This is a genomic window from Actinomycetospora flava (assembly GCF_037400335.1).
Lineage (GTDB): Bacteria > Actinomycetota > Actinomycetes > Mycobacteriales > Pseudonocardiaceae > Actinomycetospora > Actinomycetospora flava.
In genome coordinates this window covers 112,811-166,169 of sequence record NZ_JBBEGM010000004.1, presented here as the reverse complement: position 1 = coordinate 166,169, position 53,359 = coordinate 112,811, and the positions used below count along the sequence as shown (strand labels likewise).

The following is a 53,359-nucleotide window of genomic DNA, read 5'->3' as shown; positions in this document are numbered from 1 at the left end:
ATCAGGCAGTCGAGGCCCTCGAGCATGTGGCGCGCGTGGGTCGCGTTCGCCTCCGACTCGGCCGGGTTCTCGCCGATGCAGTAGAGCGCGCGCAGCTCGCCGCGCTCCATCGCCTCGAACATCTGCGAGAGGTGCATGCCCGGCCGGGCATCCAGCGTCACCGGGTGCCCGGGCGTCGACCAGGCCGTCTCGAAGCGGTGGCGGGCCTCGTCGTCGCCGAGGTCGTAGCCGCCGGGCAGCTTGGCGGGGATCGAGCCCATGTCGCCGCCGCCCTGCACGTTGTTCTGGCCGCGCAGGGGGACCAGCCCCGAGCCGTAGCGTCCGACGTGCCCGGTGAGCAGCGCGAGGTTGATCAGCGCGAAGACGTAGTCGGCGGCGTTGTGGTGCTCGGTGATGCCCAGCGTCCAGCAGATCTGGGCGCGGTCGGCCCGCGCGTAGGCGTGCGCGAGCTCGCGGATCGTGGCGGCGGGGACGCCGGTGATCTCCTCGCCGCGCTCGAGGGTGTAGGGCTCGACCGTGGCCGCGTAGTCGTCGAACCCGGAGGTCGAGCGGTCGACGAACGCGCGGTTCACCAGGCCCGCGTGGATGATCTCGCGGCCGATGGCGTTGGCCAGGGCGATGTCCGTGCCGACGTCGAGGCCCAGCCAGGCGTCGGCCCAGTGGGCGGTCGAGGTGTGGCGCGGGTCGACCGAGTACATCCGCGCGCCGTTGCGCAGGCCCTGCAGGACGTGGTGGAAGAAGATCGGGTGGGTCTCACGCGCGTTGGAGCCCCACAGCACGAGCAGGTCGGCGTGTTCCGCCTCCACGTACGCGGAGGTGCCGCCGCCGGCACCGAACACCGTCGTCAGACCGACGACACTGGGAGCGTGTCAAGTGCGGTTGCAGCTGTCGACGTTGTTGCTGCCCATCACCACCCGCGAGAACTTCTGCGCGGCGTAGTTCATCTCGTTGGTGGCCTTCGAGCAGCTGAACATCCCGTACGCGTCGGGCGAGACGCCGCGCAGGCCCGCGGCGGCGCGTTCGAGCGCCTCGTCCCACGTGGCCGGCCGGAGCTCGCCGTCCTCACGAACCAGGGGTTCGGTCAGACGGACGTGACGTGGCTTGCGCATGGTGGTCGCCTCCCCGCACCGCTGTTACCGCGGCCACCACTGTAGGTGTCGTTGCGAGGCGCGTCACACGCGGATTTCGCTGGGTGAAACACGGTTTCCCATCGGTGTCCCGTCGGCGTCCGGACGTCCGGCCCGTTCCCCTGTTTGGGGGTGTGTGCTGTCCGGGAAACGAGAGGCAACGGTGCAGCGAGGCACGAGGAGGAACCATGGCGGGCAATCCCAGGGTCGAGCAGGTCGTCGAACAGGTCCGGAGTCTGAACGAACAGATCATGAGTCGGGCCCGCGAGGGCGGCGAGGAGTCGCTGCGCGCCTACAAGGAGCTCCTCGAGAACGTCGCCGAGGCCGAGGAGGCCGCCGGCAACCGCACGGCCGAGTGGGTGCAGGCGTTCGCCCGCGCGCAGGCGCAGTTCACCCGTGAGCTCGCCGAGGCGTTCCCGGCGCTGCTGCAGCGCCTCGGGTCCGGCATCGGCGGAGCCGCCGGGGCCGCCGCCGACCGGGCACGCGCGGTGCCCGGCGTCGCGGCCGCCGAGGGCGAGGCCAAGGGCGCGGTCTCGGTGGAGGACGACCTGCCGATCAAGGACTACGACGACCTCAACGTGAGCGACGTCGTCGGGAAGCTCGACGGCCTCTCGGCGACCGACCTCGGCAAGGTCGACGCCTACGAACGTCGCACGAAGAACCGCAAGACGGTCCTGGACCGGATCCAGAGCCTGCGCTGAGCCGGGGCCGGCCCGGGCGCGTCACGTTTCGCGCCCGGGCCGGGCCGTCAAGGCCTGGGCATGAGCGAACAGCCTCCCCCGCAGGAACAGACCTACCCCGGCAGCACCGGGGCGATGGACCCCGAGCCGAACGACGAGATGACCGGCTACGTCGGGCGCGACCTCCTGGCCGGACGCAAGGCGCTGATCACCGGCGGCGACTCCGGCATCGGGCGCGCCGTCGCCGTCGCCTTCGCCGAGGAGGGCGCCGACGTCGCGATCAGCTACCTCTCCGAGGGTGACGACGCGACGCACACGCAGAAGCTGGTCGAGTCCCGCGGGCGCCGCTGCGTGCTGCTGCCCGGCGACATCGCCGACCGCGACCACTGCGCCCGCATGGTCGGGCGGGCGGTGGACGAGCTCGGCGGGCTCGACCTGCTCGTCAACAACGCCGCGACGCAGACGCCGGTGGACGGCCCCGAGGAGCTCTCCGACGAGCAGTGGGACCGCACGTTCGCCACGAACGTGTCCAGCTTCTTCTGGATCACCAAGGACGCCCTGCCCCACCTCGGCCAGGGCTCCGCGATCATCAACACCGGGTCGGTCAACGGGCTGCGCGGCAACAAGGCGCTGCTCGACTACTCCGCCGCCAAGGGCGCGGTGCACGCGCTCACCATGTCGCTGTCCCAGCAGCTGTTGCCGCGCGGCATCCGCGTCAACTGCGTGGCCCCGGGCCCGGTGTGGACGCCGCTGATCCCCGCGACCATGCCCGAGGAGAAGGTCGATTCGTTCGGCGCGCAGGCCCCGATCGGCCGGCCCGCGACCCCCGACGAGATCGCGCCGTCCTACGTGTTCTTCGCGTCCGACCGGCTGTCGTCGTACTACAGCGGCGAGGTCCTCGCCCCGACCGGCGGCGAGACCCACCCCGGCTGACGTCACATCCGGTGTCCCGGGCGGCGGGGGTCGGGTAGCCGACCGCATGAAGGTCGTCTACGTGTCCTACCCGCCGTCCGACGCCGCCGCGAACCCGGTCCCGGCCAGTGCCGACCAGGCGCTCGGCCTGCAGGAGTACCTCACCTCGCGGGGCCACGAGCTGGTGACCACGACCGACACCGGCGAGGGCCTCGACGCCGAGCTCGCCGACGCCGAGGTGCTGATCACGACCCCGTTCTGGCCGGTCTACCTCGACGAGTCCCGGATCAAGAACGCGGCCAACCTGAAGCTGGTCATCACCGCGGGCATCGGCTCCGACCACACCGACCCCGAGGCCGCGGAGCAGGCCGGCATCACGGTCGCCGAGGTGACCGGCTCGAACGTCGTCAGCGTCGCCGAGCACAACGTGCTGCAGATCCTGGCGCTGGTGCGCAACTTCGTCCCCGCCCACACCGAGGCCCGCAACGGCGGCTGGGACGTCGCCAAGGTCGTCGCGCCGTCGCACGACCTCGAGGGCAAGACCGTCGGGATCGTCGGCCTCGGCGCGATCGGCGCCCGCACCGCGCTGCGGCTCAAGGGCTTCGACGTCGAGATGCTGTACTACGCCAACCACCGCCGCACCGCCGGCGAGGAGGCCTCGCTGGGCGTGCGCTACGCGCGCCTCGACACCCTCGTCGAGCGCAGCGACGTGATCTGCCTGGCGCTGCCGCTGATGGAGGGCAGCCAGGCACTGTTCGGCCCGGAGCGCATCCGGGCCATGAAGCCGGGCTCCTGGCTCGTCAACACCGCGCGCGGGGCGATCGTCGACCGGGACGCCCTGGTCGAGGCGATCGAGTCCGGTCACCTCGCGGGCTACGCCGGGGACACCTGGTACCCCCAGCCGGCGCCCGCCGACCACCCCTGGCGCTCGCTGCCCGAGGGCTCCGAGGCCATGACCATCCACTGCTCGGGCATGACGCTGGAGGCGCAGGACCGGATCGCCGAGGGCGTGCGCGAGATGCTCGACGCGCACCTCGACGGCCGCCCGCTCCCCGACGACTTCCTCGTCGTCGCGCCGTCCTCCTAGTCGCCCATGTGAGCACTTTCCAACGCTATGGCGCCGGAAAGTGCTCACATGGTCAGGCGGCCACGGGCTGCTCGGCGCGGGTCGGCGTCGGCTCCTCCGTCTCCTCCGCCGCGCGGGGGGCCGGGACGTCGGCCGGCTTCTCCCGGCCGACCAGGCGGTCCACGAAGCGCTTGAGCTCGCCCGCCACCGGCAGCGAGAGCTTCCAGATCGAGCGCGTGGACTGCCAGAACTGCTGCGGGAACGGGCCGGTCGTGTAGGGCAGGTCCCAACGGGCGCAGATGTCGCGCACCTTCTCCGCGATCTCCGGGTAGCGGTTCGACGGCAGATCGGGGAAGAGGTGGTGCTCGATCTGGTAGCCGAGGTTGCCGCTCATGAGGTGCATGAGCCTGCCGCCGGTGAAGTTCGCCGAGCCCAGGAGCTGGCGCAGGTACCACTCGCCCCACGTCTCGCCGTCCAGCTCCTCTTCGGTGAACACCTCGGCCCCGTCGGGGAAGTGCCCGCAGAAGATGATCGCGTAGGACCACACGTTGCGGACGAGGTTCGCCGTCGCGTTCGCCGCAATCGTCGCCGGGAAGAACGGACCGGACAGGGCGGGGAAGAACACGTAGTCCTTGAGCGCCTGCTTGCCCGCCTTGCGCCCGATCTGGCGCAGCTTCGCCTTCATCTCCTCGGGGTCGGCGTCCATCTTCGCCGCGCCCTCGATGTCGAGGTCGTGCAGTGCCACGCCCCACTGGAACAGGAACATCAGCAGCGCGTTGTAGAGCGGCTGGCCCAGGTAGTAGGGGTGCCACGGCTGGTCGGAGCGGACGCGGAGGATCTCGTACCCGACGTCCTTGTCCTTGCCGATCACGTTCGTATACGTGTGGTGCAGGTAGTTGTGGGAGTGCTTCCACTGCTCGGCCGGGCAGACGTTGTCCCACTCCCACGTCGCCGAGTGGATCTCCGGATCGTTCATCCAGTCCCACTGGCCGTGCATGACGTTGTGGCCGATCTCCATGTTCTCGATGATCTTGGAGGCGGCCAGGGCCGCGGTGCCGGCGAGCCACAGCGGGGGCAGGACGCTGCCGACGAGCGCCACCCGCCCGCCGATCTCGAGCCGGCGCTGCAGCTTGATGACGCCGCGGATGTAGGCGGCGTCGTCCGCGCCGCGCGACGCCTCGACGTCGCGGCGGATCGCGTCGAACTCACGCCCGATGGCCGCGACGTCGGCCTCGCTCAGGTGCGTGAACTCCTTGATGTCCGAGATGGCCACGAGGGGTCCTCCAGCATCGGGTCGGGTCTGTCGGTACCTGAAGTACGCGGTACCGACGGTACCGAGCACTCGGCGCGAACGGACCCCCGAACCGCTGTGTCGCTGGGCACCGGACGTCCGATGACCGCCGTCACACGGCGCGACGGGCGGGTCGGGTGCGGGGCCGTCCGGGCGGCGGGCGAGGATGCGGGCCACCCGATCGGGTGGTGCGACGATTCGGTGCCGATTTCGGTAACGGAACGGTCACGGCCCGCGATAGGTGGTCACGGAGCAGAAGGGAGGGGCATGTCGACGCCGACCTCGGTGCCGAGCGCCCTCGGCGACGGACGGGCCACCATCGAGCCCGGTCGCCTGGTGTCCGGGCGCTACCTCCTCATCGCCCCCGTGGGACGCGGCGGCTCGGGCTCCGTCTGGCGGGCCCACGACGAGCTGCTCGACCGCGACGTCGCCATCAAGCGCCTGCACGGCGCCCGCGCGCTCGACGCCCAGCGCGCCCGCCAGATCCGCGACCGCGCCCACCGCGAGGGTCGCGTCGCCGCCCGCCTGCACCACCCGCGCCTGGCCGCGATCTTCGACATGACCGAGCTCGACGGCGAGGTCTGCCTGGTCATGGAGTACGTCGCGGCCCCGTCGCTCGCCGACCTGCTGGACCGCGAGGGCTCCCTGCCCCCGGCCCGGGTCGCCGGCATCGGGGCCCAGATCGCCGAGGGCCTCGCCGCGATGCACGAGCGCGGCATCGTCCACCGCGACGTCAAGCCCGCCAACATCATGATCGGCGCCGGCGACACGGTCACCGTCACCGACTTCGGCATCGCGGTCGTCGACGCCGAGCCCGGCACCGCCGACCAGCTCGTCGCCGGCACCCCGCACTACATGGCGCCCGAGCTCGCCCGCGGCGGCACGGCCACCGCGGCCGCCGACGTCTTCTCGCTCGGCGCCACGCTCTACGCCGCGCTCGAGGGGGCCCCGCCCGCGGGCGACGGCGGCAACGCGCTCGAGGTGCTCTCGCGCGTCGCCACCGGGGTCGTCGCCCCGGCCCGCCGCGCCGGCGACCTCACGCCGGTGCTGCGCGCGCTGCTCGACCACGACCCCGCCCGCCGTCCCGACACGGCCCGCGCCGCCCGGATGCTGGCGGGCCACGAGATGCCCGGGAGCGCGCCGGCCCCGGCCGTCGCGGCCCCGGCTGTGCGGTCCGACCTGCTCGCGGCGGGCCCGCCGACGCTGGACCCGCACGCCGACGAGGCCCGCACCGGCCCGCTGCTGCTCGCGGGGCGGGGTGCCGGTGCCGTCGGTGCCGTCGGTGCCCCCGCCACCGCGCGACCCGCCACCCGCGCCGTCACCCCGGTCGCCACCGGGCCAGGCCGGCGCGCCGCACGGATCCCGCGGCCGACGCGCCGGGCCGCCGCCGTGGGCGCCGGGCTCGTCGGGGTGCTCGGCGCGGCCGGGATCGTGGCCGCGGCCACCGGCACGTCCGACCCGACGCCCGTCGCGGCCCCGGACACCGCCGTGCGGCCGGCGCCGATGCCCGTCCCCGTGGCCGCGCCGCCGGTGATCCCGTCCGGCCCGGCGACGTCCTCACCCGCGCGCAGCACGCGCACGGCGACCGCCGACGACGTCGAGGAGGTCGCGTCGTCCACGCGGTCGACGACGGCCCGGCACTCACGGGACGCGGCCGCGCAGCGGCAGGCGGCGCAGTGGGAGCGCTTCTTCGAGCGCTGGCGGGCGCAGGCGCGCGCCGGCGGCGGCAACGACGGGGACCGGGACCACGGTCCGCGCGGGCGGGCCCGCGGCCACGACCGCTGAGTGCCGGTCAGTCCTCCGGGCGCCGGTCGCCCACGGGCCCGCGTGACGGGGCGACGTCACGGTCCTCGGGCGGACGATGGTCCGGTTCCGCGTCGCCGCGCGGACGGTGGCGCACGATGCGCTTGATGCGCGGCTCCTGGACCAGCCGGTCCGACGTGCGGTCGCGCATGTCGCCTCCCGTGCCGTCCTCGGGCTGAAGACGTCGCTCGGGACGCTACGGCCGGACACCGGGCGAGCGCTGTACGTCATTGTGCGTACGGACCGGGTGACGCAGGCCCGTGGCGAGCGGTGTCGACCTTCACGACGACCGGACCGCCCGGTACGTTCCGAGGACGGGACCGCCGGTGCGGACGAGGGGCCCGCACCGGCGCGGCCCCGCGCCGGACCCGGACAGGGCTGACGAAACGGACGCGTCAGCCGCGCAGCGCCTCGCAGAGGGCCACCGGCTCGGCGTCGGCGGGCACCGCGAGCGGGCGCCACCGCGGCGCGCGGCGCAGGGCGGGGTCCGTCGTCACCTGCCATCCCTCCACGGCCGACCAGTGCAGCGCGCGGACCGCGCGCGGCGGATCGGCGTGCAGCCGCAGGGTGAAGCCGTCGTCGGTCGCGTCGGGCACCGTCTCGACCTCGTCGTCGTCGAGCAGGTCGAGCGCGGTGGCCACGGCCTCCGCGCAGGCGGTGGCGTGGGACAGCAGCCAGGGAGCGGGGGCGGCTGTGAGCACGGTGGTCACCTCCGGCGGTCCTCGGGGGTCGGACCGCATCGGTTACCCGCGAGTATCCCCGCGCTCCGAGGGTGCCGTCACTCCGGGACGTTGTGGGGGTCGCCACCCACCCGGTAGGGGGTCGTCACGCCCTCGTACATGAGGTGCGCGACGAGGCCCTCGCCCGGATGGGCGAGGTTGTGGCAGTGGTCCATCCACACACCGGGGTTGTCGGCCACGAAGGCGATGTCGACGGTGTGCCCGTCCTGGACGTCGACGCTGTCGGTCCACCAGGGGCTGCCGGTGGCCGGGACGCCGTCGCGGGCGATCACCACCGCGTGGTGGCCGTGGAGGTGCATCGGGTGCAGCTCGCCGCTCGCGTTGTCGATGTGCATGCGGACGACGTCGCCCTCGCGCACCACGTACATCGGCACGTCGGGCCACATCCGGCCGTTGACGGTCCACCAGAGCCCGGGCGTGCCGTCGAGGAACCCGAGGCGCCGGCCGATGGCGTAGTCGAAGGTCCGGTTCGCGGCGGCCGGGTCGAAGGGCAGCGCCGCGGGCGTGCCGTAGTGCAGCGGGTCGAGCTCGCCGGCCGGGCGCGGGGTCGGGGGCAGCGGCCGCCCGAAGGTGACGGCCGACGCGCCGCCGAGCTCGACGCGCACCCCGGCGCCGTCGGCGGGCAGGTCGATCTCCAGGTCGGCGCGCCCGCCCGCGGTGACCGCGAGCGAGTCGGTGGAGGGCGTGGGGGCGTTGACGTCGGTGCCGTCGATCGCGGCCAGGCGGTAGGGCGCCCCGCCGACCCAGATCTGGACCGGTCCGTTGTCGGTGTTGACGACGCGCACCCGGACCCGCTGGCCCGGGGCGCCGGTGGCCGGGACGTCGCCCTCGAGGCCGTTGATCGTGCGGCGGCCCGCGTACATGTGGGTCAGGACGGTGGTGTCGGCCGTGGCGCCGAGTCCCGCGCGAGGGGTGACGACGAGCGCGCCGAACAGCCCGCCCTTGACCTGCGGGTCGGCGACCTGGTGCGAGTGGTACCAGAACGTGCCGGCCTGGTCGGCGCGGAACCGGTAGACGAAGGACCCGCCGACGCCCACGGCGTCCTGGGTCACGCCGGCGACGCCGTCGTCGCCGGCGGGCACGTCGTAGCCGTGCCAGTGCAGGGTCACACCCTCGGCGACGTTCTCGTTGACCAGGCGGACCTGCACCATCTGGCCCTGCTCGGCGCGGATCTCGGGGCCGGGGGTCGTGCCGTTGAGCGTGAAGCCGTCGATCACCCGGCCGGACGGGAGCGTGACGCGCCCGGCCCGCGCGACGAGCGTGACGTCGACGTCCGCGGGCCCCGGGGGTTCGCGGAGCTGGTCGACGGAGGGACCCATGGCCGTGCCGGCCATGCCGGGCATCTCGGCCATGTCCCCGGAGTGGTCCATCCCGACCGGGCCGCCGCCGTACTCGGGCGTGCCCATCTCCTCGACCGAGTACGTCCCGGGCGCGAGGCTGTCGACCCACATCCAGGCGATCGGCACGATCACCACGAGCGCGGCGACGACGGCGACCAGGGTCCGGCGCCGCACGCCGGTCCCGAGTCGGCGCCGGGTCCGCCGCCGCGCCCGCAGCATCAGCTCGGCCCGCCGCTCAGACGGCCGCGGCGGTGGGCTGCTCGACGGTCCGCGGCGTCGCGGGCGTGAGGCGCGCCGAGAACACGGCGGCCACGAGGATGGCCAGGGCCAGCGCCCCGTGCAGCATGCCCAGCGACGGCAGCGCGTGCGCGAACATCCCGAGCAGGACCTGCGCCACGACCATGAGGAACAGGGCGGCCGCGTACGCCACGCCGTGGGTCAGCTTGGCGAAGAAGGACACGATGAGCAGGAGCAGGGCCACCGCCGGCACGATGATCGTGCCGTTCATCCCGTGGACCATGAACCCGACGACGCCGTCGAACTGGGGCTCGGCCTGCATGGCGGCCGCGTCCAGCACCCCGCCGCCCTCGATCCAGGCGGACAGGCCGAACAGGGCCCACGCGATCGCCGCCGCCTGGACGACCACCTCGACGGCGAGGATCCAGGCCAGAACCCGATAGGTCGTGCGCACGGCCGACCCCTTCCCGCGGGGTCGCCGGGGCGCCCGCACTTCGTGGTGGTCCACCAGGTGTCCAGTGGTGGCGGTCACATTAAGTCATCACAAGCCCTGATCACTAGTCCGAAGGAATGACTACGCCCGAGCGAAGAGGCGAGAAGTGACGTTCCGTCACTGGAGTCCCGGGCGTACCTGGCCCTGCCCGCTCTCGGGGTGCGGACCAGGGTCGAACCCGGGGCCGACCCGGAGGGCGCCGGACCCGCCCGGCGGCAGGCTCGACGTCATGAGCACACCGGAGAACACCCCCACCCCCACGCGACCCGCGTTCGGTTTCCGGCGCAGCGTCGGCGACCGCTGGATCGCCGGGGTCTGCGGCGGCATCGCCGCCCGCACCGGCGTCGACGTGAACCTCGTGCGGGTCGTCGCGGTACTCCTGGCCGTGTTCGGGCACCTCGTGGGTCTGATCGCCTACCTGGCCGCCTGGGCGCTCGTGCCCGAGGAGACCCCGGTGACCGCGTCGGCCACGCCGCGGGCACCGGAGGACCCGCCCTCGAGCACCGTGTGACCTCCCGGCGGCGACCGGGCGGGCGATCTACGCTCGCCCGCGTCGCCGAAGCCCGGAGGAAAGCCAGCAGATGCCCACCCCGCCCTTCACGTCGGTGTACCACCAGGGCTTCGTGCGCGTGGCCGCCGCGACGCTGCGCACGACGATCGTCGAGCCGGCGGCCAACGCGGCCTCGCTGCTGGCCGTCGCCCGCGCGTGCCACGAGGACGGGGTCGGCCTCGTCGTCTTCCCCGAGCTGACGCTGTCCGGGTACTCGATCGAGGACCTGCTGATGCAGGACACCCTCCTCGACGCGGTCGTCGACGCCCTGGCCGACGTGGTCGCCGCGTCGGGGGACCTGACCCCGGTGCTCGTGGTCGGCGCGCCGCTGCGCCACCGGCACCGCCTCTACAACTGCGCGGTCGTCGTGCACCGGGGGCGGGTGCTGGGCGTCGTCCCGAAGAGCTACCTGCCCAACTACCGCGAGTTCTACGAGCCCCGCCAGGCCGCGGCCGGCGCGGGGGAGGAGGGCACGATCCGCCTGCTCGGCGCCGACGTGCCCTTCGGCGCCGACCTGCTCTTCGCGGCCGAGGACGTCGACGGCCTCGTCCTGCACGTCGAGGTGTGCGAGGACATGTTCGTCCCGATCCCGCCGAGCGCCCACGCGGCGCTGGCCGGGGCGACGGTGCTGGCGAACCTCTCGGGCAGCCCGATCACGGTCGGGCGCGCCGACGACCGCCAGCTCCTGGCGCGCTCCGCGTCGGCCCGCTGCTCGGCCGCGTACGTCTACGCCGCCGCCGGCGAGGGGGAGTCGACCACCGAGGTCTCGTGGGACGGCCAGACGAGCATCCACGAGAACGGCGTCCTGCTCGCCGAGACCGAGCGCTTCCCCTCCGGCGAGCGCCACGCCGTCGCCGACGTCGACCTGCGCCTGCTGCGCTCCGAGCGCCTGCGCACGGGCACGTTCGACGACAATCGCCGGCGCCACGGGCGCTACTTCCGCACCGTGGCGTTCACCCTCGTCCCGCCGGCCGGCGACATCGGGTTCCGCCGCGAGGTCGAGCGCTTCCCGTTCGTGCCGGCGGACCCCGCCCGTCTCGAGCAGGACTGCTACGAGGCCTACAACATCCAGGTCGCGGGGCTCGAGCAGCGCCTGCGGGCGATCGGCGGCCCGAAGATCGTCATCGGCGTCTCCGGCGGGCTCGACTCCACCCACGCCCTCATCGTGGCGGCCCGCGCGATGGACCGCGCCGGGCGCCCGCGCTCGGACATCCTCGCCTTCACGCTGCCCGGCTTCGCCACCGGCGAGCGGACCAAGTCGAACGCGCAGCGCCTCGCCGAGGCGCTGGGGTGCACCTTCGAGACGATCGACATCACCGAGACCGCCCGGCTGATGCTGAAGAACCTCGGGCACCCGTTCTCGCAGGGCGAGCCGCAGTACGACGTGACGTTCGAGAACGTCCAGGCCGGCCTGCGCACCGACTACCTGTTCCGCGCCGCCAACCAGCGCGGCGGGATCGTGCTGGGCACCGGCGACCTCTCCGAGGCGGCGCTCGGATGGTCGACGTACGGCGTCGGCGACCAGATGTCGCACTACACGGTGAACACCGGCGTCCCGAAGACGCTGATCCAGCACCTCATCCGCTGGGTGATCAGCTCGGAGCAGTTCGACGACGACGTCGCGACGGTGCTGGCCGACGTCCTCGACACCGAGATCAGCCCCGAGCTCGTGCCGGCCGACTCCGACGAGGAGATCCAGTCGAGCGAGCAGAAGATCGGGCCGTACGACCTGCAGGACTTCACCCTGTACTACGTGCTGCGCCACGGGTTCCGGCCGTCGCGCATCGCGTTCCTGTCGTGGCACGCCTGGCACGACCTCGACGCGGGCACCTGGCCCCCGGGCTACCCCGAGGGCGACCGCGCCGCCTACGACCTCGCCGAGATCCGCCGCTGGCTGCAGGTCTTCGCGCAGCGGTTCTTCGGGTTCGCGCAGTTCAAGCGCTCGGCGATGCCGAACGGGCCGAAGGTCGTCGCGGGCGGGTCCCTCTCGCCGCGCGGTGACTGGCGCGCCCCCTCGGACTCGTCGGCGACGATCTGGCTGGGGGAGATCGAGGCGAACGTGCCGGAGAGCTAGCCCGCCGCGCGCTTGTACGGGTCGGGCGGGAACCAGCCGTGACCGACGACGGCCTCGGACCACGTGCCCAGGGCGTCGACGAGGCGGTCGAGGTCCGCGCCGAGGGCGTCCACGAGCGGCTGCTGGGCGAGGTCGGTGGCCTCCTCGACGCGGTCGCGCAGGCGCCGTCCCTCGGTGGTGAGGGCGTCGCCGTCGAGCAGGCCCCGGGCGCGCAGCCGCGCGAGCGCGACGTCCATCGCCTCGGGCGACCACCCGCGGGTCGCGGTGTACTCGAGCAGCTCGAAGCCGACCCAGAGCTCGGTGAGGACGTTGGCCTCGATGCCGTCGAGCCCCGCGGCGACGCAGGCGGCGACGTGGGAGTCGCCGCGGTGCTCGCGCAGCAGCGTCGTCGCGTGCCACAGGCGCCCGTGGGCCTCGCCGGGCCAGGGCAGCGTCGACATCCCCGCGTAGAGCGGGCGACCGATGACGTCGGCGGGGTCGAGGGCGACCCGCAGCGTCTCCACGACCGCGTCGATCTCGGCCTCGCCGACGTCGGCCAGCACGGTGCGCAGGGCGGCGGTGCCCGCGCGTTCGCGCATCGCGCGCAGGTCGGCGACCGGGCACGCCTCGCGCGCCTGGTCCCACAGCCCGCCGACCAGTCCGGGCTCGAACACCGCGAAGGCCGCGGCGACCACGGAGCCCTCGGCGTCGCCGAGCACCGACGCCCGCCCGCCGACGTAGCCGCCGAGGAAGTCCAGGCCGGCGGCGCCGCTCTCCTCGGCGGCCGGGTCGCTCCACACCGTCACCATCGCGAGCGGTTCGATGGCGTCGCGCAGACGGCGGGCCGGGGTCGCGGCGGCGGTGGGGTCGGCGACCGGCCCGGTGCGCGGCCGGCAGAAGACGGAGCGGGCCTCGGCGAAGTCCATGGTGCACAATCGTTGTCGGTGACCGGGCTCACGTCCAGCTTGACCGGCGGGTTCCGGTGGGCCGAATGCCGACTCGACGTCCGGGCGAAGGTCTGATCTTCTGACCCTCTCGGCACGGGCACCACTGGAGGACCCCCGCAATGACCATCACCCCCACCCGTTCCACCTCGATCTTCGGCAACTCGGTCAAGCGCACCGAGGACGACGGACTGATCCGGGGGGCGGAGGACTACACCGGCGACCTCCCGGTGGAGGGCGCCCTCCATGCGGTCTTCGTCCGGTCGCCGATCGCGCACGGCACGATCACCAGCATCGACGCCGCGGAGGCGCGCTCGATGCCGGGCGTCGTCGCGGTCTACGTCGACGGTGAGCTGAACGTCAACGACCGGCCCGGCCTGCCCGGCGTCGTGCCGGACGCGATGAACCGCCCCGCGCTCGCGCGCGGCAAGGTGCGCTTCGTCGGCGACATCGTCGCGGTCGTCGTCGCCGAGACCGCCGGCCAGGCCCTCGACGCGTCGGAGACCGTCTTCGCCGACATCGAGCCGCTGCCCGCGGTCACCGACATCGAGGCCGCGCTCGCCGACGACGCCCCCAAGCTGTTCGACGACCTGGGCTCGAACCTCGTCGCCGGCGACGGCACCGGCCCCGTCGAGGGGATCTTCGACTCGGCCGACACGGTCGTGAAGCACACCTTCTACAACCAGAAGCTCGCCGGCGTGCCGATGGAGCCGAACGCCTGCGTGGCGATCCCCGGCGAGGCCGAGAAGATCAAGATGTACGTCTCGAGCCAGGGCCCGCACGGCGCCCGGGACGCGCTCGCGGGCGACCTCGGCGTCGACGGCGCGAACGTCCACGTCATCGCCCCGCGCGTCGGCGGCGGGTTCGGGCCGAAGATGCACGCCTACCAGGAGTGGGGCATCGTCGGCGCCGCGGCACGGGCGCTCGGCAAGCCGGTCCGCTGGACCGAGACCCGCTCCGAGAACATGCTCTCGATGGTCCACGGGCGCGCCCAGGTCCAGTACGTCGAGATGGGCGTCAAGAAGGACGGGATGATCGTCGGCCTGCGCGCCACCGCCATCGGTGACGCCGGCGCCTACCCGGTCCTCGGCACGATCCTGCCGAGCCTGACCCAGCTCATGGCCCAGGGCGTCTACGACATCCCGGCCATCGACTTCACGTGGAAGGCCGTCGCGACCAACACGACGCAGATCGGTGCCTACCGCGGCGCCGGGCGGCCCGAGGCCACCCAGATGCTCGAGCGGATCATCGACATCGCCGCCGACGAGATCGGCGTCGACCCGCTGGAGATGCGGCGGAAGAACTTCCTCGCGCCCGACAAGTTCCCGATGACCAGCATCACCGGGGCCCAGTACGACAACGCCGAGCACGCCAAGGCGCTCGACGCGGCCAAGCAGGCGGCGGGCTACGACGCCCTGCTCGCCGAGCAGCAGAAGCTGCGCTCCGAGGGCTCGCGCAAGGCGATGGGCATCGGCGTCGCGTCCTACGTCGAGGTCACCGCGCCGCTGGGCCTCGACGTGGAGTTCGGCTCCGCGCAGGCCCACCCCGACGGCACGTTCACCGTCAAGGCGGGCACCAGCGCCCACGGCCAGGGCCACGAGACGGCCTTCACCCACATCGCGTCGCAGATCCTCGACGTGCCGATGGAGAAGGTCCGCCTCGTCCAGTCCGACACCGAGCTGGTGGCGCGCGGGGCGGGCACGGCCGGCTCCCGCTCGCTGCAGACCGGCGGCAGCGCGATCTGGACCGCCTCCGAGCAGCTCGTGTCGCGGGCCCGCGAGATCGCCGCGCACATGCTGGAAGCCTCGCCCGACGACATCGAGCACGTCTCGGGCGGGTTCGGGGTCAAGGGCATCGCCGACACCCAGGTGTCCTGGGCCCAGGTGGCGACGGCGTCCGAGGACGGCACGGGCTACGACCCGGGCGTCGGCGGCAAGCAGCTGCTCGAGGAGCTCGACTTCACCCAGGGCCAGTCGAGCTTCCCGTTCGGCTCGCACATCTCGGTCGTCGACGTCGACCTCGACACCGGCATGGTGAAGCTGCGCCGGCACATCGCCGTCGACGACTGCGGCCGCATCCTCAACCCGATGCTCGTCACCGGGCAGCAGCACGGCGGCATCGCGCAGGGCATCTCGCAGGCCCTCTACGAGCGCGTCACCTACGACGAGGACGGCAACCCGACCTCGGGCAACCTCGCCTCGTACGTCATCCCCTCGGCCGCGGACCTCATCTCCTACGAGGCCACCAACACCGAGACGCCGACCCCGCTCAACCCGCTCGGCGCCAAGGGCATCGGGGAGTCGGGGACGATCGGCTCAACGCCGGCCGTGCACAACGCGGTCGTCGACGCGCTCTCGCACCTCGGGGTGAAGCACGTCGACATGCCGCTGACGCCGGAGACGGTGTGGCGGGCGATCCAGGGCGTCCAGGGCGGCGACCCGGCCAACCGCCAGGCCGCCGGCCCGGAGTACGCCGGCGAGCCGGGCCCGCAGCACTGACATCTCTGTGAGCGGACTTCGGGGCTGTGGCCCCGAAGTCCGCTCACCTAGTCTGCGGTGATGGTCGCGTGGTTGGGGCGGGCCCCGCTGCCGGTGCTGGTGGTGACGGTGTTCGCCGCGGTCTACCTGGCTGCGGCGCTGGTCCTCGCCGGGCTCTGGCTCGCGCGCCGCGCGGGGCACAGCGAGTCGCTGGGGCCGCTGAGCCCGGGCCTGCTGTCACCGCTGGGCCTGATCTTCGGTCTGCTCGTCGGGTTCCTCGTCGCCGACGTGTGGGCCGACCGCGACGACGCCGCGGCGGCCGTGAGCCGGGAGGCCAGCGCACTGCGCGACGTCGACCTCCTGATGGCGGCGTTCCCGGCCCAGCGGCCGGAGGTCCAGCGGCTGCTCGCCGAGCAGATCGACCAGTACGTGGCCGAGGAGTGGCCCGAGATGGCCGGCGGCGACGCCACGCTGACCGTCGCGCCCGCCCGGCTCGTCGCCGTGCAGTCGCTCGTCCTGTCGCTGCCGGTGCAGACCGAGGGGCAGCGGGTGGCCCAGGACCGCCTCGTGACGGCGGCCGACCAGGCCCTGGAGTCGCGGCGCACCCGCCTCGTGCTCAGCGGGTCGGCGATCGATCCCCTGCGGCTGACGGCGCTCTACCTCGTCGCGCTGACGACGCTCGCCGCCATGGGCTGCATCCACGCCGACCGTCTGCGGCGCGCCGGTGTGTCCCTGGCGCTGCTGGCGACGGCGATGGCGCTGGCCCTGACGCTGCTCTGCGCCCAGGCCGCCCCGTTCGCGGGCTACTTCGCGATCGACCCCGACCTCCTGCTCCAGGTCCGCCCCATGTGAGTGATGCACTAGCCGGGGAGGACCCAGCCGACGGGGTCGGCGAGGCGCAGGGCCGACTCGGGGCCCCAGGAGCCCGGCGCGTAGGGCTCGGGCGCGCGGTCGTCGTCGAGCACCTCGGCCGCGGCCGTCCAGACGTCCTCGAGGCCGTCGGGGCGGGTGAACAGCGCACGGTCGCCGGTGAGCACGTCGTGGATCAGCCGCACGTAGGGCGGCAGCGGGTCGCCGCCGGAGAGCGTGTCGAGGGGGATCTGGGTCCACGCGGTGCCGAGGTCCGACGACGCCCCGGGCGTCTTGACGTTCATCGACAGGGCGAGCGCGCCGTCGCCGGCGAGGTCGAAGCACAGCACGTTGCCCCGGACGGGCAGGTCGCGCTCGTCGACGGGGCCGTCCTCGGGGTCGCGGAAGATCAGGTTGACCTTCTGGTGGCTCTCGGCCATCCGCTTGCCGGTGCGCAGCAGGAACGGCACCCCGCGCCACCGGTCGGTGTCGATCCACAGGCGCGCGGCCACGAACGTCTCGGTGGTGGAGTCGTCGGCGACGTGGTCGAGGTCGCGATAGCCCTCGAACTGCCCGCGGACGACCTCGTCGCGCTGCAGTGGGCGGAAGTGCCGGACCGCCTCGTCCCGGGCGGCGGCGACGTCGTCCGCGCGGAAGGTCGCCGGCGGGTCCATGGCGACCTCGGCGGCCACCTGGAACAGGTGCGTCACGAGCATGTCGAGCACGGCGCCCGTCGCGTCGTAGAACGAGGCACGGTCGGCGACGTCGAGGGTCTCGGGGACGTCGATCTCCACGGCGGCGACGTGGTGGCGGTCCCAGGAGCTGCCGAACAGCCCGTTGGCGAAGCGCAGCGCGCGCAGCTCCTGGGTGGCCTCCTTGCCGAGGAAGTGGTCGATGCGGAAGACCTGCGACTCGTCGAGGACCTCGTGCACGACCCGGTCGAGCTCGCGGAAGCTCTCCAGCGACGTGCCGAACGGCTTCTCGTAGACGACGCGCGAGCCCTCGGCCAGGCCCTGCGCCCCGAGCGCGCGCGTGTAGTCGCCGAACGTGGTCGGCGGCAGGCCGAGGTAGTGGACGAGCTGGGCGTCCTGCCCGATCTCGCCGCGGGCCTCGGCGATGCGGTCCAGCAGCTCGCCGGGGTCGTCGGCGGTGAACCCGCCGCCGGCGAAGCGCAGCCCGGCGGCGAACTCGTCCCACGGCCCGTCCTCGGGCTTGAGACCGCCGAACTGCTCCAGGGCCTCGCGGACCTCGTCGCGGAACTCGTCGTCGGTCTTCGTGCGGCGACCGTTGCCGATCAGACGCCAGTCGTCGGGCAGGAGCTTCTCCTGCACGAGGCGGAAGAACGACGGCAGCACCAGGCGCTTGGCCAGGTCGCCGGTGGCGCCGAACAGGACGAAGACGGTGGGGCCGGGTGTGGCCTCAGAAGACTCGGGCACCAGCGCATCGTGCCCGTCATCCGTGGGGGCCGACACCCGGAGACCCACCGTCGTGGCTCAGCGACGCGAGGCCACGAGCTCGCGGGCCTCCTGCTCGGTCGAGACGGCCGGGTTGGAACCCGGCAGCGGCTTGCCCGCCGTCTCGCGGAGCTTGACGAGCACCGCGACACCCGCGAGCCCGGCCAGGATCAGGTAGATCGCCGGCCAGCCGCCCCACCCGGTGGTCGGCACCAGCGCCGTCATGATCAACGAGGTCGTGCCGGCGAAGGCCGACACGAAGATGTTGAACGAGATCGCCAGCCCGCCGTACCGGATCTCGGTCGGGAACAGCGCCGGCAGCGTCGACGGGCAGGTCGACGAGAACAGGATCAGCAGCAGTGCCATCACGGCGAGTCCCACCGCGACCAGCGCCACCGACCCGCTGCTGAGCAGGAGGATCATCGGTGCGGCGAGCACGATCGTGCCGATCGCCCCGGTCCACAGCATCGGCTTGCGGCCCACGCGGTCGGACAGCCGGCCCAGGAACGGGATGGCGAGGACCGCGGCCCACAGCACGATGATCTGGAGCCACTGGGACGTCGTCGAGTCGATGGCCGTGCCGCCGACGAGGGTGACGTTGTCCTCGAGATAGGTGGGCATGTAGCTGGTGAGCATGTAGTTCGGCACGTTCCAGGCGACGACGAGACCGCCCGCGGCGAGCATCGCGGGCCAGTAGGTCCCGAACAGCTCCTTGAGCCCCGCGGAGGCCTGCTGGCCCTCGCGCTCCTCGGATTCCGAGAGCAATGTCTGGAATGCCGGGGTCTCCTCGAGCTTCACGCGCAGATAGACACCGACGATGCCCAGCGGCAGGGCGATGAAGAACGGAATGCGCCACGCCCAGGTGGAGGCGAACTCCTCGGTGGAGACCAGGGGGATGACGGTCGCGACGGTCGCGCCGAGCGCGTAGCCGATGAACGTCCCGCATTCCAGGAAACTGCCGAAGAAACCGCGTCGCCGGTCGGGGGAGTACTCCGCGATGAACGTCATCGCGCCCGCGTACTCGCCGCCGGTGGAGAAGCCCTGCACCACGCGGCAGAGGACGAGCAGGATCGGCGCCCAGATGCCGATGGCCGAGTACGGCGGGATGAAGCCCAGCAGGAACGTGCCGACGGCCATCATGATGACGGTGATCGACAGGACCTTCGTGCGTCCGATCTTGTCGCCGAGCGGCCCGAAGAACAGGCCGCCGAGGGGTCTGACCAGGAACGACACCGCGAACCCGGCGAAGACGCCGATCTGGGCGAGCGTCTGGTCGTCCGGCGGGAAGAACTGCTCCTCGATGGTGGTCGCCAGGTAGGCGTAGACGCCGAAGTCGAACCACTCGGTGATGTTGCCGACCGCCGCCGCGCCGACGGCGCGCTTCATCGTGGCGGTGTCGGTGACGGTGACGCCGTCGGGCACTCCGCCTCCGTCACCCGCTTCCGTCTGCGTCATGGTCGTTCTCCCCTCGCCCCCGACGGGATCGCGGTTCGTCCGATTTGACGGAAACGACCCGAAAGTCGTTAACGCCCGTTGACAATTGCTTGCTTGTGGACACTACTGAAACTGCTCGGGACCCACACGGTGAACGCACATCGTTGCTGTGAGTGAGGTCATGCGATGGCCGCTCATCGATACGGAACACACCCCGGGGCCGATGCGTCTCTCCTTGTGGGTGCAGGTAGCGCCCACGGTTCGCAAGCGTTCGCGGACCGGTCGGGTCATCCGGACCCGGTCGCCGGCCGCGGCGCGTGCAGGTGGTGAGGAGGAGCCGTCATGGCGGCAGTGTTCTTCGGCATGATCGTGAGTGCGGGAGCGGGACTCGGTGTGGCCGGCGCCCTCGCCCGGCACGCGCAGCGCCACTGGGTCAGCCGGTCGGCGCCCGTGGCCGTCGAGGCCTGAGGCCCCCGCAGCTCACGTACGGGCCGTCCCGCATCCTGCGGGGCGGCCCGTCGTCGTCCAGGGGTGGGCCCGTGTGGTCAGCCGTCGGGGCGGAGGTCGGCCTGCATGAGCACCGTGTCGGCCCACTGCCCGTTCTTGTAGCCCACCGACGGCATCCGCCCGACCTCGACGAATCCGAGGCGGCGGTGCAGCACGATCGACGGGGTGTCGTGGCGGGAGCCGGCCAACGCCGCGATGACGGCCACGACCTGCCGGATCTCGGTGCCGCGCAGGGAGTCGAGCAGCCCGGCCAGGAGCCGGGACCCGAGACCGCGCCCCGCGGCCTCCGGCGCGATGTAGATCGAGTCCTCGACCGTGTAGCGGTAGGCGGCGTGGGGGCGGAACGCCGTGACGTAGGCGAAGCCCTCGACCTCACCGTCGATCTCGGCGACGAGGAACGGGCGGGTGGGACCGGCGGAGACGATGCGCTCGCGCCAGAACTGGTCGGAGGGCGGTTCCTCGACGAAGGTCGCGATCGACTGCAGGACGTAGCCGGCGAAGATCGCCGCGACCCGCTCCGCGTCCTGCGCGGCGGCGGGACGCAGCACACCGGTCGCGGTGGCGGGATCCGTGGTCACGACCCGATTCTGGACCATCACCCCGGCCCACCACGAGCATCCGAGCTGGTCCGGGCTACTCCACGCGCACGAGCGTGAACTCCCACTCGCCGGCGGGCTGGTTGTAGCCGGTGCGCTCGTAGATCGCGGTCTGCCCGCCGCCGGCCATGTCCGAGACCGTGCGCCGCAGGCCGTGCTCGCTGCTGGGCAGCGGGATGCGCTGGAGCAGCGGCGGCTCCTCGCCGGCGCTGTCGGGCTGGGTGATCGACCCGACGCCCTGCAAGGGGCCGTTGACGTACCGGACAGCGAACTCCATGTGCCCTCCCAGACGAGATCGGCACACCCTACGACCCCGTGGCGCGATCGTCACCGCCACCACGCGGTGTCGATTGCCCCGATCAGCCGACTGTCCGGCCCGTGACGACCACGTAACGTAGTTCTCGTGCGGTCCGCTCTCCTCCTCCTCGGTGGCCTGGTCCTGATCGGGGCCGGCATCGCCGTCATCGCGCTCGGGACACCGGGCGGATGGGTGCTGGGCCCCGCGCTCATCGTGGGCGGCCTGCTGGCCAAGGGGGCCGGGTTCCTGCTCACCGGCGACGCCCCGGGCGCCACCCCGCCGAGCGGGTCGGGCCGCACCGTGACGACCCTCGGTCCCACCGCCGCCGAGCGCGCCCGCGGCGGACCGGCCACGGGCCGCACCTCGGCGCTGCGCCGGGCGCGGACCGCGCGCACGGCGCGGGCCTCGCGCGCCGCACGGGCCGCGGCGTGGTCGCCGGCGGCCTCGACGGCGTCGGCCGCCCCGGTGGCGCACCGGCGCGGTCGCCGGGCGTCCTGACGCGCCGTTAGGGTCGGCGCGTGGCCGGCGCCTGGGAGTACGCGACGCTGGAGATCTCTGCGGTCGGGCTCTCCGAGGACGCGGCGGGCGAGGCGAGCGCCGAGTGGCAGATCTACGCGATCGGCCCGTCCGACGAGCTGATCCTCGAGGAGTACCGGCCCTACCGGGTGGCCTGGGCGCGCGTGTACGCCGAGCAGCTCAACCGGCTGGGTCAGCAGGGCTGGGAGCTGGTCGCGCTCGCGGGCCCGCAGGGTGCCCTCGTGCCGAGCGCGCCCGGTCGCGCGCCGGGGACGGCGCCGCACGTCGTCGAGACGCGGTTCGTGCTGCGGCGTCCCGCGAGCTAGACCGGCCACTCCTCCTGGCGCCAGGCGGCGTCCCAGAACATCCACTCGTAGCGGCACGTCGTGACGTAGTGCTCGCGGACCCGCGCGCGCTCGACGTCGCCGAGCGTCGGCCCGACGCGGTCGGTCACGGCCAGCACCGCGTCGACGACCGCCTGGAACTCCTCGCCGCCGTACGTCGCGATCCAGCGCGCGTAGAGCGGGTCGGGGGAGGAGCCCTCGAGCAGCGCCTCGCCGACCCGGGCGTAGATCCAGTAGCACGGCAGGACCGCGCCGAGCCCCTCGGCGAAGGACCCGCCGTGGCAGGTCGCGAGCAGGTAGCTGGTGTAGGCGGTGGTGGTGGGGGCGACGGGCACGACCCCGGCGTCGGCCGTGGAGAGCCCGAGCGCGTCGGCGAGCTCGGCGTGCATCTCCTGCTCGGCCGCGATCGCGCCCGCGGCGTGCTGGCTGAACATCACCGTGTCCGCCTCCGTCGGCGCCCGCGCGGCGAGGACGGCGAGCGCGCGGGCGTATCCCCGCAGGTAGTGCGCGTCCTGCACGACGAAGTGCCGGAACGCGCCGTGCGGGAGCGTGCCGTCGGACAGGCCGGTGAGGAACGGGTGCGCGCGGACCCGGTCGTAGATCCCGGCACCCGCGTCCCAGAGCTCGTCGCTGAAACCCACGGCGAGCACCCTGTCACGGCGCGGGTGAGATCATCGCGGGGTGCTCGCGGCGAGAGGCACGGTGCGCATGATCGACAAGGGTCGGCACCGGCGGGACGTGCCGCTCGCGAGGGCCGCCGGCCTCGCGCTCGGGGCGCTCGCCGACGCGGTGCTCGGCGACCCGCACCGCGGTCACCCCGTCGCCGCGTTCGGGTCGGTGGCCGCGGCGCTCGAGCGGCGCTGGTGGGCCGACCGGCGGGGTCCCGGGGTGGCGTACGCCGCGGTGCTCGTCGGCGGGGCGGTGGGTGTGGGGGTGCTCGCCGAGCGCGCCCGGCACCCGGCGGCGCGCACCCTCCTGACCGCCGCCGCGACCTGGACGGTGCTCGGCGGCACGTCGCTCGCGGCCGAGGGCACGGCGATGGCGGCGTCGCTGCAGGCGGGCGACGTCGACGCCGTCCGCGCGCGGCTTCCGCACCTGTGCGGGCGCGACCCGTCGGCGCTCGACCCCGACGGCCTGGCGCGCGCGGCGCTCGAGTCGATCGCCGAGAACACCGCCGACGCCGTCGTCGCCCCGCTGGTGTGGGGCGCGGTGGCGGGGATCCCCGGCCTGCTCGGGCACCGCGCGGTGAACACGCTCGACGCGATGGTGGGGCACCGCTCGGCGCGGTACGAGCGCTTCGGCTGGGCCTCGGCGCGCGCCGACGACGTCGCCGGTGTCGTCCCGGCCCGCGTGTCGGCGCTGGTCACGGCGGCGTGCGCGCCCCTGGTCGGCGGGCGCCCGAGCGACGCGTGGCGGGCGTGGCGCCGCGACGCCCCGGCGCACCCGAGCCCCAACGCCGGCCCGGTCGAGGCGTCGTTCGCGGGCGCGCTCGGCCTGCGCCTGGGCGGGCGGACCGTCTACCCCTACGGCGTGCAGGACCGCCCGGTGCTCGGCGACGGCCGCACCCCGGAGGTGGCAGACCTCCCGCGCGCCGTCCGCCTCTCCCGCGCCGTCGGTCTCGCGACGGCTCTGATCGCCGTGGGTGTTTCAGCGTGGGGGCCACGCTCGCGTTGAACGTCAGAAAAGCCCCCACGATCACGCGGAAGAGGAGGTCAGCGGCGGCCGTACCGGTCGGCGAGCTTCTCGTCGGTCGCGGAGGGCCGGGCCGCGTCCCAGTGTGTGCCGTCGGCGGCGTCGCGCGGGTCCTGGCGATCGCGCGGCCGTGGCTCGAGCCCCCGCTCGCGGCGGTACTCCAGGCGCGCGAAGTAGATCCACGCGCCGATCGCCATCAACCCGAAGATCAGCCACTGCCAGGCGTAGGAGTACGACGGGTTCGGGTCCGGCGGGGGGAGCGGGACGGCCGTGAGCACCCCGGGCTGATCGGGCAGCAGCTGCACGTACCCCGGGCTCGTCGCGACCCCGCCGGCGGCGGCGACCGTGGCGGCGTCGGCGGAGTACACCTGGCGCTGCCCGTCGGCGACGACCGCGGACCGGGTCGGCGCGCCCTCGTCGAGGCGCTGGTAGCCCGTCAGCGACACGGTCCCGCCCGGCGGCGCCGCGATCGCCGGCAGCGTGCCCTGCCCGTCGGTGCGCACGTACCCGCGGTCGACGAGCACGGTCTCGCCGGTGGTGGTGACCAGCGGGGTCATGACCTCGCTCGCCGGGTGGCCCTCGATGCTGCGCAGGCGTACGAGCACCTGGCCCTCCGGGCGGTACGTGCCGCTGACGGTGACCTGGCGCCACGCGACGTCCTCGCCGGGCGCCGCGCCGGGGGCGACGAGCTCGCCGCGCGGCACCGGCGCCGTCGACACCGCCCGGACCAGCGCGGCGTTGTCGCCGGAGCGCTCGTCGCCGCGGTGGAACTGCCACGGCGCGAGCAGGTAGTAGCAGGCGAACGCGAAGGCGGCCACGGTGAGCGTCAGGGCGATCCACCCGGGCTTCAGCAGGAACCGCACGACGTCAGGTTATCCGCTCGCACACCGCGAGAGCCTGTCTCGCGTACCCGCCCCCGAACAGCTCGGCGTGCACGAGCAGCGGGAAGAGCTGGTGCAGCCCGACGCGGTCGCGCCAGCCCTCGGCGAGCGGCGCGACCTCGTCGTAGGCGGCGAGGACCGTCTCCAGCTGCGGCGTCCCGAACAGCGCGAGCATCGCGAGGTCGGTCTCGCGGTGCCCGCCGTGCGCGGCGGGGTCGATCACCCACCCCTGCCCGCCGGACCACAGCACGTTGCCGGTCCACAGGTCGCCGTGCAGGCGCGCGGGCGGCTCGGGCGGTCCGGCGACGTCCTCGAACCGCGCGCACGCCCGTTCGACGAGGGCGAGGTCGTCGCCGTCGAGGGCGCGGCGGGCGTGGGGGAGGACGCGGTGCTCGGCGTACCACGACGGCCAGTGCTCGCCGGTCTCGTTGACCATGCGCGCCCCGCCGATCCACGCGTGCACCGGCCCGCCCGGCGGCGGCGCGCCGAACGCGGGAGCGCCGGCGGCGTGCAGCGCGGCGAGCCCCCGGCCGAACGTCTCGGCGGACGCCGCGTCGGGCCGCCCGGACGCCACCCGCGTCGACACCATCGCGCCCTCGGCCTCACCGAGCACCTCCGGCACGCCCACGACGTCCGGCTCCGCGAGCCAGCGCAGCCCGGCGGCCTCGGCGGCGATCGCGGACGGCTCCCCGGACTTGACGACGACCTCGGTGCCGCCGTCGAGCGTGGCCATCCGCACCCCGCGCCCGCCCGCGGCGAGCAGGGCGTCGACCGAGGTCACGGCGCGACCCGCGCGACCAGCCCCGGCATCGCCGCCTCGACCATGTCCATCACCTCGTCGAAGCCGTCGGGGCCGCCGTAGTACGGGTCGGGCACCTCGGCGCCCTCGGGCGCGTCGGGGTCGAACGCGCGCAGCAGCACCACGCGCTCGGGGTCGGCGCCGGCGGCGACGAGGTCCCGCACGTGGTCGGAGGTGGCCGCCACGAGCAGGTCGGCGGCGAGCAGCTCGCCGTCGATCTGCCGCGCGGTGTGCCGGGTGTCGTAGCCGCGCCCGCGCAGGGTGTCGGCCGCCCGGCGGTCCATCGGCTCGCCGGCGTGCCACGGCCCGATCCCGGCGCTGCTGACCTGCACCGCGTCGGTCAGACCGGCGTCGGCCAGGCGGGCGCGGAACACCTTCTCCGCCACCGGCGACCGGCAGATGTTGCCCGAACAGATGAAGACGACGTGCACGCCGCCATGATCCCCGTCCGGTCAGGCGGCCCGCCCGGCCCCCGCCAGCTCGGTCACCGTCGCCGCGGCGCCGTCGAGCGGGGACAGCAGCTCGATCTCGAGCAGGTCGTCGGCCAGCTCGGTGAGCAGGATGCGGCGCACCCCGAACGCCGTCGCGATCGCCGGGCCGGCGGCGGCGACGTCGTCGTAGGCCTGGCCCTCGCCCAGCCGGACGGTGAAGCGCTCGGGCCGGGTGAGGACGACGCGGGTGATGCGCGGGCGGGTCCGGAACCGCCCGGCCGCCGTGTACTCGGTGACGGACAGGCCGGTCTCCCGGACGACGTCGCGCCAGGTCTCGTGGATCGCTTGGCGGCGGACGCGCTCCTCGGCGGCGTCCAGCGCGAGCCCGGGGCGCCGGCGCACGGCGTCCCACCAGCGCGCGGCGGCGTTCCCGGCCGCCGCGACGCTCCGCGCCACGATCGTGTCGGTGCTCATGGTCCACCCCCTCGGTGCCGCGCGGCCGGTGTCCCCGCGCTGCTCCGAGGCTGGTCCGGCGCGGCGGGCGCCGGGAGGGGGCGGTCCCCCGCGGGCCGGGGGCAGGCCCCCGTCCGCCCGCACCGGGACGCCACCGCCGCGGTGGGCAGAATGGGCGGCCATGACCCCCGCCCGCCCTGTGACCGTCGCCGACGCCGTCGCCGCGCTCGAGGCCGCGTACCCGCCGGCGCTGGCGCAGGACTGGGACGCGGTGGGGCTGACGGTCGGCGACCCGGCCGCCCCGGTGCGCCGGGTGCTGATCGCGGTGGACCCGTTGCCGGAGGTCGTCGAGGAAGCGATCAGTGACGAGGCGGACCTCCTCGTCACCCACCACCCCCTGCTCCTGCGCGGTGTGCACGCCGTGGCCACCACGGCGCCGAAGGGCTCCGCGATCCACCGGCTCATCCGCGGCGGCGTGGCCCTGTTCACCGCGCACACCAACGCCGACGCCGCGGACCCCGGGGTCTCCGACGCCCTCGCCGACGCGCTCGGCGTCACCGTGGAGCGCCCCCTGGCACCCGAGGGCGACGGCACGGTGGGGGTCGGGCGCATCGGCACCCTGAGCACGCCCGAGAGCCTGCGACGGTTCACCGAGAGGGTCGCCGACGCCCTCCCGGCCACCGCCTGGGGCGTGCGGTCGGCGGGGGACCCGGAGAAGACGATCAGGAGGGTCGCCCTCTCCGGCGGCGCCGGCGACTCGATGCTGCACCTCGCCCGCGCCGCCGGGGTCGACGTCTACGTCACCGCCGACCTGCGCCACCACCCCGCCACCGACCACCTCGCCGAGCCCGGCGCGCCCGCCCTGGTGGACGTCGCCCACTGGGCCTCCGAGCACCCCTGGTGCGCGCAGGCCGCGGCCGTCCTGCGGCGTGCCGCGCCCCACCTCGAGATCACCGTGTCGACCACCCGCACCGACGCGTGGACCGTCGGCCAGCCGTCAGGAGCCGTGAACGCATGAAGGCCGACCCGACCGCCCAGCGCCGCCTGCTCGACCTGGCCGCGCTCGACGCCGAGCTCGCCCGGGCCCAGTACCGCCGGCGCACGCTGCCCGAGCAGACGGCGGTGGAGGAGGCCGAGACCACGGTGCAGGGCCACCGCGACGCGGTCGTGCGCGCGCGGACGTCGGTGAGCGACCTCGGCCGCGAGGTGGCGAAGCTCGACCAGGAGGTCACCCAGGTGCGCACCCGCGAGGAGCGTGACCGCGGGCTCATGGACTCCGGCAGCGTGTCCGCCAAGCAGATGACCGACCTCTCGCACGAGCTCGACACCCTCGCCCGCCGCCGCGGCGTCCTCGAGGACGAGCAGCTCGAGGTGATGGAGCGCCTCGACGCCGCCGAGACCGACCTCGCCCACGAGCAGTCCGAGCTCGACACCGCGGAGACCGCTCTCGCCGACGCCGTCGAGCGCCGCGACGGCGTGCTCGGCGACCTCGACGTCCTCGAGGAGCGCCGCGGCGCCGAGCGCACCGAGGTCGCCAAGGACCTGCCCGCGGACCTCGTCGGCCTCTACGACCAGCTCCGGGCCCGCTCGGGCACGGGCGCGGGCGAGCTGGTCGGCGGCCGGTGCGGCGCCTGCCGGCTGGAGATGGACCGCAGCGAGCTGCGCGACGTCGCCGCGGCCGCGCCCGACGACGTGGTGCGCTGCGAGCAGTGCGGGGCGATCGTCGTGCGCACGGAGAAGAGCCGATGACCACCGCGGGCTCCTGGACGGGGCGCGGCAACACCGCGCCGACCCGTGTCCTGCTGCTGCGCCACGGGCAGAGCCCGCTGTCGGTGGAGCGCCGCTACTCCGGGCGCGGCAACCCCGAGCTCACCCGCGAGGGCCTCGAGCAGGCGGCCGCCGCGGCGACGGCGCTCGCCGCCCGCCACGTCGCCGCCGACAGCCACATCCGCGCCGTGATCAGCTCGCCGCTGCTGCGCGCCCGGCAGACCGCCGAGCCGGTGGCGGGGGTCCTCGGCCTCGGCGTCACCGTCGACGAGCGCCTCACCGAGACCGACTTCGGCACCTGGGAGGGGCTGACCTTCTCCGAGGCCGCCGCGCAGGACCCCGAGATCCACCGTGCGTGGCTGGGCGACAGCGCGATCGCCCCGCCCGGCGGGGAGAGCTTCGACCTCGTCGCGGGCCGGGTCTACGCCGCGCTCGACGACGTGCTGCGCCACCACCCGGGGCAGACCGTGGTGCTCGTCAGCCACGTCACGCCGATCAAGCTGATCCTGCGCCGCGCCCTCGACGCGGGGCCGCAGATGCTCTACCGGCTGCACCTCGACCTGGCGTGCCTGTCGGTCGTCGAGTTCTGGCCCGACGGCGGCGCCTCGGTGCGCCTGGTCAACGACACGTCATACCTGGCCTGACCCCGGCTCCGCCTCGTCCAGCTTCCGGATCTCGGCCTCGAGGCGGACCAGGACGTCGATCTGGGCGGGGGAGTAGAGCTCGCGCATCGCCGTGCCGATGGTCTCGCCGGCCCGCCGCCGGCCGAGCGGGCCGTCGGTCGCGATGTCGGGCACGGGGTGCGCGGCGCGGACCGCGCGCGTGGGCCCGGCCATCCGCGCGGCCAGGTCCTGGCGGGTGGCGTCGTCGGCGTCGGCGGGCAGGTCGTCGAACTCCTGGAACGACGGGTCCTCGGGCACGTCCCGGAGCAGCTCCGCGTAGGCCTCGAGGCCCTGCGACCCGAGCACCCGGCTCATGACCACGGAGAACGACCGGTCGGCGTCGGAGAGCTTGACGTTCTTGGCCACCGCGGCGAGCTCGGGCGGCAGGTCCGTGGGCACCGCCTGGCGCAGGATCAGCCCGAGCTCGACCCGCGCGCGCTGCAGCCGCTCGATGGTCTCGGCGAGCTCGGCGTCGAGCGTGCGCAGGGCCTGCTCCGGGTGATCGTCGGCGTCGCCCATGTCCTGGATCTGGGCGAGCGAGAACCCGAGGTCGGTCAGGCGCTTGATCCGCAGCACCCGCACGAGGTGCGCGACGCCGTACTGCTTGTAGCCGTTGGAGCGGCGCTCGGGCTCCTCCAGCAGCCCCACCTCGTGGTAGTGCCGCACCGCCCGCAGCGTCGTCCCGGTGAGCTCGGCGAGCTGGCGGGTGCTCCACCCCATGGGTCGGTCCTCCTGGTCGGCGACGGTGCCCTCAGTGGAAACCGTGCCGCTGCGTCATGGTCAAGCGTGAACCGGATCACGCCTGCTCCTCCTTGAGTGTGCCCCGGCGGCCGGGTGCGTCCTGGGTGCCGTCACCGCTGCAGGGAGGGAACGAGATGGCAGGCGACCGGACCCGTGCGAGCAGCACGGTCTTCTTCGTCTCGTACGGGCTGTCGCTGCTCGGCCAGGGCATCGCCTCGGTCGTGCTGCCCCTGATCGTGCTGGCCCGGACCGGCGACGTCCTCGCCGCCGGCGTGCTCGCGACCGCGACGACGACCGCCGCCGCCCTGGCCGGGCTCGTGTCCGGGCTGCTCGTCGACCGGATCGACCGGCGCCGGGTCTCGGTCGCCTGCGACCTGCTCGCCGCCGCGGCGGTCGCCGCGCTGCCGGTGATCGACGCCCTCGTCGGGCTCGACATGGGCTGGTTCCTGGCGCTCGGCGTGATCGGCGCGGTGATCCGCGTGCCCGGCATGACCGCCCGGGAGACGCTGCTGCCCGCCCTCGCCCGCCTCGGATCCGGCGGCCCCGGGGTCCTCGACAGGCTCGTCGCGACCCGCGAGACGGTCGGCAACGTCCTGATCCTGGCGGGCCCCGGTCTTGGTGGACTGCTCGTCGCCGTCGTCGGACTCTCGCCGGTCGTGATGCTGGCGACCGCCGCGACCAGCCTGCTCGCCGCGCTGACCGCGCTGGCGATCGACCCGAGGGCGGGAGCGGTGCCGACCCGGGCGCGGCAGGCGGGCAGCTCGGTCGGCCGGGCCGTGACCGATCTCGTCGACGCCTGGCGCTTCCTCGCCCGCCAGCGCCTCGTGCTCGGCGCCACGCTGCTGACGTCGATGCTCGCCGCGGTGCTCGGCGCCCTGCAGAGCACGCTGATGCCCGCCTACTTCACCGGCGAGGGCCTCGCGAGCCTCACCGGCCTGACGCTCTCGGCCATCGCCAGCGGCGGCATCGTGGGGTCCGCGGTCTACGCCGCGGTCACCGAGCGGCTGGCCCGGCGCACGTGGTTCGTCGTCGGGATGCTCGGCACGCTCGCCGGCTTCGGCGCGGTCGGCAGCATGGCCTCGCCGTGGGTCGTGCTCGGCGGCGCCGTGCTGGTCGGGCTCACCTTCGCCCCGGCGTCGGCCCTGCTCGGCGTGATCATCGTCGAGGCCACCCCGGACGCCATGCGCGGGCGGGTGCTCGGCGCGCAGAACACGGTCACGCTCGCCGCCCCGGCGCTCACCAACGCCCCGCTCGCGGCCGTCGCCGCCGGCGCGGGTCTGCCGGTCGCGGGGCTGGTGCTCGCCGCGCTGGTGGGTGTCGCGACGGTGCTGGCGCTGCTCGCCCCGGCGTTCCGGACGCTCGACGCGCCTACAGCCACTCCAGCCACGCCCCGCCCGGATGGGCCAGACCCAGCACTTCTCCGGACGACGACCCGTCCCGACGCACCGACAGGTGCCCGATGACGCCCGTGACGCCGGCCCGCGTCGCCTCGAGCGCGCGGGGCGGCACGCGCAGGTACTGGGTGCTCTCGCGGCCCTCCGCGCCCAGCGGGACGAGGGGATCCACCGAGATCCACTCCACGTCGCGGCCCAGCCCGGTGAGCGCGCGGCGGACCTCGGCGCGCTGCTCGTCGGTGAGGAAGACGGTGACGTAGGTGTCGACGAGCACCAGCAGCGCGTCCTGCGGCATCCGCGCGCACAGGGCCGGGAGGTCCGCGACGAGGTCGGCGCGCACCGTCGTCGCCGGGTGGGTCCGCGCGATCTCCGACGCCGCGGCGAAGCGGTCGACGGCCGTGGTCTCCGGCGGGATGCAGGCGGCGAGCCAGTCGCGCACACGCTCGTCGTCGAGGTCCAGCGGCTCCACGTCGACGCCGAGCCGCGCGGTGATCTCGGGCAGGCGGGTCGGCAGGGGAGCGGGCTTGCCGCGCAGCTCGGGGGCGAGGGTGAGCGCCGCGTCCTGGTCCCCGAGGGTCCGGCCGCCGAAGTCGTAGCGGTAGCGGTCGAGGTGCAGCCCGAGGCCCGCGCCGGTGCCGAGGTCGACCAGGGCGATCGGCCGGTCCGGGTCCAGCCGGCCCAGGACCGCGACCACGTCGGCGCTCCGGGCGACCTCGTTCATCTGGTAGCGGTGCTCGGCGCAGAGCTGCCCGAGCTCGCCGGCGCGCTCGCGGGCGAACGCGACGAGCGCGGGCCGGAACCCCTCGTCCAGCGGCGGCTGCCCGGAGCCCGGCACGGGGAAGTACCCCGCCAGGGGCACGGGCCGCAGCCGCGCGACGAGGGCGCGGACCGCCGCACTGAGCAGCAGCGGGGGCAGGCGGTCCAGGGGGATGGCCGCGGCGAGCCCGAGCAGCTCGGGCTCGTCGGCGATCGCCCGGAACAGCTCGGCGGTGAGCGCCCAGCTCGGGGGCGTGTCCGGCCCCGACCATCCCGCCGCGATCCCCTGGGCCTGCTCACGGACGCGGGCACGCGTCTCCCCGTCGACGGACGTCACGCGCCGAGCTTGCCGAGCCCCGGGCCGCCTGTCACGTGATCGCGTCGAGCTCCGCCACCGCGTCCGCCGGCAGGGTGAGGTCCGCGGCGGCGAGGTTCTCCCGCAGGTGCGCCCGCGACGACGTGCCCGGGATGAGCAGCATCGTCGGCGAGCGCTGCAGCAGCCAGGCCAGCGCGGTCTGCTGCGGCGTGGCCCCGAGCCGCTCGGCCACCTGCGCGAGCGTGTCCGACTGCAGCGGGGAGAAGCCGCCGAGCGGGAAGAACGAGGTGTACGCGATGCCCTCGGCGGCGCAGTGGTCGACGAGGTCGTCGTCGGCGCGGTGCACGAGGTTGTAGTGGTTCTGCACGCACACCACGGGGGCGATCGCGCGGGCCTCGGCGAGCTGCTCGGGGGAGACGTTGCTGACCCCGAGGTGGCGGATCAGCCCCTGCTCGCGCAGGTCGGCGAGCGTCCGGAAGGCCTCGCCGAGGGACTCCGAGTGGTCGTCGGAGACGCGCAGGTTGACGACGTCGATCGCCTCGAGGTCGAGCCGCTCGAGGTTCTCGTGCACCTCGCGCACCAGCTCGTCCGGCGACGTGTCGAGGTTCCACGACCCGTCCTCGCCGCGCCGGCACCCGACCTTGGTGACGATCCGCACGTCGGCGGGGTAGGGGTGCAGGGCCTCGCGGAGGATCTCGTTGACGATGAACGGGCCGTAGTAGTCGCTGGTGTCGATGTGCGTGACGCCGCGGTCGACGGCCTCGCGCAGGACGGCGACGGCCTCGTCGCGGTCGCGCGGCGGCCCCATGACGCCCGGTCCGGCGAGCTGCATGGTGCCGTAGCCCATGCGCGTCAGGACGAGGTCGTCCGCGAGGGCGAGGCGGTCGGTCAGCTCCGATGTGGTCATGGACCCAGGGTCTACCCGCTCCCGGCTGCGGGGGAGCGACGGATCGTCCTGGTAATCGCCGTACCCCCCAACCGGGGCCGCGCGGGCGGATGATCGAGGCGTGAGCACCGGTGAGCTGGCGGCCGCCCTGAGGACCTGGCGCGACCGCACCGACCCCGCCGACGTCGGCATGGCGGTCAACGCCCCTCGCCGCGCCCCGGGCCTGCGCCGCGAGGAGCTCGCGCTGCTCGCCGGCATCTCCATCGACTACGTCGTGCGCCTCGAGCAGGGCCGCACCCGCACCCCGTCGGCGCAGGTGTGCACGTCGCTGGCCCGCGCGCTGCGCCTGTCGGACCACGAGCAGGCCCACCTGTTCCGCCTCGCCGGGCACGCACCCGACCGCGGGCGGATCTCCCGGCGCGTCCCCGCGGGCGTGCGGCGCATCGTGGAGGCACTGCACGACCACCCCGTCGCCGTCCTCGACGCGACCTGGACGCTGATCTCCTGGAACCCGCTCTACGCGGCGCTGATGGGCGACCCGAGCGGCGTCGCGGAGCGCGACCGCAACGCCCTGTGGAAGCAGTTCACGGTGGGCCACACGAACGCCCGCGTGCAGCACGCGCCCGCGGAGCGCGACGTCCTCGTCCGCTCGATGGTCGCCGACCTGCGCGGCAGCACCAGCCGCTACCCCGACGACGCGGACCTGACGGCGCTCATCGCCGACCTCTACGCCGTGAGCGGGGAGTTCGCCGCCCTGTGGGACTCCGGGGTCGTCGCGGGACACCAGCAGAGCCGCAAGACCGTCGTGCACCCGGAGGTCGGCGACGTCGTCGTCGACTGCGACACCCTCACCACCGCCGAGGACGACCTGCGCCTGCTCGTGTTCACCCCGGCGCCCGGCACCGACGCGCGCAGCCGCCTCGACCTGCTCGCGACGGTGGGCACCCAGTCGATGGAGGTCAGCCCGTCACGGTGAGCGTGAGCCACAGCGCGGCGGTCCCCGCGATCACGCCGAGGGGCACCGTGGCGAGCCCCGCGACCGTGAACGTCCCCAGCGGGGCCGGAACCCCGCGGGCGGCGAGCACGCGGCGCCAGAGCAGGGTCGCCAGCGAGCCCACCGGGGTGAGGTTCGGCCCGACGTTCACCCCGATCAGCACGGCGAGCACGGCGCCCACCGCCGGGGTGGGCCCCAGCGCGGCGAGCAGGATCAGCGTCGCCGGGAGGTTGTTGACGACGTTCGCGAGCACCGCCGCCACCGCCGCCAGCCCGAGCAGCGCCGCGAACGAGGTCCCGTCCGGGAGCAGGGCGGCGACCAGCGCGCCGAGGCCCCGGTCGGTCACCGCCGCCACGACGACGCCGAGGGCCAGCACGAACAGGCAGAACAGCGGCGCGGCGGCGCCGACGAGGTCGCGCACCCGCGTCCGGCGGGTCGCGACGGTCCTCGTCGCCAGCACCAGCGCGCCCGCCACCGCGACCCACACCGGCTCGATCCCCAGCGGGGAGGACACGGCGAAGCCGAGGAGCGTCGCGGCCAGCACCGTGAGGGCGACGCGGGGGACCGGCACCTCCTCGTCGGCGCCGAGCGGGACGGCGGGCTCGGCGAGGTCGCGGCGGAACGTCAGCCGCAGCCCGACGTACTCGACGAGGAGCACCGCGAGCTGCGGCAGCAGCATCAGCCCCGCGAAGCCGAGGAACGTCAGCCCGCTGGCCTGCAGCGCCAGCAGGTTGGTCAGGTTGGCGACGGGCAGGAGCAGCGAGCCGCTGTTGGCCAGGTGCGCGCACGCGAACGCGGGCGGCGCCGGGCGCGCGCCGAGGCGGCGGGCGGTGTCGAGGACGACCGGGGTCAGCAGCACCACGGTCGCGTCGAGGCTCAGCACCGCGGTCGTCAGCGTCGCGGCGACCACGACCAGCGCGAACAGCCGGCGCGGACGTCCGCGGGAGTGCGAGGCGAGGTAGCCGCCGGCCCAGCGGAACACGCCCTCCGCGTCGGCGAGGTGGGCGAGCACCAGCACCGCGGCGAGGAAGCCGACCGTCGGCCCGAGCTCCTGGACCTCCTCCCACGCGCGCCCCGGAGCGATCAGGCCCACCACCAGCACGACCGCGGCGGCGGGGACGGCGGCCGACGCCTCGGGCAGCCCGCGCGGGCGGGTGACCGCGACCGTGAGGACGGCCGCGAGCAGGCCGACGGCGAGGACGGTCACGTCAGGAAGAGGTAGATCGCCACTCCGACCCCCAGCACCACCACGCTCCAGCGCAGGACCGCGTCCGGCATCTTCTTGGCGACCGCCATGCCGAGGAAGCCGCCGATCAGCGTGGTCGGCGCCAGCAGCAGCACCGCGAGCCAGTCGACGGGCGCGAAGAGCGCGAACAGCGCCACCGTGACCGTGCTCGTCACCAGCGAGAGCAGCACCTTCAGCGCGTTGAGCCGCCGCAGGGTGTCGTGGGCGAGCAGGGAGAGCACCGCGATGAGCACGACGCCCAGCGCGCCGCCGAAGTAGCCGCCGTAGACCGCCGCCAGGAAGATCGTCGGGATCAGCACGCGGGGGTTGTCGGTGGTGCGCTCCGCCCGGCCCGTCCACTTCTTGATCCACGGCTGCGCGCCGAGCGTGAGGCTCGCCAGCAGGACCAGGACGGGCACGACCGCGTCGAACACCGACTCGGGCAGGACCAGCAGCAGCGTGCAGCCGAGGGCCGAGCCGAGGGCGGCGACGACGCTCGTGGCGATCAGACGTCTCCGCTGACCGCGGAGGTCACCGCGCGCGTTGACGGTCGAGCCGGCGTAGCCCGGCCACTGCGCGACGGAGTTCGTGACGTTCGCCGGCAGCGGCGGCAGACCCACGGCGAGCAGCGCGGGGAACACGATCAGGGAGCCCCCGCCCGCCACGGCGTTGACCGCACCCGCCACGAGCCCGAGGGCGGCGAGCAGAACGATCTGGAGCACCGACGGGTCCGACACGCTGCGCGACGCTAACCGTCCTGCTCCCGGTAGGCTCGTCGGCGCGGACGAGTCGGCCGGGCGACCGCGGCGGGTGATCCCCGTCGAGGAAAGTCCGGACTCCACAGGGCAGGGTGGTTGCCAACAGCAACCCGGGGTGACCCGCGGGACAGTGCCACAGAGAACAGACCGCCACGGGTTCGCCCGTGGTGAGGGTGAAACGGTGGTGTAAGAGACCACCAGCGTCCTGGGCGACCAGGACGGCTCGGTAAACCCCACCCGGAGCAAGGTCAAGAAGGTGCCCCGCCCGCGGGGCACCGCGCAGGTCGTCCGAGGGCTGCCCGCCCGAGACCTGCGGGTAGACCGCTGGAGCCCACCGGCAACGGCGGGCCGAGATGGATGGTCGCCACCCACGCTCCCGCGAGGGACGTGGGCACAGGATCCGGCTTACAGGCCGACTCGTCCGCCCCGCACCCCATGACCTGCACGTTCCTGCCCGGTCCCGTCCTCGGTACCCGGCGTCTTTCACCGCTCGGGCCCTGCCCTCTTTCGCGGTCTCGGACGGCTCCGGCTACCGGCCCGGCAGGGGCCTACTTGCTCGCCTGCACGATGGCGCCGGCGAAGATGTCGGGCGCCTCGACCGGGACGAAGTGACCGACCCCGTCCACGGGCTGCACGGTGACCTGCGCGAAGAACTCTCCGACGCGGTCGGACCAGGCGCGCAGGAACAGGGGGTCGTGCTCGGCCCACAGGAACGTCGTCGGGACCATGATCTTCTCGTCGGGGACAGTCTCGCCCAGGTAGCGCGCCACGACGTTTCCGGCCGCTCGGTAGTACCCGATCGAAGCAACGAACGCGCCGGCGGGGCCGTACGCCGACGTCAGGTGCTCGAGCCGGGCGGCGTCCACGACGAAGTCAGGGCCGGACCAGTGGGTCCAGAAGTACTCCAGATAGTCCCGCACCGCGTCCGGTTTCCCGTCGAGGAGCTTCTCGGCCAGGTCGAGATGGTGGAAGGACTGATACCAGAACTCGCTGAACGGACCTTCGCTGAGGATCCGTGACCCGACGCCTGGAGCTGGTGGCGTGATGACCATGGCGCTGAGCAGGTCGGGCCTGTCCTTCGCGAGCTGCTGACCGACCCTGCTGCCGATGTCGTAACCGCCCAGCACGACGTGGGAGAGCCCCAGCTCTTCGATCAGTCCCGCGACACTGCGGGCCTGGGCCACCAGGCCGTAGTAGTCGCCGGGGTCGCGGAGGTGCTTGTCCGAGGCGCCGAAACCGCGCAGGTCCGGCACGACGACGTCGAACTCGTCCCCAAGCCTCTCGGCGACGGTTGCCATGTCTGTCCGGTCCCCGGGCCAACCATGGAGCAGGACCACCGGCGGCCGACCAACCGATCCCAGACGGTCGAAGCTCAGGGTGAACCCATCGACCGGGGCTCCCGTCGGCATCGAGAACACGCTCCCTCCGGCAACGCTTGCCCGTGGCCCGAGCCGCGAGCCGACGCACGCTCTCGCGCGCCGCGCGACCCACCATCGACGATCACCTTCCGCGAACTCTAGTGGCTGGACGGGCAACAACCGTCAAGATCAAGCCACTCCCCGGGATCGCTCGCGTAGCCCAGGGGACGCCCGGACGCGCTCCGGCTCACAGGCCGACTCGTCCGCCCCGCACCCCCGAGTCCGGCACGCCGGCGTAGTCGGGGAGCTCGATGCCGTTGATCGCGCGCTCGATCACCGCCATGTCCCACTCCGAGGGGTCCGAGGTGGGCGGGACGGTGCGGCTGGCGGCGTTCCACCGGCCGATCTGCTGGTTGGCCTCGACGAACGGGCGCATCCGCTCCTCGTGGGCGGCGAACCCGGCCTCCGGGTCCCACCCGGCCGCGGCGAGCTCGCCGGCGAGCAGGTACGCGCCGACCAGGGCGATCCCCGTGCCCTGCCCCGACATCGGCGACGAGCTGAACGCCGCGTCCCCGAGCAGGCCCACGCGCCCGCTCCACCAGCGGTCCATGACGACCTGGGCGACCTGGTCGAGGTAGAAGTCCGGGGTGTCGTCGACGTGCTCGAGGATGCGCGCGGTCAGCCAGCCGTGGCCGGCCATCCGCTCGCGCAGCAGGCGCTTCTGGGCGGCGACGTCGCGGTGGTCGACGTCGCCGTCGGCCGCGGGGAAGGAGAACATCGCCATCGCCTCGCCGGCCTCGTGAATGGGCCGCAGGCCGGCGGAGCGCCCGTTCTCCTGGTGGTCGATCAGCCAGCGGTCCAGCCCGAACTCGTTCGGCACGCTGTAGAAGGCCAGGGCGTGCCCGAGGTGGCGGACGAACTGCTCGCGGGGCCCAAACACCATCGCGCGCAGCGCCGAGTGCAGCCCGTCGGCGCCGATCACCAGGTCGAAGCGCCGGCGGTCGCCGCCCGCGAAGGTGACGTCGACCCCGTCGGCGTCCTGGGTGAGCTCGGCGATCCGGTCGCCGAAGACGTACTCGACGCCGTCGCGCGTGTCGTCGTAGAGCACGCGCGACAGGTCCCCGCGCAGGATCTCGATCTCCGCGATGAACCCGTCGCCGCCGTCGTCCTCCGCGCTGAAGGTCTCCAGGACGTTCCCGTCGGCGTCGACGTTGTGGGCGCCGGCGGTGACGGTGCGGGCCGCGCGCACCTCCGCGTCGATCCCCATGCGCCGGATGACCTCCCGCGCCACCCCGCGCGCATCGACCGCCTGCCCTCCGGGACGCAGCCCGGGCGCGCGTTCCACGACGGTCACCTCAGCGCCCCGTCGATGCAGCCAGTGGGCCAGCGCCGGCCCCGCGATGCTCGCCCCCGCCACCAACACCTCTGCGCCGCTCACGTCGGTGGACCATGCCCTCCCGCCGGCGGGGACGCGAGGTGACACGACGCCCCGGCACGACCCTGGCCGGCGCGAAGCCGACCGGGGCGAGGCGAGGACGAAACCCCGGCGGGCATCAGACGGGCTGGCTGACGGAGATCACCTGGTCATCGGGGTCGCGGAACCACGCGAGGAGCACGTCGCCGAAGTCGGCGATGCCGCGCTCGTCGGTCCGCCACGGCGGGTCGTCGTCCATCACCTCCAGCGTCACGCCGCGACGCCTCAGGTCGGCGACGGTCGCGGGGAGGTCGTCCGCCTGGAACGACGCCAGCGGCCACCCGGCCTGCCCGGCGTAGCCCGCGTTCTCCAGGAGGTAGAGGAGCGCCCCGTCGCCGGCGCGCAGCAGGTGGCCACCGCCGACCGCCGCCCCGGCGAGACCCAGCGTCTGCTCGTAGAAGGCGCGCGAGCGGTCCATGTCCGACACCGGGATGACGGTGGCGACCTGCAGCTCGGCGGGAGATACCGGGGACATGCGGAAAGTCCTACATAAGGACTTATCGGTATGTCAATTGCGACGGACTAAACCTGTCCGCCTCTCGCCGGAAACTGTCCTCGCCAGCCACTCGGAGCCCGGAGGTCCGCGATGTACGCACCCGCCCAGCACGACGAGGTCACCGGCATCGTCCGCTACCTCGACGAGCAGCTCACCGCCATCCGCGCCGCGGCGTTCGGCCTGACCGAGGAGCAGGCGCGCGCGACGCCGTGCCGCAGCGCGCTGTCGGTCGGCGGGATCATCAAGCACGCGGCGTACGGCATGCGCGGCTCGCTGGAGCGGCTGACGACCGGCGTCGTCGCGCAGGAGATCGACGCGGAGGCGTACGCCGCCTTCACCGACAGCTTCGCCGTGCGCGACGACGAGACGGTCGCCGGCACCATCGAGGACTTCGACAAGGCGCGGGACCGGTTCGTGGCCGCGGTCGCCGCGACCGACCCGGCCGCCGAGACGACGGCGCCGCCCGCGCCGTGGCACGGGATCGTCGAGGCCCGGCCGATCCACGCGCGCTACTACCTGGTGCACCTCATCGAGGAGTACGCCCGGCACGCGGGGCACGCCGACATCATCCGCGAGCAGATCGACGGCGTGGCGGTGCCGGCGCTCGTGCTCACCCTCGCCGGGGCGCCGGCCAACGACTTCTTCCAGCCCTACGAGCCGGCGCCGGGCACGCTCCTCGCCTGAGGGGCGACCGCGCGGAAGGACGCCATCACCTCGTCGGTGACAGCGGCCAGGTCCGCGCTCCCGTGGTCGGCGGCGAGCCATTCCTCGTAGGCCACCAGGAAGATCTGGCTGCCGACGCGAGCGGCGAGCCGGGCGCTCCGGGCTCCGACGCCACGCCGCTGCAGGGCGCCGGCGAAGTCCTCGGCCATCGCGGCGTTCTTGACCAGCTCGCGCTCCAGGAGCTCGGTGTTCGCCACGATCAGGGCCTGGCGCCGGCGTTGGACCTCGCGGTCGCGCGAGCCCCAGTCGAAACCCGACAGTGCCTCCACGACGACGGCCAGGGGGTCGCCGACGTCGGGTGCCTCCACGACGCGCCGGAGGAGCTCCCCGCGCAACTCGTCGGCGTGGGCGAACAGCACCTCGCGCTTGTCGGAGAAGTACCGGAAGAACGTGCGAGGCGTGACGCGGGCCCGGTCGGCGATCTGGAGCACGCTGGTGTCCTCGAAGCCCTGCTCAGCGAACAGGTCCAGGGCGGCCTGCGTCAGGCGCTCCTCGCTGCCGTGCTCCCACCGGGGCATGGGTCGAAACCTACCCGCCCCGATGTCATGTCGTGACATCGTGTCGGCCGCGAACTCCACCCACCGGGACCTCACTCGGCAGAACGGGCAGATCAGGTTCAGTCCCGACTGCGTGCTCTCGGTCTGGGAAGCGGTTCTCTTCGACGAGAACGCTTCGATTCTCGAAGCGTTCTCGTCGAAGAACCGGCCTCCCGGCCGGGTACGCCCCGGCCTCGCTGCAGCGGCTCATCGCACCCACGGCAGTGGTGATCAGCTCTCGGGGCTCGCCGGCTCCGCGACACCGAGGGGGGTGGGGAAGGCCGGGTGCGCGGCGAGGACGCTGATCTCGAGATCGTGATAGGGGAGGAAGGGCAGCGTCCGGAGGTCGGCGTCCAACGCGTCCCGGTCGTCGGCGTTCCAGATGGAGACGCTGGTCCGGGAATCGGGCAGGTACCACATCCAGGCCAACGACCCGGCGGTGATCAGAGCGGTCGCCGCCTCGCGTTCGCCCGCGAGCAGCGTCTCGCGCTCGTCGGCGCCGAGGGTGCGCATCCGCTCGGTCGGCGTGGCCTTCACCAGGTAGTTCACGGGTCGTCCTCGTCCCTGGGGCGTCGCCCCGGTGATGTCATCTTATGACATCAGACTAGTGATGTCGCGTTGTGACATCAAGGGCTGCGGGCCCGGGACTAACCTCTCCGCATGCGGCCGCTGCGCTACTCGATCAACGTCACGCTCGACGGGTGCTGCGACCACCGCGCCGGGGTCCCCACCGAGGACCTGCACCGCCACGCCGCGGAGACCCTCGCCCGGGCCGACGCCCTGATCTTCGGCCGGGTGACGTACGGGCTGATGGAGGCGTGGCGGGGGCCGTCGGAAGGGCGGCCCGCGTGGACGGAGCCGTTCGCCCGGACGATCAACGCGGCGAAGAAGTACGTCGTCTCGGACACTCTCGAGAGCGTCGACTGGAACACCGAGCTGGTGCGCGGGGCGGACCTCGAGGCGACCGTCCGCCGGCTCAAGGAGGAGCCGGGAGAGGGGCTCTACGTCGGCGGCGTGACGCTCCCGCTGGCGCTGGCGGAGCTCGGCCTGATCGACGAGTACGAGTTCATCGTGCAGCCCCGCCTGGCGGGCCACGGGCCGACGCCGTTCGCGGGGCTCTCGCAGTACGTCGACCTGACGCTGGTGGGCCGGCAGGAGTTCAGCGGCGGGGCGGTGGCGCTGCGGTACGAGGTCCGGTGAGGCTCGAGCCCGGCCATCGCACGACGTCGATGCTGGCCCGCCGGGCAGCATGCCCCGAGACTGACCCGATGCGCGTCACCCGCATCTACGCCGACCTGCACGTGGACGACATCCCGTCGGCCCGCGACTTCTACGCCGGCTACCTCGGCCTGTCCGACGAGAGCATCGGGATGGACTGGGTGACCCGCTTCTCGTCCCCGGAGACCGACGTGAGCGTCCAGCTCGTCACCCGCGACGCGACGGCGCCGGAGGACCCGATCGCGTCGATCAAGGTCGACGACGTGGAGGGGGCGCTGGCGGACGCCCACCGGCGCGGCTACGAGATCGTCCACCCGCTCACGAAGGAACCGTGGGGCGTGCGCCGCTTCTTCGTGCGCGCCCCGGACGGCAACGTGTTCAACATCGTCCAGCACGTCGACTGAGGCGGAGACCAGCCTCACCGGCTCCTGCCTGGCCGCGGACCGGGAGCGTTGGGATCATCGACCCGTGGCCCCGGTGATCGGGGTTTCCTGGACGAGCGGCGCCGTACCCAGACCACGACAAGACGGCAGCCCTGCGAGGTCCGTCATGGCATGGATCGTCCTGGTCGTCTCCGGCGTGCTCGAAGCCGTCTGGGCGACCGCCCTCGGCAAGGCCGCCGGCTTCTCCCGGCTCGGCCCGTCGATCGTGTTCGGTGTCGGCCTGGTGCTGAGCATGGTCGGCCTGGCCTACGCGATGCGCTCCCTGCCCACGGGCACCGCGTACGCGGTGTGGGTCGGGATCGGCGCGGTGCTGACCGTGACGTACTCGATGGCCACCGGCGGCGAGTCGGTCACGCCGCTCAAGGTCGTCTTCCTGCTCGCCATCGTCGGCGGGGTGATCGGCCTCAAGGCGTTGCACTAGCCGCGGGCGCCTCGGCCCTGTCCTCGTCCGGCACCCAGCGCAGCACGTCGCCGGGCTGGCACGCCAGCACGCGGCAGACGGCGTCGAGGGTCGTGAAGCGGACGGCCTTGGCGCGCCCGTTCTTCAGCACGGCGACGTTGGCCGGCGTGATGCCGACGGCCTCGGCGAACTCGGCGACCGACATCTTGCGGCGCGCGAGCATGACGTCGATGTCGACGATGATCATCAGACGACCTCGTCGAGCTCGCGGCGCAGCACCGTCGCGTTCTGGAGCAGACCGCGCATGACGAGCATCAGCAGGGCGTACGCGGCGCCGCCCACCGCGACCCCGCCGCCGATGACGACCAGTCCCGGCGCGTCGTCGAGCTCGCCGTAGTGCACGCAGGCCGTGGCGACGAGCAGCGCCGCGACGACGCCCGCCAACGTGACGACACGGACCCAGCGGAAGGCGCCCTCGTCGAAGATCGCGTCCCGGCGCACCATCGTCAGCAGCGTCCAGAGCGCGACCAGCCCGACCTCGAGGGCGGCGAGCGCCGCGACGCCGAGCACCGCGTAGAAGGCGACGAGGCCCGGCACGCCGAGGCCGAACTCGATGCCGACGGCCACGACGATCCCGACCTGCCCGGCGGCGGCTCCGAGGGCGATGCCCACCAGGAGTGCCCGCAGGGCAGCGATGACGAGCGGACTCATGCATCGATCGTCGACCGATACCTATCGATAGTCAATAGCTCTGCCGTCGAGAGCCGCCGCGGCTCGACGTGGTCGCGTCGGACGAACCCTCGACCGCGCCGGACCGTCGCCCGGCGCCAAGTATTCACTCGATCAGAGGTAGAGGGTCTATCGCGAGTCACTGACCGGACCCTCTATGGTGGCCATCGCTGTGACGCGTGTGGTTTCTGTGACTGATGGGATGGATGAGGCTCATGCTCAGCCCTCGGCAGCGCGTCATCCTGCGCCAGATCGTCAGCCCGCCCTACATCTACCGGTGGGCCGGGCTCCTCACGACGATCGCGCTGATGGCGGGCGTGACGGCCGTGGTGCTGACGGACGTCGGCTCGCGGCAGGTCCTGGCGACCGGGCCCGCGCCCGCGGCGGCCACCGGCCCGGCCGGGAAGCCGGCCCGCTCGGCGGCCGACGCCCCCGCGCTCGGCATGCCCGGCATGGCCCGCCCGGCGATCACGTCGTCGCTGTTGACGGTCACGGACTCGAGCGTCGAGCAGCCCTCGGTCGCGTTGACGTTCGACGACGGGCCGACGCCGCAGTACACGCCGCAGGTGCTCGACCTGTTGGCCCAGTACGGGGTGAAGGCGACCTTCTGCACGATCGGCAACCAGGCCGTCGCCTACCCCGACCTGATGCGTCGCATCCTGGCGGAGGGCCACCGCCTCTGTGACCACACCATGACCCACGACGCGACCGTGGGCCAGAACAACCGGGACCTCATCGCCCGCCAGCTCAGCACGAGCAAGCGAACCATCGCCGAGGTCGTCTCCCCGCCGGCCACGATGGACTACTTCCGCGCTCCCGAGGGGGCGTGGACGCCGGCGCTCGACGAGGTGGCCGCGGAGACCGGGATGCGCCCGCTGGGCTGGTCGGTGGACACCCTGGACTGGACCCAGCCCGGCACCGCCGCGATCGTCAACAGCGTCCAGCAGGGGATGCACCCCGGGGCGATCGTGCTCTTCCACGACGGCGGCGGCCCGCGGGACCAGACCGTCGAGGCGGTGCGCCAGCTCCTGCCGTGGATGCAGGACCAGGGCTACCGGTTCGTCTTCCCGAGCTGAGCTCCCAAGGGTCAGTGCTTCCGCACGACCGTCTCCTCCCCGTCCTCGCGCCAGGTGGTGACGTCCATGTGGTCGCCGCCGACGGCCACCGACGCCGCGCCCACGATGTCCGCGCGGAGGAACTGGTCGAACGTCTGCCCCCGCAGGTCGAGCCCGATCTCCTCGTAGACCGCCTCGGCGAAGCGCTGGTGCAGCGCCTCGTCGCGCACGTCCTCGACCCGGCCCCAGAGCTTCGCGTCGCCGTCGCCGACCTGGGTGTCGACCGTGGCCGTGTGCAGCGCGAAGCGCGGATCGGCCCGCAGGTCGGCGAACTTCGCCGTGTGCGGCATGCCGACGATCCAGAGGTCGCCCTCGAGGAAGCGCGGCTCCATCGGGCTGATGCGGGGGAAGCCGTCGGGGCGCAGCGTCCCGAGCATGCAGAGGTTGCCCGTAGCGGCGTGCCGACGCGTGAAGACCTCGGCGATGCGGGGCGCGGCCGCGGCGAAGTCGGTCCAGAGAGCCATGGGCCGGACGGTAGAGGCGACCCCCGACAACGTCGGCGGAATCCTCAGGTCAGGCTGCGGACGCCGGCCACGTCGTACTCGGCGACGTCGGCCGAGAGCATCGCGGCGCCCTGCTCGTCGCTCGGGCCGCTGCCGCGGAACGCCTCGACGGCCTCCTGCGACGCCCAGCGCTCGACGATGTTGATCCGCCCGGCGTCGACGAGATCGGCGCTGATCGCGAAGTCGAGGCAGCCCTCCGCGGCGCGGGCCTGCTCGACGACGGTGACGCACCCGGCGAGGTAGGCCTCGCGCTCGGCGGGGTCGACGACGAGGTGTCCGGCCACGATCACCATAGGTTCCTCCTCGGAACTGTTGAGTTCGTTTCTAGGACCATATCATCACGGGTGGCGGTCGCATGCCACGGTCGCGGTCCAGGCGTCGCGCACGATCCGGTCGAGCGCCGAGTGCCGGGCCGTCCAGCCGAGCTCGTCGCGCGCCCGGGCCGGGTCGATCGTGACCGCCGGGGGCTCGTCGGCCGCCTCGCGGTGGCGGACCGGCACACGGTGACCGCTGACCCGCGCGACCGCCTCGAGCACCTCGCGCACCGCGACCGGGCGGCCGCTGCCGACCGGGACCGCGCGGAAGGACCCGGGCTCGGCGACGGCGAGGGCCGCGACGAACGCGTCCGCGGCGTCCGCGACGTGCACGAGGTCGCGCACCGCCGATCCGTCGCCGTTCACCACGAACTCCTCGCCGCCGGCGGCCGCGGCGAGGATCGCGGGGAGCAGGCGGGTGCGGTCCGCGTCGCCCGGCCCCGCGACGTTGGCCAGGCGCAGCGACACCGCACCGAGCGCGCCGGACGCGGCCACGTCGCGGACGGCGACCTCGGCGGCGTGCTTGGAGGCGCCGTACGGGTGGACGGGTGGCGGGCCGGAGTCGGCGAGCGCCGCGGTCGAGGCGAGCACCAGCCGTGCGCCCGGCGGCAGCGCGTCGAGCACCGCGAGCGTGCCGCCGACGTTGGTGCGCCAGGTGCCGAGGGGATCGGCGCGGGAGTCGCGGACCCGGACGACGGCCGCGAGGTGGCACACGGCGTCGACGCCCGCGAGTGTCGCGGCGACGTCGGCGGGGTGCCGGAGGTCCGCCGTCCGGCGCGTCACCGCCATCACCGAGTGACCGGCCGCGGCGAGCGCGGCGACCACCGCCCGCCCGACGAACCCGCCCGCCCCCGTCACCGCGACCCGCACGGGGCGGAGCCTCGCAGGTCCGCCGGAATCGAGCGCGTGGCGATACGGACATTCAACGTCTGCGGCGCCACGCCGCTGACACGGGGGACGCGCGCGAAGTGAGGGTAGCCTTACCCGCGCGCGGACCCTAGTGTCGTCCGGAGACCGGCGACACCCGGCCAGCACCCGGAGGCGGACCGTGAGCGTGAGCGAGCACCAGCCCTTCTCCCAGTCCCTGCGCCGGGCGACGGCGGCGAGCCACGAGCGCGCCCACCACTCGCCCTACATGGACGCCCTGCTCGGCGGGCGTCTCCCGCTCGACGACTACGCGACGCTGGTCGTGCAGTACTGGCACATCTACTCGGCGCTCGAGGACGGGGCCGACCGGCTCGCGGACCACCCGGTGGTCGGCGGGTTCGCCGTCGACGCCCTGCGCCGCCGCGCCGCGATCGCCGCCGACCTCGCGTTCCTGCGCGGCGCCGACTGGGCCGACGACGTCCGCCCGCTGCCCAGCACCGCCGCCTACGTCGAGCGGATCCACGAGACGGTCGACGGCTGGCCCGGCGGATGGGTCGCCCACCACTACACGCGCTACCTCGGCGACATCGCCGGCGGGCAGGTGGTGCGGGTGCTGCTCGAGCGCACCTACGGCGTCACCGGCGACGGCGCGCGGTTCTACGACTTCGGCGCGCTGGGGCCCGTCCCGCCGTTCCGCGCGCACTACCGCGGCCTGCTCGACGCCGCCGCCTGGGACGACGTGGAGCGCGCCCGGATCGCCGACGAGGCATGCCACGCCTTCGAGCTCAACATCGCGATGCTCGACGAGCTGGCCGCCACGGTGCCGCCCGACCACCTCGCCGCCTGAGTCACCCGCGGCGGGCCACCGCCAGCCACGCGGGGAGGTCGACGTGCCCGCCGACGGGCACCCGCAGCTTCTCGGCCTGCTCCTCGTCGGGCACCCGCCCGCGGTAGGTGCTCTCGCGGAGCTCCTCGAGCGTCCAGCCGGGCCGGGTGAACGCCGCGCGGATCTCGTCGTCGGTGACCTCGGGCCCGAACGCCGGCCCGGGCGCGAGGCCGAGCAGGACGACGCGGCCGCCGTCGACGACGACGTCGCGCAGGGCGTCGGCGTACCGGGCCTGGTCGTCGCCGTCGAAGATGTGGAACAGGGCGCTGTCGAGCACCGTGTCGAAGCCGCGGAGCTCGGCCGGGTCCATCGCGTCGGCGACAAAGAAGGCCGGGTCGACCCCGTGGGCGGCCGCGATCGCCCGCGCGCGGTCGAGGGCGGCCGGTGCCGAGTCCGCGCCGACGACGTCGTAGCCGCGCTCGGCGAGCAGGACGGTGTGCTCGCCGGTGCCGCAGCCCAGGTCGAGCACGCGGCCGCGCAACAGGCCCTCGGTCTCGGCGGCGACGACCGCGGGCTGGGGCTCGCCGATGATCCACGGGGGCTCGCCGGTGAGGTAGGCGTCCTGGAAACGGGACGGTGCGGGCGTGGCCATGAGGACCTCCGTGACTCGGGTGATCGCCGCTGATCCGGAGCCTGCGTCCTCGACCTCGGTCGAGGTCAAGGACCGCGTCGGGGCGGCGGTGGCCCCCACGGCGGACCGGGCGGCGGACCGGGCGGGGGACCGGGCGGGGGTCCAGGCGGTGGCCCGGGTGGCGGGCCCCAGCGCGGCGGCCCGACCAGGGCGCGGCGCCGTCGGGACCGGCGGACGAGGACCACCACCAGCACCGTCACAGCGGCGGCGACGACCAGGCCGACGGCGCCCGCGACGAGCCCGGCCGTGCGCAGCCCGGAGCGGAAGTCGCCGCCGAGTCCCGCGGCGTCGAGGGCGGGGTCGCGGGGACCGAGGCGGGCGGTGAGCTGCGTGGCGGTCGCGACGGCCGACCGGCCGCCGACCTGGGCGGACACGCGGTCGAGGCGGCGCGGGAACGTCCGCCAGGTGATCTCGACGGCCCGCAGGACGGCGGCGTCCGGGGCGAGCCGGGCGTGGCCGGAGCTGGTGACGGCGACCTCGTCCCCGTCGGTGCCGGTGTTCGCCGACACCGACGGGTTCGCGAAGCCGTCGTCGGCGAGGCGCCCGCTCAGCGCGAGCGTCTCGCCGAGCGCCGCGCAGCCGCCCAGAGCCAGCAGGAGGACGACGAGGGCGGCGGCGCGGCGCAGGAGCACGAGGTCAGTCGTCGACGGCGACGAACATCGTGACGCCGCCCGTCGCGAAGTTCGGCACGTCGGCGACGGCGGCCTGTCCCGCCTCCGAGCCCAGGGCGCCCTGGAGGCTCTCCAGCGAGTCGAAGGTGAGCTCGGCGATCAGGTGGTACGGCGGCGGGTTCTCGTCCAGCGAGATCGTGTTGCGGTAGGTGAAGGACCGGACGTCGGGGATCGCGGCACCCAGAGGCACGTGCGTCTCCCGGTAGTACTTGTCGAACGCGGCGGGGTCGTCCGGGTGGTGGTACAGGACCGTGAGGATGTGCATTGGATCACTCCACCACGAACGACGGCCCCGGAGCCACGGTCTGTTCGGCCAGTCCGCGGCGCCGGGGCCGTCGTCGGGGGAGCGGGGAGGGCTCTCGTCAGCGCGCGTGCTTCTCGATCACGGCGCCGAGGCCGGGCAGGGCCTCGATGACGTTCTCCTGCGCCTTCGGGCGCAGCTTGCTGTAGATCGAGGTGATCGCGCCGCGGCTGCTGCGCTCGGCGCGGCGGTCCGTGACGGTGAGGAGGGCCTCGGAGGCCTCCTGCGGGCGGGTGCCGAGGAAGGTGCCGAAGTCGCCGGCGGCCTCGGTGGAGAAGGTGGCCCAGAAGGGCTCGAGCTGCTCGACGAACTCGTCGAGCATCTTGTCGATCGCCTCGCGGACGATGCCGGGCTTGACCTTCTTCAGGCCGGCGTAGCCGGTCTTGACGACGCCGCCGGACAGGCCGCTCTTGTTCGCGACCTCGGCGTCGACGAGGCCCTGCAGGTCGTCGACGACGGCGCTGCGACGGTCGGAGTCGAGAAGGCGAGCCTTGAGGGTCTCGGCCATCGGTGTCCTTCCTCGGGGAGCAGGGGGAGCGTCGCCGACCGTACGACAGCCACGGGTCGGGATCTCCACCAGGGCCCCGCGAATGACACGCGTGTGGTTCAGGCGCCGTCGTGCGCGGCGAGGAACCGTTCGAGATCGCGCCAGGAGTTCTCGCGGGCCCGGCGGCCCGCCAGGACGCCGAGGTGCCCGCCGGGCCGCACGACGAAGCGCAGGTCGGGGGAGGCGGTGAGCAGCTCGGTCGCGCGCTCGACGGAGGCGACCGGGGCGATGACGTCGTCGGCACCCGCGATCAGCAGCACCGGCACGTCGACGTCGGCGAGCCGCACCGGCCGTCCCGCCAGGCGCAGCTCGTCCTGCGCGAGGTCGTTGGACCGCACGACGTGGTGGTAGATCTGCCCGAAGGCCCGCCCGGGGTAGGCGGTCATGTTGTCCATGAGCAGGTCGACGGCCTCGATCTGCTCGAGCAGCTCGCGGTCGTCGAGGTGGGTCGCGAGGGTCACCGGCTTGGTCAGGTAGCGCTCGACGCTGGTCAGCTGGAACGCCCACTTCACCGCGGTCGCGGGGAACGAGCCGAGCGTCCGGTACGCCGCGGAGAAGACCCGCCCGCCCGTGTACTCGGCGACCGACCGGAACGGCGCCACCAGCGGGACCGCGGAGACGTCGACGGGCGACGCGAACGCCGTGACCGACCGGATCGGGGCCCCCGACACCTTGCTCGCCGCCGCGAGCAGGGTGAACAGCCCGCCGAGGCTCCAGCCCGCGAGGTGCACCGGGGTGTCGCCGTGCCGGTCGGCGATCGCGTAGAGGGCCGCCGGGACGATCTCGTCGACCCACAGCTCGAGGCCCCGCCGGCCCGCGGCCCGGCCCGTGGCGTCGTAGGTGACGATGAAGATCTCCCGGTCGGTCCCGAGGAGGTCCTCGACGAGGCTCGCCCCGCGGCGCAGGTCGAAGGCGAAGTCCGGCGCCCCGAGCGGCGGGACGAGCAGGAGCGGCGCGAGGTCGGGATCGACCGGCGCGGTCGGCTCGTAGCGGTGCACGGTGTAGCCGTCGCCGAGGTGGATCGGGAGGCGCGGCATGCGGCGGGTGTCGGCGAGGTGGCCGCGGGTCACCCAGTCGCGCACGTTGCCCCACGCCTCGGCGGCGGAGTGCGCCGGGACGCCGGCCAGCCCGGCGAGCGCGGGCAGCGGGCCCCGGGGCTCGTCCTGGGTCCGGCCCTCGGGCTGCTGCTCGGCGGTCACGGGCGCCGATGCTAGGGGCCGTCCGGGCGTGGCGGACACCGGGCGATCACTCACGCGTCGTGATGCCGTTTCACTCTCGGTGACATCGGTTTCCGGATCGAGGGTGCGTTCGCCCTGCTCCGGCACCGATCCGGGGGACGCCCCGTTGCGCCGTCCGGGCCGTGGCGGGTCCGCCCGATCGTCAGAACCACCGTCACACCTCCGGCGCGTTGGACCGGATGGCGCCGCCCCGGGATCTTCGCCCGGGGCGGCGAGGCGCCCCCGCCGCGGGGAGACGCCGGGTCGCCGAGGGACGAGGAGAGAACGCGCCGTGAGCCTGTGGGAGCCCACCTCGGAGACGTCAGGCCACCCGGGACCCGCGACCCTCACCGAGACCCCGTGCGACCCGCCGCCGCCCCCGCGGGCCGAGCGGCGTGCCCGGCTCTCGCGGCTCGCGGCGAGCCTGGGGGTCGGGATCGTCGGCGCCGCCTCGCTGACGACGGCGGTGTACCAGACGACCACCCAGGCCTCGACCGCTCTCGGGATGCCGGGCGCGGTGGACGAGCTCGACAGCCCGCTGCCCTGGGCCGCCGCGCCCGTGGCGGGCACGCCCGTGCTCCCGTCGTCCACCACGATCGCCCCGACCGTCGCGGACCTGGCCCTGCGCGCCGACCAGCAGCCGCTGCCGTCGCCGCCGCCCGCCGGGACCGCACCGGCGCCCGCCCCGGGTGCTGTCGCGGTGGCGCTCCCCGACCCCGGGCCGCGCGCGGCGCCCCCGGCCCGCGGCACCGCCCGCCCGTCCTCGCCGGGCACCTCGACCGGCACGTCGACCGGGCGCCCGACGACCTCCACCGGGTCCTCGGGGCCGACCTCGACGCCGGAGCCGACCACGCCGCCGGCCTCGTCGCCGGAGACGCCGTCGGAGACGCCCACCGAGTCGCCGTCCGAATCCCCGTCCGAATCCCCGTCCGAATCCCCGTCCTCGTCCGCGGACCCTGCGCCCGAGCCGACGGGCGGCACGACGACGCCGTCGGGCGACGGCGCCTGACGAGCCCCCCGGAAACGCCGACGGCCCCGCTCCCCAGGAGGGAGCGGGGCCGTCGGTGCGGGACCCGGTGTGCGCGCGGTCAGCCCAGCGGGCGGCGCAGCGCGGTGCGGCGCTCGGGGCGCAGGTGGTAGATGACCGCCGGCAGGACCACGACGGCGACGAACGGCAGCCCGACCATGGGCACGACGAACAGCAGCGCCAGGCCGAGCAGCATGACGATCAGCGCGGTCAGCGGGTTCGCCGCGATCGCGCCGAGGCGCATCAGGCGCGGGTGCTGCCGGGCGGCGGTGCCCACACGACCGGCGACGCCGGCGGGCGTCGTGCGCGGGGCGGCGGGGACGGGGCGGGGAAGCGTCGGGGCGGTGTTCGGCCAGGGGAGAGCCATCGCGAGCGTCGGTCCTTCGGGGTCGTGAGGGGGGTCCAGCGGGGCGCGTCGGGGGCCGCGCCGGGGCTCGCGGCCGGGGTGGGCCGGGTGAGCTCCGGGGCGTCGCGGGGATCGACACCGGGATGACGCCTGTGCGGCCCGGAAGGTTCCCCGCCGTTCGGTATCGATTCGGCAACGGCGGGTCCCCGTCGTCGCCGACCATTCTCCTACCGTCACCCGGATGGCCGCAGTGACCTGAGCAGGTGAACCTCGGGCCCATCCTAGGGTGACGACGATGACCGGCGTACCCGACAGTCCCGGCGCGGACACCCCGCGTGCACCCCTCGATGCGGGCGTGCGCGCCCTGCTCGACCGGTGGGCCGACGAGCCGGCGATGTTCGCCGGCACGGCGCCCGGGACGACCGACGGCGTCGTCGCCGCGCGCGCCCGGTTCGCCGCCCAGATGACCGACGCCGGAGGCCTCGCGCCGCGGGCGCCGGAGGTCCGCGACGCCGGCGGGGTCGCGGTCCGGGTGCACCGGCCCGCCAACGTCGCCGTCGACACCCTTGTCGTGTTCGTCCACGGCGGCGGCTGGGTGCTGGGCGGCGGCGACGCCTACGACGCGGTGGCCACCCGGCTCGCCGACGACCTCGGTGCCGTCGTGGCCGCCGTCGACTACCGCCCGGCGCCCGAGCACCCGTTCCCCGGCCCGCTCGAGGACACGATGGCCGCGGTGCGCGCGCTGCTGTCCGAGTGGCCGCGCTACGCCCTCGTCGGCGACAGCGCCGGCGCCAACCTCTGCGCCGTCGCCGCGCTGACGCTGCGCGACGAGGGGCACCCGCCGGTGGCCTGCCTGCTCGTCTACCCGCCGCCGGACTTCGAGGGCCGCTACCCCTCGGTCGCCGAGAACGCCGAGGGCTACTGGCTCACCGCGGCCGACGTGAAGACGTGCTCGAGGCTCTACCTCGCGGGCCACGACCCGCGCGGCGACGTGCGGCTCTCGCCGCTGCGGGCGCCCTCGCTGGCCGGGTTCCCGGCGACGATCGTGGCGACGGCCGGCTTCGATCCCCTGCGCGACGCCGGTCACGCCTTCGCCGACGCCCTGGCGGCCGCGGGGGTGGACGCGCGCCGGCGCGAACACCCGGCTCTGGTGCACGGCTTCTACGGGTTCACCGCCGCCGTGCCCGCCGCCGACGCCGCGGTGGGCGCGCTGCACGCCGAGCTCGCCGAGCTGATCGCCCGCTGATCGTGGTAGGAACCGGCCGATCTGACCGTCCGCGCCAGGGAGCGTCCCCGTGAGTGCACCGTCGTCCGGCTCCTCCTCCGGTGAGGCCATCGACCCGACCGCGTGGACCGTGGGCGTCCTCGGCGGCACCGGCAACCAGGGCAAGGGGCTGGCGCTGCGCTGGGCCGCCGCCGGCATCAAGGTCATCGTCGGCTCGCGCGCGGTCGAGCGCGCCGAGAACTCCGCGCGGGAGTACTGCGAGGCCGCCGGCGTCGACCACGTCCGCGGCACCGACAACGCCACCTGCGCCTCCGAGGCCGACATCGTGCTCGCCGCGATCCCGTGGGAGTCGCACGCGGACACGCTCAAGGGCCTCGTCGAGCCGCTCAAGGGCAAGATCCTGATCGACTGCGTCAACCCCATCGGGTTCGACAAGAAGGGCCCGTACCCGCTGCCGGTCGAGGAGGGCAGCGTGGCCCAGCAGGCCGAGGCGCTGCTGCCCGAGACCCGCGTGACCGCGGCGTTCCACAACGTCTCGGCGGTCCTGCTCGCCGACCTCGAGCAGCCCGAGGTCGACTGCGACGTCCTCGTGCTCGGCGACGACCGCGAGGCCACCGACGTCGTCCGCGCCCTCGCCGACGCCGTCCCGGGCATGCGTGGTGTCTACGGCGGCCGGCTGCGCAACGCCTACCAGGTGGAGTGCCTGACCGCGAACCTCATCGCGATCAACCGCCGCTACAAGGTGCACGCCGGTATCAAGATCACCGACCTGGACGGCTGACGCCAGGTGAGTGATCCGGGTCGTCATGACGACCCGGACCACTCACGAGGCCGGAGGCCATCACTTCAGCGGGTCGTGGCCCCAG

General features: G+C 74.0%; 64 protein-coding genes, 1 other RNA gene and 1 riboswitch (2 of these 66 cut by a window edge). Of the genes, 27 read left to right on the top strand and 38 right to left on the bottom strand.

Annotation, left to right across the window (positions count from 1 at the left end; genetic code table 11):
- Positions 1–1,109, bottom strand: the 5' portion of a protein-coding gene (locus tag WCD58_RS12515) for a molybdopterin oxidoreductase family protein (protein WP_337703231.1). Its footprint begins 829 nt before the window's first position; only the first 1,109 of its 1,938 coding nucleotides appear in the window; it begins with the start codon at positions 1,107–1,109; its stop codon lies off the left edge, out of view.
- 269 nt (positions 1,110–1,378) lie between these two features.
- On the opposite strand from WCD58_RS12515, the gene WCD58_RS12510 reads away from it, so the two are divergent.
- From WCD58_RS12510 to WCD58_RS12500, 3 genes are read left to right on the top strand one after another with little or no spacing between them, the layout of a single operon-like run.
- Positions 1,379–1,828, top strand: coding sequence for a hypothetical protein (locus WCD58_RS12510; protein WP_337703229.1), 450 nt, complete (start codon positions 1,379–1,381; stop codon positions 1,826–1,828).
- 60 nt (positions 1,829–1,888) lie between these two features.
- Entirely contained in the window at positions 1,889–2,740 is an 852-nt protein-coding gene (locus WCD58_RS12505; RefSeq protein WP_337703227.1) for an SDR family oxidoreductase, read from the top strand.
- A 46-nt stretch (positions 2,741–2,786) separates the two neighbouring features.
- Complete coding sequence (locus tag WCD58_RS12500; protein ID WP_337703225.1) at positions 2,787–3,806, top strand: NAD-dependent formate dehydrogenase; 1,020 nt, start codon at positions 2,787–2,789, stop codon at positions 3,804–3,806.
- 52 nt (positions 3,807–3,858) lie between these two features.
- On the opposite strand, the gene WCD58_RS12495 is transcribed toward WCD58_RS12500, so the two are convergent.
- Positions 3,859–5,058: a fatty acid desaturase family protein gene (locus tag WCD58_RS12495; RefSeq protein ID WP_337703223.1), complete on the bottom strand. Its 1,200-nt coding sequence runs from the start codon at positions 5,056–5,058 to the stop codon at positions 3,859–3,861.
- Positions 5,059–5,343: 285 nt separating this feature from the next.
- Here WCD58_RS12495 and WCD58_RS12490 point away from each other — a divergent pair, with 285 nt between their 5' ends.
- Complete coding sequence (locus tag WCD58_RS12490; RefSeq protein ID WP_337703221.1) at positions 5,344–6,861, top strand: serine/threonine-protein kinase; 1,518 nt, start codon at positions 5,344–5,346, stop codon at positions 6,859–6,861.
- A 7-nt stretch (positions 6,862–6,868) separates the two neighbouring features.
- On the opposite strand, the gene WCD58_RS12485 is transcribed toward WCD58_RS12490, so the two are convergent.
- The 4 genes from WCD58_RS12485 to WCD58_RS12470 all read right to left on the bottom strand — a co-directional run bounded on the left by WCD58_RS12485 (position 6,869) and on the right by WCD58_RS12470 (position 9,650).
- Complete coding sequence (locus WCD58_RS12485) at positions 6,869–7,030, bottom strand: hypothetical protein (RefSeq protein WP_337703219.1); 162 nt, start codon at positions 7,028–7,030, stop codon at positions 6,869–6,871.
- Between the two features lie 244 nt (positions 7,031–7,274).
- Positions 7,275–7,580: a hypothetical protein gene (locus WCD58_RS12480; protein ID WP_337703217.1), complete on the bottom strand. Its 306-nt coding sequence runs from the start codon at positions 7,578–7,580 to the stop codon at positions 7,275–7,277.
- Positions 7,581–7,657: 77 nt separating this feature from the next.
- Entirely contained in the window at positions 7,658–9,133 is a 1,476-nt protein-coding gene (locus WCD58_RS12475) for a multicopper oxidase family protein (RefSeq protein WP_337703215.1), read from the bottom strand.
- 61 nt (positions 9,134–9,194) lie between these two features.
- Positions 9,195–9,650 (bottom strand): hypothetical protein, encoded by a 456-nt coding sequence (locus tag WCD58_RS12470; protein WP_337703213.1) that lies wholly within the window; start codon positions 9,648–9,650, stop codon positions 9,195–9,197.
- Between the two features lie 268 nt (positions 9,651–9,918).
- On the opposite strand from WCD58_RS12470, the gene WCD58_RS12465 reads away from it, so the two are divergent.
- Together WCD58_RS12465 and WCD58_RS12460 are read left to right on the top strand one after the other, a co-directional pair.
- A complete protein-coding gene (locus WCD58_RS12465; RefSeq protein WP_337703211.1) occupies positions 9,919–10,200 on the top strand; it encodes a PspC domain-containing protein in 282 nt (93 codons plus the stop codon).
- Positions 10,201–10,270: 70 nt separating this feature from the next.
- Positions 10,271–12,313 carry an NAD(+) synthase gene (locus tag WCD58_RS12460; protein WP_337703209.1) on the top strand — a complete coding sequence of 681 codons (2,043 nt, stop codon included), beginning with the start codon at positions 10,271–10,273 and terminating at the stop codon, positions 12,311–12,313.
- Here the strand turns inward: WCD58_RS12460 and WCD58_RS12455 are convergent.
- A complete protein-coding gene (locus WCD58_RS12455) occupies positions 12,310–13,218 on the bottom strand; it encodes an SCO6745 family protein (RefSeq protein WP_337703207.1) in 909 nt (302 codons plus the stop codon). The two genes, WCD58_RS12460 and WCD58_RS12455, sit on opposite strands and share 4 nt — an antisense overlap.
- A 140-nt stretch (positions 13,219–13,358) precedes the next feature.
- Here WCD58_RS12455 and WCD58_RS12450 point away from each other — a divergent pair, with 140 nt between their 5' ends.
- Entirely contained in the window at positions 13,359–15,734 is a 2,376-nt protein-coding gene (locus WCD58_RS12450; RefSeq protein ID WP_337703205.1) for a xanthine dehydrogenase family protein molybdopterin-binding subunit, read from the top strand.
- A 60-nt stretch (positions 15,735–15,794) separates the two neighbouring features.
- The gene (locus WCD58_RS12445) at positions 15,795–16,565 is read left to right on the top strand and encodes a bestrophin-like domain (protein ID WP_337703203.1); all 771 of its coding nucleotides are present in this window, start codon (positions 15,795–15,797) and stop codon (positions 16,563–16,565) included.
- A gap of 8 nt (positions 16,566–16,573) precedes the next feature.
- Here WCD58_RS12445 and WCD58_RS12440 read toward each other — a convergent pair whose 3' ends face one another.
- Positions 16,574–17,998 (bottom strand): glucose-6-phosphate dehydrogenase, encoded by a 1,425-nt coding sequence (locus WCD58_RS12440; protein WP_337703201.1) that lies wholly within the window; start codon positions 17,996–17,998, stop codon positions 16,574–16,576.
- Positions 17,999–18,055: 57 nt separating this feature from the next.
- Complete coding sequence (locus tag WCD58_RS12435) at positions 18,056–19,471, bottom strand: MFS transporter (RefSeq protein ID WP_337703199.1); 1,416 nt, start codon at positions 19,469–19,471, stop codon at positions 18,056–18,058.
- 321 nt (positions 19,472–19,792) lie between these two features.
- Between WCD58_RS12435 and WCD58_RS12430 the strand changes: the two genes are divergently transcribed.
- A complete protein-coding gene (locus tag WCD58_RS12430; RefSeq protein WP_337703198.1) occupies positions 19,793–19,918 on the top strand; it encodes a hypothetical protein in 126 nt (41 codons plus the stop codon).
- 77 nt (positions 19,919–19,995) lie between these two features.
- Here the strand turns inward: WCD58_RS12430 and WCD58_RS12425 are convergent, their stop codons facing one another.
- Both WCD58_RS12425 and WCD58_RS12420 read right to left on the bottom strand, forming a co-directional pair.
- Positions 19,996–20,535 carry a GNAT family N-acetyltransferase gene (locus WCD58_RS12425; RefSeq protein ID WP_337703196.1) on the bottom strand — a complete coding sequence of 180 codons (540 nt, stop codon included), beginning with the start codon at positions 20,533–20,535 and terminating at the stop codon, positions 19,996–19,998.
- Between the two features lie 55 nt (positions 20,536–20,590).
- Positions 20,591–20,830 (bottom strand): hypothetical protein, encoded by a 240-nt coding sequence (locus WCD58_RS12420; protein WP_337703194.1) that lies wholly within the window; start codon positions 20,828–20,830, stop codon positions 20,591–20,593.
- Positions 20,831–20,956: 126 nt separating this feature from the next.
- Here WCD58_RS12420 and WCD58_RS12415 point away from each other — a divergent pair, with 126 nt between their 5' ends.
- Both WCD58_RS12415 and WCD58_RS12410 read left to right on the top strand, forming a co-directional pair.
- Positions 20,957–21,349 carry a hypothetical protein gene (locus WCD58_RS12415; protein ID WP_337703193.1) on the top strand — a complete coding sequence of 131 codons (393 nt, stop codon included), beginning with the start codon at positions 20,957–20,959 and terminating at the stop codon, positions 21,347–21,349.
- 20 nt (positions 21,350–21,369) lie between these two features.
- Positions 21,370–21,693, top strand: a complete 324-nt coding sequence (locus WCD58_RS12410) for a hypothetical protein (RefSeq protein WP_337703191.1) — start codon at positions 21,370–21,372, stop codon at positions 21,691–21,693.
- On the opposite strand, the gene tenA is transcribed toward WCD58_RS12410, so the two are convergent.
- Positions 21,690–22,352, bottom strand: coding sequence for a thiaminase II (gene tenA / locus WCD58_RS12405; RefSeq protein WP_337703189.1), 663 nt, complete (start codon positions 22,350–22,352; stop codon positions 21,690–21,692). The genes WCD58_RS12410 and tenA overlap by 4 nt on opposite strands.
- Before the next feature lie 67 nt (positions 22,353–22,419).
- On the opposite strand from tenA, the gene WCD58_RS12400 reads away from it, so the two are divergent.
- On the top strand, positions 22,420–23,385 hold the full coding sequence (locus WCD58_RS12400; protein WP_337703186.1) for a cobalamin biosynthesis protein: 966 nt from the start codon (positions 22,420–22,422) through the stop codon (positions 23,383–23,385).
- Between the two features lie 38 nt (positions 23,386–23,423).
- Here the strand turns inward: WCD58_RS12400 and WCD58_RS12395 are convergent, their stop codons facing one another.
- Genes WCD58_RS12395 through WCD58_RS12380 form a run of 4 tightly spaced genes read right to left on the bottom strand, consistent with a single transcriptional unit; the run spans position 23,424 to position 25,988 of the window.
- Positions 23,424–24,266: an SURF1 family cytochrome oxidase biogenesis protein gene (locus WCD58_RS12395; protein ID WP_337703184.1), complete on the bottom strand. Its 843-nt coding sequence runs from the start codon at positions 24,264–24,266 to the stop codon at positions 23,424–23,426.
- 4 nt (positions 24,267–24,270) lie between these two features.
- Entirely contained in the window at positions 24,271–25,017 is a 747-nt protein-coding gene (locus tag WCD58_RS12390) for a fructosamine kinase family protein (RefSeq protein WP_337703581.1), read from the bottom strand.
- Between the two features lie 44 nt (positions 25,018–25,061).
- The gene (locus WCD58_RS12385; RefSeq protein ID WP_337703181.1) at positions 25,062–25,514 is read right to left on the bottom strand and encodes a low molecular weight protein-tyrosine-phosphatase; all 453 of its coding nucleotides are present in this window, start codon (positions 25,512–25,514) and stop codon (positions 25,062–25,064) included.
- Positions 25,515–25,535: 21 nt separating this feature from the next.
- Positions 25,536–25,988 (bottom strand): hypothetical protein, encoded by a 453-nt coding sequence (locus WCD58_RS12380; protein ID WP_337703179.1) that lies wholly within the window; start codon positions 25,986–25,988, stop codon positions 25,536–25,538.
- A gap of 160 nt (positions 25,989–26,148) precedes the next feature.
- On the opposite strand from WCD58_RS12380, the gene WCD58_RS12375 reads away from it, so the two are divergent.
- From WCD58_RS12375 to WCD58_RS12365, 3 genes are read left to right on the top strand one after another with little or no spacing between them, the layout of a single operon-like run.
- Positions 26,149–26,985 carry a Nif3-like dinuclear metal center hexameric protein gene (locus WCD58_RS12375; protein WP_337703178.1) on the top strand — a complete coding sequence of 279 codons (837 nt, stop codon included), beginning with the start codon at positions 26,149–26,151 and terminating at the stop codon, positions 26,983–26,985.
- The gene (locus WCD58_RS12370; protein WP_337703175.1) at positions 26,982–27,716 is read left to right on the top strand and encodes a zinc ribbon domain-containing protein; all 735 of its coding nucleotides are present in this window, start codon (positions 26,982–26,984) and stop codon (positions 27,714–27,716) included. Before WCD58_RS12375 ends, WCD58_RS12370 begins: the two co-directional genes overlap by 4 nt.
- On the top strand, positions 27,713–28,378 hold the full coding sequence (locus tag WCD58_RS12365) for a histidine phosphatase family protein (RefSeq protein ID WP_337703173.1): 666 nt from the start codon (positions 27,713–27,715) through the stop codon (positions 28,376–28,378). Before WCD58_RS12370 ends, WCD58_RS12365 begins: the two co-directional genes overlap by 4 nt.
- Here the strand turns inward: WCD58_RS12365 and WCD58_RS12360 are convergent.
- Positions 28,364–29,116, bottom strand: coding sequence for a MerR family transcriptional regulator (locus tag WCD58_RS12360; protein ID WP_337703171.1), 753 nt, complete (start codon positions 29,114–29,116; stop codon positions 28,364–28,366). The two genes, WCD58_RS12365 and WCD58_RS12360, sit on opposite strands and share 15 nt — an antisense overlap.
- A 155-nt stretch (positions 29,117–29,271) precedes the next feature.
- Here WCD58_RS12360 and WCD58_RS12355 point away from each other — a divergent pair, with 155 nt between their 5' ends.
- The gene (locus tag WCD58_RS12355) at positions 29,272–30,600 is read left to right on the top strand and encodes an MFS transporter (protein WP_337703169.1); all 1,329 of its coding nucleotides are present in this window, start codon (positions 29,272–29,274) and stop codon (positions 30,598–30,600) included.
- On the opposite strand, the gene WCD58_RS12350 is transcribed toward WCD58_RS12355, so the two are convergent.
- Complete coding sequence (locus tag WCD58_RS12350; RefSeq protein WP_337703167.1) at positions 30,506–31,624, bottom strand: DUF2332 domain-containing protein; 1,119 nt, start codon at positions 31,622–31,624, stop codon at positions 30,506–30,508. The genes WCD58_RS12355 and WCD58_RS12350 overlap by 95 nt on opposite strands.
- Positions 31,625–31,655: 31 nt before the next feature.
- Entirely contained in the window at positions 31,656–32,510 is an 855-nt protein-coding gene (locus WCD58_RS12345; RefSeq protein ID WP_337703165.1) for an oxidoreductase, read from the bottom strand.
- Positions 32,511–32,610: 100 nt separating this feature from the next.
- On the opposite strand from WCD58_RS12345, the gene WCD58_RS12340 reads away from it, so the two are divergent.
- Entirely contained in the window at positions 32,611–33,465 is an 855-nt protein-coding gene (locus tag WCD58_RS12340) for a helix-turn-helix domain-containing protein (RefSeq protein WP_337703163.1), read from the top strand.
- On the opposite strand, the gene WCD58_RS12335 is transcribed toward WCD58_RS12340, so the two are convergent.
- Positions 33,449–34,690: an ArsB/NhaD family transporter gene (locus WCD58_RS12335; RefSeq protein ID WP_337703161.1), complete on the bottom strand. Its 1,242-nt coding sequence runs from the start codon at positions 34,688–34,690 to the stop codon at positions 33,449–33,451. The genes WCD58_RS12340 and WCD58_RS12335 overlap by 17 nt on opposite strands.
- On the bottom strand, positions 34,687–35,445 hold the full coding sequence (locus WCD58_RS12330) for a sulfite exporter TauE/SafE family protein (RefSeq protein ID WP_337703159.1): 759 nt from the start codon (positions 35,443–35,445) through the stop codon (positions 34,687–34,689). Before WCD58_RS12330 ends, WCD58_RS12335 begins: the two co-directional genes overlap by 4 nt.
- 48 nt (positions 35,446–35,493) lie before the next feature.
- Between WCD58_RS12330 and rnpB the strand changes: the two genes are divergently transcribed.
- An RNA gene (rnpB, locus tag WCD58_RS12325) (RNase P RNA component class A) lies at positions 35,494–35,890 on the top strand.
- Positions 35,891–36,014: 124 nt separating this feature from the next.
- Here rnpB and WCD58_RS12320 read toward each other — a convergent pair.
- The 3 genes from WCD58_RS12320 to WCD58_RS12310 form a co-directional block, all read right to left on the bottom strand.
- A complete protein-coding gene (locus WCD58_RS12320; protein ID WP_337703580.1) occupies positions 36,015–36,875 on the bottom strand; it encodes an alpha/beta fold hydrolase in 861 nt (286 codons plus the stop codon).
- Positions 36,876–37,071: 196 nt separating this feature from the next.
- Complete coding sequence (locus WCD58_RS12315) at positions 37,072–38,262, bottom strand: FAD-dependent monooxygenase (protein ID WP_373696217.1); 1,191 nt, start codon at positions 38,260–38,262, stop codon at positions 37,072–37,074.
- A gap of 115 nt (positions 38,263–38,377) precedes the next feature.
- The gene (locus tag WCD58_RS12310) at positions 38,378–38,773 is read right to left on the bottom strand and encodes a VOC family protein (RefSeq protein WP_337703156.1); all 396 of its coding nucleotides are present in this window, start codon (positions 38,771–38,773) and stop codon (positions 38,378–38,380) included.
- Between the two features lie 111 nt (positions 38,774–38,884).
- Between WCD58_RS12310 and WCD58_RS12305 the strand changes: the two genes are divergently transcribed.
- A complete protein-coding gene (locus WCD58_RS12305; protein WP_337703154.1) occupies positions 38,885–39,478 on the top strand; it encodes a mycothiol transferase in 594 nt (197 codons plus the stop codon).
- On the opposite strand, the gene WCD58_RS12300 is transcribed toward WCD58_RS12305, so the two are convergent.
- Together WCD58_RS12300 and WCD58_RS12295 are read right to left on the bottom strand one after the other, a co-directional pair.
- On the bottom strand, positions 39,445–40,035 hold the full coding sequence (locus WCD58_RS12300; RefSeq protein ID WP_337703152.1) for a TetR family transcriptional regulator: 591 nt from the start codon (positions 40,033–40,035) through the stop codon (positions 39,445–39,447). The genes WCD58_RS12305 and WCD58_RS12300 overlap by 34 nt on opposite strands.
- Positions 40,036–40,284: 249 nt before the next feature.
- Positions 40,285–40,602: a muconolactone Delta-isomerase family protein gene (locus WCD58_RS12295; RefSeq protein ID WP_337703150.1), complete on the bottom strand. Its 318-nt coding sequence runs from the start codon at positions 40,600–40,602 to the stop codon at positions 40,285–40,287.
- A 111-nt stretch (positions 40,603–40,713) separates the two neighbouring features.
- Here WCD58_RS12295 and WCD58_RS12290 point away from each other — a divergent pair, with 111 nt between their 5' ends.
- The 3 genes from WCD58_RS12290 (at position 40,714) to WCD58_RS12280 (ending at position 42,135) form a co-directional block, all read left to right on the top strand.
- The gene (locus WCD58_RS12290; RefSeq protein WP_337703148.1) at positions 40,714–41,253 is read left to right on the top strand and encodes a dihydrofolate reductase family protein; all 540 of its coding nucleotides are present in this window, start codon (positions 40,714–40,716) and stop codon (positions 41,251–41,253) included.
- A gap of 68 nt (positions 41,254–41,321) precedes the next feature.
- Complete coding sequence (locus tag WCD58_RS12285) at positions 41,322–41,675, top strand: VOC family protein (protein ID WP_337703145.1); 354 nt, start codon at positions 41,322–41,324, stop codon at positions 41,673–41,675.
- A gap of 63 nt (positions 41,676–41,738) precedes the next feature.
- A riboswitch (guanidine-III (ykkC-III) riboswitch) is annotated at positions 41,739–41,808 on the top strand.
- Between the two features lie 12 nt (positions 41,809–41,820).
- Positions 41,821–42,135, top strand: a complete 315-nt coding sequence (locus WCD58_RS12280; RefSeq protein WP_337703143.1) for a DMT family transporter — start codon at positions 41,821–41,823, stop codon at positions 42,133–42,135.
- Here WCD58_RS12280 and WCD58_RS12275 read toward each other — a convergent pair.
- Entirely contained in the window at positions 42,119–42,364 is a 246-nt protein-coding gene (locus tag WCD58_RS12275; RefSeq protein WP_337703578.1) for a helix-turn-helix domain-containing protein, read from the bottom strand. The two genes, WCD58_RS12280 and WCD58_RS12275, sit on opposite strands and share 17 nt — an antisense overlap.
- Positions 42,361–42,825, bottom strand: coding sequence for a DUF2975 domain-containing protein (locus WCD58_RS12270; protein ID WP_337703141.1), 465 nt, complete (start codon positions 42,823–42,825; stop codon positions 42,361–42,363). The genes WCD58_RS12275 and WCD58_RS12270 overlap by 4 nt, the downstream gene beginning before the upstream one ends.
- A gap of 233 nt (positions 42,826–43,058) precedes the next feature.
- Between WCD58_RS12270 and WCD58_RS12265 the strand changes: the two genes are divergently transcribed.
- A complete protein-coding gene (locus tag WCD58_RS12265) occupies positions 43,059–43,919 on the top strand; it encodes a polysaccharide deacetylase family protein (protein WP_337703139.1) in 861 nt (286 codons plus the stop codon).
- Between the two features lie 11 nt (positions 43,920–43,930).
- On the opposite strand, the gene WCD58_RS12260 is transcribed toward WCD58_RS12265, so the two are convergent.
- The 3 genes from WCD58_RS12260 to WCD58_RS12250 are packed head-to-tail and all read right to left on the bottom strand — an operon-like array spanning position 43,931 to position 45,645.
- Entirely contained in the window at positions 43,931–44,422 is a 492-nt protein-coding gene (locus WCD58_RS12260) for a pyridoxamine 5'-phosphate oxidase family protein (protein WP_337703136.1), read from the bottom strand.
- Positions 44,423–44,466: 44 nt separating this feature from the next.
- A complete protein-coding gene (locus tag WCD58_RS12255; RefSeq protein WP_337703134.1) occupies positions 44,467–44,754 on the bottom strand; it encodes a putative quinol monooxygenase in 288 nt (95 codons plus the stop codon).
- A gap of 45 nt (positions 44,755–44,799) precedes the next feature.
- Positions 44,800–45,645 (bottom strand): NAD-dependent epimerase/dehydratase family protein, encoded by an 846-nt coding sequence (locus WCD58_RS12250; protein ID WP_337703132.1) that lies wholly within the window; start codon positions 45,643–45,645, stop codon positions 44,800–44,802.
- A 184-nt stretch (positions 45,646–45,829) separates the two neighbouring features.
- Here WCD58_RS12250 and WCD58_RS12245 point away from each other — a divergent pair, with 184 nt between their 5' ends.
- Positions 45,830–46,489 carry a biliverdin-producing heme oxygenase gene (locus WCD58_RS12245; RefSeq protein ID WP_373696216.1) on the top strand — a complete coding sequence of 220 codons (660 nt, stop codon included), beginning with the start codon at positions 45,830–45,832 and terminating at the stop codon, positions 46,487–46,489.
- Between the two features lies 1 nt (position 46,490).
- On the opposite strand, the gene WCD58_RS12240 is transcribed toward WCD58_RS12245, so the two are convergent.
- The 5 genes from WCD58_RS12240 to WCD58_RS12220 form a co-directional block, all read right to left on the bottom strand.
- Positions 46,491–47,120 carry a class I SAM-dependent methyltransferase gene (locus WCD58_RS12240; RefSeq protein WP_337703128.1) on the bottom strand — a complete coding sequence of 210 codons (630 nt, stop codon included), beginning with the start codon at positions 47,118–47,120 and terminating at the stop codon, positions 46,491–46,493.
- Positions 47,121–47,185: 65 nt separating this feature from the next.
- A complete protein-coding gene (locus WCD58_RS12235; RefSeq protein ID WP_337703125.1) occupies positions 47,186–47,791 on the bottom strand; it encodes a hypothetical protein in 606 nt (201 codons plus the stop codon).
- Positions 47,792–47,795: 4 nt separating this feature from the next.
- Positions 47,796–48,095, bottom strand: a complete 300-nt coding sequence (locus WCD58_RS12230) for an EthD family reductase (RefSeq protein ID WP_337703123.1) — start codon at positions 48,093–48,095, stop codon at positions 47,796–47,798.
- A gap of 97 nt (positions 48,096–48,192) precedes the next feature.
- The gene (locus WCD58_RS12225) at positions 48,193–48,639 is read right to left on the bottom strand and encodes a DUF6918 family protein (RefSeq protein WP_337703121.1); all 447 of its coding nucleotides are present in this window, start codon (positions 48,637–48,639) and stop codon (positions 48,193–48,195) included.
- A gap of 98 nt (positions 48,640–48,737) precedes the next feature.
- Positions 48,738–49,877, bottom strand: coding sequence for an alpha/beta fold hydrolase (locus WCD58_RS12220; protein WP_337703118.1), 1,140 nt, complete (start codon positions 49,875–49,877; stop codon positions 48,738–48,740).
- A 310-nt stretch (positions 49,878–50,187) separates the two neighbouring features.
- Here WCD58_RS12220 and WCD58_RS12215 point away from each other — a divergent pair, with 310 nt between their 5' ends.
- Positions 50,188–50,904 (top strand): hypothetical protein, encoded by a 717-nt coding sequence (locus WCD58_RS12215; RefSeq protein WP_337703117.1) that lies wholly within the window; start codon positions 50,188–50,190, stop codon positions 50,902–50,904.
- A 79-nt stretch (positions 50,905–50,983) separates the two neighbouring features.
- Here the strand turns inward: WCD58_RS12215 and WCD58_RS12210 are convergent, their stop codons facing one another.
- Positions 50,984–51,289, bottom strand: a complete 306-nt coding sequence (locus tag WCD58_RS12210; RefSeq protein WP_337703114.1) for a hypothetical protein — start codon at positions 51,287–51,289, stop codon at positions 50,984–50,986.
- A gap of 274 nt (positions 51,290–51,563) precedes the next feature.
- Between WCD58_RS12210 and WCD58_RS12205 the strand changes: the two genes are divergently transcribed.
- Together WCD58_RS12205 and npdG are read left to right on the top strand one after the other, a co-directional pair.
- Entirely contained in the window at positions 51,564–52,514 is a 951-nt protein-coding gene (locus WCD58_RS12205; protein WP_337703112.1) for an alpha/beta hydrolase, read from the top strand.
- Positions 52,515–52,563: 49 nt separating this feature from the next.
- Positions 52,564–53,274 (top strand): NADPH-dependent F420 reductase, encoded by a 711-nt coding sequence (npdG, locus tag WCD58_RS12200; RefSeq protein ID WP_337703110.1) that lies wholly within the window; start codon positions 52,564–52,566, stop codon positions 53,272–53,274.
- Between the two features lie 60 nt (positions 53,275–53,334).
- On the opposite strand, the gene WCD58_RS12195 is transcribed toward npdG, so the two are convergent.
- Positions 53,335–53,359 carry the end of a DUF3140 domain-containing protein gene (locus WCD58_RS12195; protein ID WP_337703108.1) on the bottom strand. Its footprint extends 311 nt past the window's final position, so the window shows 25 of its 336 coding nt (coding positions 312–336); its start codon lies off the right edge, out of view; the stop codon is at positions 53,335–53,337.

What these genes read in the sequence shown, in the direction of transcription:
- WCD58_RS12300 (WP_337703152.1), bottom strand. Translation starts at nt 40,035, where the DNA reads ATGCCCCGGTGGGAGCACGGCAGCGAGGAGCGCCTGACGCAGGCCGCC.
- WCD58_RS12285 (WP_337703145.1), top strand. Translation starts at nt 41,322, where the DNA reads ATGCGCGTCACCCGCATCTACGCCGACCTGCACGTGGACGACATCCCG.
- WCD58_RS12400 (WP_337703186.1), top strand. Translation starts at nt 22,420, where the DNA reads ATGATCGACAAGGGTCGGCACCGGCGGGACGTGCCGCTCGCGAGGGCC.
- WCD58_RS12375 (WP_337703178.1), top strand. Translation starts at nt 26,149, where the DNA reads ATGACCCCCGCCCGCCCTGTGACCGTCGCCGACGCCGTCGCCGCGCTC.
- WCD58_RS12460 (WP_337703209.1), top strand. Translation starts at nt 10,271, where the DNA reads ATGCCCACCCCGCCCTTCACGTCGGTGTACCACCAGGGCTTCGTGCGC.
- WCD58_RS12380 (WP_337703179.1), bottom strand. Translation starts at nt 25,988, where the DNA reads ATGAGCACCGACACGATCGTGGCGCGGAGCGTCGCGGCGGCCGGGAAC.
- WCD58_RS12485 (WP_337703219.1), bottom strand. Translation starts at nt 7,030, where the DNA reads ATGCGCGACCGCACGTCGGACCGGCTGGTCCAGGAGCCGCGCATCAAG.
- WCD58_RS12255 (WP_337703134.1), bottom strand. Translation starts at nt 44,754, where the DNA reads ATGGTGATCGTGGCCGGACACCTCGTCGTCGACCCCGCCGAGCGCGAG.
- WCD58_RS12270 (WP_337703141.1), bottom strand. Translation starts at nt 42,825, where the DNA reads ATGAGTCCGCTCGTCATCGCTGCCCTGCGGGCACTCCTGGTGGGCATC.
- WCD58_RS12355 (WP_337703169.1), top strand. Translation starts at nt 29,272, where the DNA reads ATGGCAGGCGACCGGACCCGTGCGAGCAGCACGGTCTTCTTCGTCTCG.
- WCD58_RS12445 (WP_337703203.1), top strand. Translation starts at nt 15,795, where the DNA reads ATGGTCGCGTGGTTGGGGCGGGCCCCGCTGCCGGTGCTGGTGGTGACG.
- WCD58_RS12450 (WP_337703205.1), top strand. Translation starts at nt 13,359, where the DNA reads ATGACCATCACCCCCACCCGTTCCACCTCGATCTTCGGCAACTCGGTC.
- WCD58_RS12465 (WP_337703211.1), top strand. Translation starts at nt 9,919, where the DNA reads ATGAGCACACCGGAGAACACCCCCACCCCCACGCGACCCGCGTTCGGT.
- WCD58_RS12320 (WP_337703580.1), bottom strand. Translation starts at nt 36,875, where the DNA reads ATGCCGACGGGAGCCCCGGTCGATGGGTTCACCCTGAGCTTCGACCGT.
- WCD58_RS12490 (WP_337703221.1), top strand. Translation starts at nt 5,344, where the DNA reads ATGTCGACGCCGACCTCGGTGCCGAGCGCCCTCGGCGACGGACGGGCC.
- WCD58_RS12435 (WP_337703199.1), bottom strand. Translation starts at nt 19,471, where the DNA reads ATGACGCAGACGGAAGCGGGTGACGGAGGCGGAGTGCCCGACGGCGTC.
- WCD58_RS12310 (WP_337703156.1), bottom strand. Translation starts at nt 38,773, where the DNA reads ATGTCCCCGGTATCTCCCGCCGAGCTGCAGGTCGCCACCGTCATCCCG.
- WCD58_RS12430 (WP_337703198.1), top strand. Translation starts at nt 19,793, where the DNA reads ATGGCGGCAGTGTTCTTCGGCATGATCGTGAGTGCGGGAGCGGGACTC.
- WCD58_RS12205 (WP_337703112.1), top strand. Translation starts at nt 51,564, where the DNA reads ATGACCGGCGTACCCGACAGTCCCGGCGCGGACACCCCGCGTGCACCC.
- WCD58_RS12360 (WP_337703171.1), bottom strand. Translation starts at nt 29,116, where the DNA reads ATGGGGTGGAGCACCCGCCAGCTCGCCGAGCTCACCGGGACGACGCTG.
- WCD58_RS12365 (WP_337703173.1), top strand. Translation starts at nt 27,713, where the DNA reads ATGACCACCGCGGGCTCCTGGACGGGGCGCGGCAACACCGCGCCGACC.
- WCD58_RS12260 (WP_337703136.1), bottom strand. Translation starts at nt 44,422, where the DNA reads ATGGCTCTCTGGACCGACTTCGCCGCGGCCGCGCCCCGCATCGCCGAG.
- WCD58_RS12210 (WP_337703114.1), bottom strand. Translation starts at nt 51,289, where the DNA reads ATGGCTCTCCCCTGGCCGAACACCGCCCCGACGCTTCCCCGCCCCGTC.
- WCD58_RS12345 (WP_337703165.1), bottom strand. Translation starts at nt 32,510, where the DNA reads ATGACCACATCGGAGCTGACCGACCGCCTCGCCCTCGCGGACGACCTC.
- WCD58_RS12225 (WP_337703121.1), bottom strand. Translation starts at nt 48,639, where the DNA reads ATGGCCGAGACCCTCAAGGCTCGCCTTCTCGACTCCGACCGTCGCAGC.
- WCD58_RS12230 (WP_337703123.1), bottom strand. Translation starts at nt 48,095, where the DNA reads ATGCACATCCTCACGGTCCTGTACCACCACCCGGACGACCCCGCCGCG.
- WCD58_RS12280 (WP_337703143.1), top strand. Translation starts at nt 41,821, where the DNA reads ATGGCATGGATCGTCCTGGTCGTCTCCGGCGTGCTCGAAGCCGTCTGG.
- WCD58_RS12305 (WP_337703154.1), top strand. Translation starts at nt 38,885, where the DNA reads ATGTACGCACCCGCCCAGCACGACGAGGTCACCGGCATCGTCCGCTAC.
- WCD58_RS12370 (WP_337703175.1), top strand. Translation starts at nt 26,982, where the DNA reads ATGAAGGCCGACCCGACCGCCCAGCGCCGCCTGCTCGACCTGGCCGCG.
- WCD58_RS12390 (WP_337703581.1), bottom strand. Translation starts at nt 25,017, where the DNA reads ATGGCCACGCTCGACGGCGGCACCGAGGTCGTCGTCAAGTCCGGGGAG.
- WCD58_RS12420 (WP_337703194.1), bottom strand. Translation starts at nt 20,830, where the DNA reads ATGGAGTTCGCTGTCCGGTACGTCAACGGCCCCTTGCAGGGCGTCGGG.
- WCD58_RS12455 (WP_337703207.1), bottom strand. Translation starts at nt 13,218, where the DNA reads ATGGACTTCGCCGAGGCCCGCTCCGTCTTCTGCCGGCCGCGCACCGGG.
- WCD58_RS12265 (WP_337703139.1), top strand. Translation starts at nt 43,059, where the DNA reads ATGCTCAGCCCTCGGCAGCGCGTCATCCTGCGCCAGATCGTCAGCCCG.
- WCD58_RS12505 (WP_337703227.1), top strand. Translation starts at nt 1,889, where the DNA reads ATGAGCGAACAGCCTCCCCCGCAGGAACAGACCTACCCCGGCAGCACC.
- WCD58_RS12510 (WP_337703229.1), top strand. Translation starts at nt 1,379, where the DNA reads ATGAGTCGGGCCCGCGAGGGCGGCGAGGAGTCGCTGCGCGCCTACAAG.
- WCD58_RS12290 (WP_337703148.1), top strand. Translation starts at nt 40,714, where the DNA reads ATGCGGCCGCTGCGCTACTCGATCAACGTCACGCTCGACGGGTGCTGC.
- WCD58_RS12240 (WP_337703128.1), bottom strand. Translation starts at nt 47,120, where the DNA reads ATGGCCACGCCCGCACCGTCCCGTTTCCAGGACGCCTACCTCACCGGC.
- WCD58_RS12500 (WP_337703225.1), top strand. Translation starts at nt 2,787, where the DNA reads ATGAAGGTCGTCTACGTGTCCTACCCGCCGTCCGACGCCGCCGCGAAC.